The sequence below is a fragment of the Acinetobacter sp. YH01019 genome, assembly GCF_013420285.1.
Taxonomy (GTDB): domain Bacteria; phylum Pseudomonadota; class Gammaproteobacteria; order Pseudomonadales; family Moraxellaceae; genus Acinetobacter; species Acinetobacter gandensis.
Genome location: NZ_VOYM01000023.1, coordinates 1 through 43,614, shown reverse-complemented (window position 1 = coordinate 43,614; position 43,614 = coordinate 1). Strand labels below are relative to the sequence as shown.

The 43,614-nt window shown below is 40.1% G+C and carries 41 protein-coding genes and 2 pseudogenes; 18 read left to right on the top strand and 25 right to left on the bottom strand.

The annotated features are described in order from the left end of the window. The 6 genes and pseudogenes from FTT84_RS17925 to rplM form a co-directional block, all read right to left on the bottom strand. Window positions 1-90, bottom strand: a pseudogene (locus FTT84_RS17925) (transposase); the annotation flags it as partial. 211 nt (window positions 91-301) lie between these two features. After that, window positions 302-952 carry a hypothetical protein gene (locus FTT84_RS07790; RefSeq protein ID WP_180058905.1) on the bottom strand — a complete coding sequence of 217 codons (651 nt, stop codon included), beginning with the start codon at window positions 950-952 and terminating at the stop codon, window positions 302-304. Window positions 953-968: 16 nt separating this feature from the next. After that, the gene (locus FTT84_RS07785; protein WP_067763387.1) at window positions 969-1,397 is read right to left on the bottom strand and encodes a ClpXP protease specificity-enhancing factor; all 429 of its coding nucleotides are present in this window, start codon (window positions 1,395-1,397) and stop codon (window positions 969-971) included. 29 nt (window positions 1,398-1,426) lie between these two features. Further along, complete coding sequence (locus FTT84_RS07780; RefSeq protein ID WP_067763385.1) at window positions 1,427-2,080, bottom strand: glutathione S-transferase N-terminal domain-containing protein; 654 nt, start codon at window positions 2,078-2,080, stop codon at window positions 1,427-1,429. A gap of 468 nt (window positions 2,081-2,548) precedes the next feature. After that, the gene (gene rpsI, locus FTT84_RS07775) at window positions 2,549-2,935 is read right to left on the bottom strand and encodes a 30S ribosomal protein S9 (RefSeq protein ID WP_067763381.1); all 387 of its coding nucleotides are present in this window, start codon (window positions 2,933-2,935) and stop codon (window positions 2,549-2,551) included. A gap of 12 nt (window positions 2,936-2,947) precedes the next feature. Continuing rightward, window positions 2,948-3,376: a 50S ribosomal protein L13 gene (rplM, locus tag FTT84_RS07770; protein WP_067763379.1), complete on the bottom strand. Its 429-nt coding sequence runs from the start codon at window positions 3,374-3,376 to the stop codon at window positions 2,948-2,950. A 191-nt stretch (window positions 3,377-3,567) separates the two neighbouring features. On the opposite strand from rplM, the gene FTT84_RS07765 reads away from it, so the two are divergent. The 4 genes from FTT84_RS07765 to FTT84_RS07750 are packed head-to-tail and all read left to right on the top strand — an operon-like array spanning window position 3,568 to window position 6,702. After that, window positions 3,568-3,948, top strand: a complete 381-nt coding sequence (locus tag FTT84_RS07765; RefSeq protein ID WP_180058906.1) for a hypothetical protein — start codon at window positions 3,568-3,570, stop codon at window positions 3,946-3,948. 49 nt (window positions 3,949-3,997) lie between these two features. Beyond that, a complete protein-coding gene (pdxA, locus tag FTT84_RS07760) occupies window positions 3,998-5,011 on the top strand; it encodes a 4-hydroxythreonine-4-phosphate dehydrogenase PdxA (RefSeq protein WP_180058907.1) in 1,014 nt (337 codons plus the stop codon). A gap of 30 nt (window positions 5,012-5,041) precedes the next feature. Then, window positions 5,042-5,854, top strand: a complete 813-nt coding sequence (gene rsmA / locus FTT84_RS07755; protein WP_067763375.1) for a 16S rRNA (adenine(1518)-N(6)/adenine(1519)-N(6))-dimethyltransferase RsmA — start codon at window positions 5,042-5,044, stop codon at window positions 5,852-5,854. A gap of 2 nt (window positions 5,855-5,856) precedes the next feature. Next, window positions 5,857-6,702 (top strand): symmetrical bis(5'-nucleosyl)-tetraphosphatase, encoded by an 846-nt coding sequence (locus tag FTT84_RS07750; protein ID WP_180058908.1) that lies wholly within the window; start codon window positions 5,857-5,859, stop codon window positions 6,700-6,702. A 60-nt stretch (window positions 6,703-6,762) separates the two neighbouring features. On the opposite strand, the gene FTT84_RS07745 is transcribed toward FTT84_RS07750, so the two are convergent. From FTT84_RS07745 to hflX, 6 genes are all read right to left on the bottom strand, one after another. Continuing rightward, window positions 6,763-7,209, bottom strand: a complete 447-nt coding sequence (locus FTT84_RS07745; protein ID WP_180058799.1) for a DUF2147 domain-containing protein — start codon at window positions 7,207-7,209, stop codon at window positions 6,763-6,765. A 140-nt stretch (window positions 7,210-7,349) separates the two neighbouring features. Continuing rightward, window positions 7,350-7,799 carry a DUF2147 domain-containing protein gene (locus FTT84_RS07740; protein ID WP_180058798.1) on the bottom strand — a complete coding sequence of 150 codons (450 nt, stop codon included), beginning with the start codon at window positions 7,797-7,799 and terminating at the stop codon, window positions 7,350-7,352. Between the two features lie 58 nt (window positions 7,800-7,857). Beyond that, window positions 7,858-8,310 carry a DUF2147 domain-containing protein gene (locus FTT84_RS07735; RefSeq protein WP_373684997.1) on the bottom strand — a complete coding sequence of 151 codons (453 nt, stop codon included), beginning with the start codon at window positions 8,308-8,310 and terminating at the stop codon, window positions 7,858-7,860. A 324-nt stretch (window positions 8,311-8,634) separates the two neighbouring features. After that, complete coding sequence (locus FTT84_RS07730; protein ID WP_180058797.1) at window positions 8,635-9,309, bottom strand: LrgB family protein; 675 nt, start codon at window positions 9,307-9,309, stop codon at window positions 8,635-8,637. Window positions 9,310-9,323: 14 nt separating this feature from the next. After that, window positions 9,324-9,695, bottom strand: coding sequence for a hypothetical protein (locus FTT84_RS07725; RefSeq protein ID WP_180058796.1), 372 nt, complete (start codon window positions 9,693-9,695; stop codon window positions 9,324-9,326). 43 nt (window positions 9,696-9,738) lie between these two features. After that, window positions 9,739-11,070 carry a ribosome rescue GTPase HflX gene (gene hflX, locus FTT84_RS07720; protein WP_180058795.1) on the bottom strand — a complete coding sequence of 444 codons (1,332 nt, stop codon included), beginning with the start codon at window positions 11,068-11,070 and terminating at the stop codon, window positions 9,739-9,741. A 382-nt stretch (window positions 11,071-11,452) separates the two neighbouring features. Here hflX and FTT84_RS07715 point away from each other — a divergent pair, with 382 nt between their 5' ends. Further along, window positions 11,453-12,271, top strand: coding sequence for a 1-acyl-sn-glycerol-3-phosphate acyltransferase (locus tag FTT84_RS07715; protein ID WP_180080708.1), 819 nt, complete (start codon window positions 11,453-11,455; stop codon window positions 12,269-12,271). Window positions 12,272-12,320: 49 nt separating this feature from the next. Here the strand turns inward: FTT84_RS07715 and FTT84_RS07710 are convergent, their stop codons facing one another. Then, entirely contained in the window at window positions 12,321-13,940 is a 1,620-nt protein-coding gene (locus tag FTT84_RS07710; protein ID WP_180080710.1) for a phospholipase D family protein, read from the bottom strand. Window positions 13,941-14,042: 102 nt separating this feature from the next. On the opposite strand from FTT84_RS07710, the gene FTT84_RS07705 reads away from it, so the two are divergent. Both FTT84_RS07705 and FTT84_RS07700 read left to right on the top strand, forming a co-directional pair. Beyond that, the gene (locus FTT84_RS07705; RefSeq protein WP_180058792.1) at window positions 14,043-15,053 is read left to right on the top strand and encodes a metallophosphoesterase; all 1,011 of its coding nucleotides are present in this window, start codon (window positions 14,043-14,045) and stop codon (window positions 15,051-15,053) included. 164 nt (window positions 15,054-15,217) lie between these two features. Further along, entirely contained in the window at window positions 15,218-15,562 is a 345-nt protein-coding gene (locus FTT84_RS07700; RefSeq protein ID WP_180080712.1) for a hypothetical protein, read from the top strand. A gap of 67 nt (window positions 15,563-15,629) precedes the next feature. On the opposite strand, the gene FTT84_RS07695 is transcribed toward FTT84_RS07700, so the two are convergent. Together FTT84_RS07695 and FTT84_RS07690 are read right to left on the bottom strand one after the other, a co-directional pair. Continuing rightward, window positions 15,630-16,943, bottom strand: a complete 1,314-nt coding sequence (locus tag FTT84_RS07695; protein ID WP_180080715.1) for an MFS transporter — start codon at window positions 16,941-16,943, stop codon at window positions 15,630-15,632. A 145-nt stretch (window positions 16,944-17,088) separates the two neighbouring features. Next, a complete protein-coding gene (locus FTT84_RS07690) occupies window positions 17,089-17,730 on the bottom strand; it encodes a hemolysin III family protein (RefSeq protein WP_067764956.1) in 642 nt (213 codons plus the stop codon). Window positions 17,731-17,837: 107 nt separating this feature from the next. On the opposite strand from FTT84_RS07690, the pseudogene FTT84_RS07685 reads away from it, so the two are divergent. Together FTT84_RS07685 and FTT84_RS07680 are read left to right on the top strand one after the other, a co-directional pair. Continuing rightward, window positions 17,838-19,064 (top strand): annotated as a pseudogene (locus FTT84_RS07685) (SAM-dependent methyltransferase). A gap of 9 nt (window positions 19,065-19,073) precedes the next feature. Further along, a complete protein-coding gene (locus FTT84_RS07680; RefSeq protein WP_180080716.1) occupies window positions 19,074-19,499 on the top strand; it encodes a GNAT family N-acetyltransferase in 426 nt (141 codons plus the stop codon). A gap of 81 nt (window positions 19,500-19,580) precedes the next feature. On the opposite strand, the gene FTT84_RS07675 is transcribed toward FTT84_RS07680, so the two are convergent. From FTT84_RS07675 to FTT84_RS07665, 3 genes are all read right to left on the bottom strand, one after another. Continuing rightward, window positions 19,581-19,919: a hypothetical protein gene (locus tag FTT84_RS07675; RefSeq protein WP_180058046.1), complete on the bottom strand. Its 339-nt coding sequence runs from the start codon at window positions 19,917-19,919 to the stop codon at window positions 19,581-19,583. 163 nt (window positions 19,920-20,082) lie between these two features. Beyond that, window positions 20,083-22,215 (bottom strand): 3-hydroxyacyl-CoA dehydrogenase NAD-binding domain-containing protein, encoded by a 2,133-nt coding sequence (locus tag FTT84_RS07670; RefSeq protein ID WP_180080717.1) that lies wholly within the window; start codon window positions 22,213-22,215, stop codon window positions 20,083-20,085. A gap of 11 nt (window positions 22,216-22,226) precedes the next feature. Further along, on the bottom strand, window positions 22,227-23,432 hold the full coding sequence (locus tag FTT84_RS07665; RefSeq protein WP_180058042.1) for an acetyl-CoA C-acetyltransferase: 1,206 nt from the start codon (window positions 23,430-23,432) through the stop codon (window positions 22,227-22,229). A gap of 265 nt (window positions 23,433-23,697) precedes the next feature. Between FTT84_RS07665 and FTT84_RS07660 the strand changes: the two genes are divergently transcribed. Continuing rightward, entirely contained in the window at window positions 23,698-23,946 is a 249-nt protein-coding gene (locus FTT84_RS07660; protein WP_180058040.1) for a hypothetical protein, read from the top strand. A 53-nt stretch (window positions 23,947-23,999) separates the two neighbouring features. Here FTT84_RS07660 and FTT84_RS07655 read toward each other — a convergent pair whose 3' ends face one another. Then, window positions 24,000-25,010 carry an AraC family transcriptional regulator gene (locus FTT84_RS07655; protein WP_067765044.1) on the bottom strand — a complete coding sequence of 337 codons (1,011 nt, stop codon included), beginning with the start codon at window positions 25,008-25,010 and terminating at the stop codon, window positions 24,000-24,002. 211 nt (window positions 25,011-25,221) lie between these two features. Here FTT84_RS07655 and FTT84_RS07650 point away from each other — a divergent pair, with 211 nt between their 5' ends. From FTT84_RS07650 to FTT84_RS07630, 5 genes are all read left to right on the top strand, one after another. After that, entirely contained in the window at window positions 25,222-26,340 is a 1,119-nt protein-coding gene (locus tag FTT84_RS07650; protein ID WP_180058038.1) for a CaiB/BaiF CoA-transferase family protein, read from the top strand. Window positions 26,341-26,534: 194 nt separating this feature from the next. Continuing rightward, window positions 26,535-27,743, top strand: coding sequence for a carbohydrate porin (locus tag FTT84_RS07645; protein ID WP_257222869.1), 1,209 nt, complete (start codon window positions 26,535-26,537; stop codon window positions 27,741-27,743). Between the two features lie 171 nt (window positions 27,744-27,914). After that, window positions 27,915-30,320 (top strand): glucose/quinate/shikimate family membrane-bound PQQ-dependent dehydrogenase, encoded by a 2,406-nt coding sequence (locus FTT84_RS07640; protein WP_180058034.1) that lies wholly within the window; start codon window positions 27,915-27,917, stop codon window positions 30,318-30,320. Between the two features lie 266 nt (window positions 30,321-30,586). After that, window positions 30,587-32,230 (top strand): nitrite/sulfite reductase, encoded by a 1,644-nt coding sequence (locus tag FTT84_RS07635; RefSeq protein WP_180058032.1) that lies wholly within the window; start codon window positions 30,587-30,589, stop codon window positions 32,228-32,230. After that, window positions 32,223-32,708: a DUF934 domain-containing protein gene (locus FTT84_RS07630; RefSeq protein ID WP_067764923.1), complete on the top strand. Its 486-nt coding sequence runs from the start codon at window positions 32,223-32,225 to the stop codon at window positions 32,706-32,708. The genes FTT84_RS07635 and FTT84_RS07630 overlap by 8 nt, the downstream gene beginning before the upstream one ends. 70 nt (window positions 32,709-32,778) lie before the next feature. Here FTT84_RS07630 and FTT84_RS07625 read toward each other — a convergent pair whose 3' ends face one another. From FTT84_RS07625 to FTT84_RS07615, 3 genes are all read right to left on the bottom strand, one after another. Further along, window positions 32,779-33,228, bottom strand: a complete 450-nt coding sequence (locus FTT84_RS07625) for a VOC family protein (protein ID WP_180058030.1) — start codon at window positions 33,226-33,228, stop codon at window positions 32,779-32,781. A gap of 191 nt (window positions 33,229-33,419) precedes the next feature. Next, window positions 33,420-34,595, bottom strand: coding sequence for a thiolase family protein (locus FTT84_RS07620; protein WP_180058028.1), 1,176 nt, complete (start codon window positions 34,593-34,595; stop codon window positions 33,420-33,422). A gap of 108 nt (window positions 34,596-34,703) precedes the next feature. Beyond that, window positions 34,704-35,225, bottom strand: coding sequence for a GspH/FimT family protein (locus tag FTT84_RS07615; RefSeq protein ID WP_180058026.1), 522 nt, complete (start codon window positions 35,223-35,225; stop codon window positions 34,704-34,706). 379 nt (window positions 35,226-35,604) lie between these two features. On the opposite strand from FTT84_RS07615, the gene omp38 reads away from it, so the two are divergent. Beyond that, window positions 35,605-36,654 carry an outer membrane protein Omp38 gene (gene omp38 / locus FTT84_RS07610; protein WP_067764911.1) on the top strand — a complete coding sequence of 350 codons (1,050 nt, stop codon included), beginning with the start codon at window positions 35,605-35,607 and terminating at the stop codon, window positions 36,652-36,654. 100 nt (window positions 36,655-36,754) lie between these two features. Then, window positions 36,755-37,300: a peptidase C39 gene (locus FTT84_RS07605; protein WP_180058024.1), complete on the top strand. Its 546-nt coding sequence runs from the start codon at window positions 36,755-36,757 to the stop codon at window positions 37,298-37,300. 62 nt (window positions 37,301-37,362) lie between these two features. On the opposite strand, the gene FTT84_RS07600 is transcribed toward FTT84_RS07605, so the two are convergent. The 3 genes from FTT84_RS07600 to FTT84_RS07590 form a co-directional block, all read right to left on the bottom strand. After that, entirely contained in the window at window positions 37,363-38,826 is a 1,464-nt protein-coding gene (locus tag FTT84_RS07600; protein WP_067764905.1) for an amino acid permease, read from the bottom strand. A gap of 2 nt (window positions 38,827-38,828) precedes the next feature. Further along, window positions 38,829-39,860, bottom strand: coding sequence for a methyltransferase (locus FTT84_RS07595; RefSeq protein WP_067764902.1), 1,032 nt, complete (start codon window positions 39,858-39,860; stop codon window positions 38,829-38,831). Window positions 39,861-39,925: 65 nt separating this feature from the next. After that, the gene (locus FTT84_RS07590) at window positions 39,926-41,296 is read right to left on the bottom strand and encodes a uracil-xanthine permease family protein (protein WP_180058022.1); all 1,371 of its coding nucleotides are present in this window, start codon (window positions 41,294-41,296) and stop codon (window positions 39,926-39,928) included. Window positions 41,297-41,469: 173 nt separating this feature from the next. On the opposite strand from FTT84_RS07590, the gene typA reads away from it, so the two are divergent. Beyond that, window positions 41,470-43,305, top strand: coding sequence for a translational GTPase TypA (gene typA, locus FTT84_RS07585; protein ID WP_067764897.1), 1,836 nt, complete (start codon window positions 41,470-41,472; stop codon window positions 43,303-43,305). The last annotated feature ends 309 nt before the right edge of the window (window positions 43,306-43,614 follow it).

The window sequence follows — 43,614 nt, the reverse complement described above, 5'->3', positions numbered from 1 at the left end:
AATTTCAAATTGTGCAGCTACCGCTCGAATAGAATAACCTTCCTCAAGTTTAGCTAAAATTTTACGTCTAAAATGTTCTGAATAACTCATTGCACCATTGTATTGGTTTTATAATGATTTGACTATACAACTATACAGAAATTATTGAATGTAATTTTTGATAATTTGCTTTATAAATTTACATAGAGTCTCAGTTAATTACAAAATAAAACAAATAGCTTTTTAAATCAGGCTATTTTGGAAAAAGTTCATGTAAAAAAAACCTGCCCAATTGGCAGGTCTTTTTGTTTTGTCGATTTTCTTAAGCGAACATATTCGTTGCTGCTGAATATAAAATCCATAGAATTGCAATAGCAACGACTGGTTCAACAATTTTTGACCATGTTGGTACTGTTGCTTCTACAGCCACATTATTATCATCGTGCTGAGCGTTTTGTTGATGAACCATCTGATTAAACTCCTTCATAGATGCCTCTAATGATATATCTTCTTGCAGATTTGGTTTAGAGCCTAGAAGTTCTGTTAGGTTGTTTGTTGACCAAACCCAGTCATCTGCTTGACCAGAAAGATGTTCAATTTGTCCATTTAATAATTCGCGAATGCTCTGTAGCGAGTGAGAGCCTGTATCATGAAGTTGTTTCAGTTCAAGTAATTGCAAATGAAACACTTCAGTTGTTAGTTGCTCTAGTTCAGTTCGACTCAATGTTGATGCATTTGATGGATTTGTTGTTAAATGGCGAGAAACTTCCTGAATATACAATTCATCTGGATTTGAAATCTCTTGATAAACCTTTTCACCATTACTGCGTAATTGATTAATCAGTTCACCAAGTGTTAAGGCATTGATTTGACGGATATGTGAGCGTTTTTCTTCACGATCTAGATGACTTAAAAGCATAGGCTTTTGAGATTCAATTTGTTCTGCGAAATATTGTACTAAATCAAAAGCCATGATTTGCTCCGTTGTTTTAATCGAGCAACCTTAAACCCGGTTTTTTCTTTGGTTGCTCTTGTTGTTCTTGATCGTTTGATTTTAAAGCATTTTGCTCTTGATTGATATCTGCATATTCAGCTGGATCAAAGAACATGCCTTGCCCATTTTCACGAGCATAGATACCTAATAAGGCACTAAACGGAACATAGAGATTTTGTGAGACGCCACCGAAACGTGCCGAAAAGGTAATAGCATCATTGCTCATATGTAAAGCGTGCGTTGCATGGGGTGCAATATTTAAAACAATCTGACCATCTTGTACATATTGTACGGGTACCATCGTGTCTTTTTGCGTTGCATCGACCAATAAGTAAGGGGTTAACTGGTTATCACAAATCCATTCGAAAAGTGCACGGGTAAGATAAGGTCTGGTTGGGCTTAATGGAATATCTTGATCTGACATAATCGTTACTCTAAAAATTGGAAATAAAATTACTGTTTTGGCAAGAATTCGCTATAGCGATTTTTTTCTTGCAAGGTCAAAGATTTAATAAATGCAGGACGACTAAAAATGCGTTGGCAGTATAAGAAAATAGGTCTACATTGTTGTTTTGGTAGTTGAATACCCATAACTTTGAGTCGAAGGAAAATTGGTGCAAGCATACAGTCGAGCATGCTGAATTGTTCAGACATAAAATATGGATAATGCTGAAAAAGTGGTGTGAGTGATATTAATGTATCACGAAGTTGCTTTTGTGCTTTGTGTTTTGCTTGTTCATTAAGTGTATCAGGGTGGCGGAGCATGACGTCAGCAAGCTTCAACCAATCTTGTTCAAAACGCCATACATATTGACGCTGTTCTGCCCGTGGCATCGGGGCATCTGCATAGAGTTTATTTTGACGATAACGATCATCCAAATACTCTGCAATGATGCTGCTTTTATATAGTTTTAAACCATTTTCAATCATCATTGGAAGTTGATTATATGGATTCAAACTTGCTAAATCTTCGTCTTCATCATCTGCAATGATTAGGTTATGTTTAATTTGCTTCTCTGCAAGTACATAGCGTATCCAGTGTGAGCGAAAGTCATCCGCATGACTGTAAAGCGTAATCCCTTGGAGGGGTGCGTTTTCGACTGACATAATCCGAAGCAATGAGAAATGAATAAGATAGAATACTAAATATGGGCTATAAAATCACGGAGACTTTAGCAATATCAATTCAGTTGTACTTAAAATCACAATTTTATTTGATTTCATCTGATATATTTTCATGCTATCCCATGTAATTGATCCTCATTGCATTATGAGCATTGCACTTGTACAAAAATTACTATTTTTCTCTACCGTTATTTTTATGGGCATTGGTTTTTATACGGCGCTCGCCGGTAGTTATGCCTCTGATTATGGAGCAGAGGATGATAGCCCTGAACAAAAAAGCAAAATTACTATCTGTACAATTGCACTAACATTGTCGGTAATATGCTTTATTGCGAGTTTGAGTCTCTTTATTTATCGGGTCGTTATTCTATTTACATCATCTTCATAAAATGAAGACATAAAAAAACCTCGGCATAAGCCGAGGTTCTTTTGTCCGATTCGGTAAACGAATTAACGTTTAGAGAATTGAGGACGTTTACGAGCTTTACGTAAACCAAGTTTCTTACGTTCAACTTCACGAGCATCACGAGTAACGAAACCAGCTTGACGAAGAGCAGGTTTAAGTGTTTCGTCAGAAGCGATCAATGCACGAGTAATACCGTGACGGATTGCGCCTGCTTGACCACCGATACCACCACCTGAAACAGTGATGTAAAGGTCATATTTAGTAGTCGCTTCAAGAAGCTCAAGTGGTTGGTTAACAACCATACGAGCAGTCTCACGACCGAAATACTGTTCTAAAGAACGGTTGTTAATTACGAGTTTACCAGTACCAGCTGATAGGAAAACACGTGCAGTTGCGGTCTTACGGCGACCTGTACCATAGTTAGTAGCCATGTGCTGTATCCCTTAGATGTCCAAAACTTGTGGCTGTTGAGCAGTATGAGGATGCTCAGTACCAGCGTACACTTTCATTTTTTTGATCATTGCATAACCAAGAGGACCTTTTGGCAACATACCTTTAACAGCTTTTTCAAGAACTGCTTCAGGTTTGTGAGCAATTAACTTCTCAAAGTTAGTCTCACGGATACCACCAGGGAAACCAGTATGGCGATAGTATTTCTTATCAAGTGCTTTTTTACCAGTCACTTGAATTTCTTCAGCATTGATTACAACGATGTAGTCGCCAGTGTCAACGTGAGGAGTATAAGAAGTTTTGTGCTTACCGCGTAAACGACGAGCGATTTCAGTCGCAAGGCGACCTAAAGTTTTGCCAGAAGCATCAACAACATACCAGTCATGTTGAACTTCAGCTGGCTTAGCGCTGAGAGTTTTCATTAAACCACTACCTATTATAGTTGGTTTGGACTATGGAATCTGTCCAAACAAAAGGAGACGCGATTCTAAACGAATACGTGAAGAATCACAAATGAAAATATAAAATTTCAAGCGCTGTATTGTAGTGTATTTCTTCATCAATAAACAGCCTATAATTCAAAAAATATAAAAAACTAGATGAAAATAAAATTATGTCTGATCACACTCAGAGAGCAACATTAGAAATAGTCCCATTTTGGCAAACATGGTTTCGCATCATTTGGATTTTAAACCTTCTCATAGTTAGCCCATTTTATTTATATCTTGTGCATTTACATGGTGTAGGAGATGCGGTCATGGTCTTATTGATGGCATTGTTTTTATGTTTTGTCACTTACTACATTGTATATTTATTATTGGCTTCCTTGATAATTGGTGGAATCTCATTTTGGTTGCTGTCATGCTATCCTCAACGGTTGAAACGCATTGAAAAATGGGTTTTTATTGTAATTGCTATGGTTTGGGCGCTGGGTATCTTAGGCTTCGCTTTTGAAGTAATTCCATATCATGTTTTACAGCGAACATATTTCTGACAGGTATGTATTTCGCACATAAAAGATTTAGTTTCAGCAGTATTGAGTAATGAGCAGTATAATAAAGCTGTCTAGCTACCAAGGAAAAGGCGTCGTGCTCCCTTTATATATCACTAGCGGTGAACCTGCAGGAATTGGCCCAGATATTTGCCTAAGTTTGGCAGATCGTATTGATGAGCGTCCTATTGTCGTTTTGGCTGATAAGCAGATGTTGCAGCAACGAGCGGAACATTTAGATTTAAATGTAGAATTGGTTGATTATGTGGGGCAACAAGATTCTTGTGCGGTAGGACAGCTCTATGTGGAGCATGTTCCTTTAGCGGATACTGTAGTTTTAGGTCAGCTTGATGCCAATAATGCGGCTTATGTATTAGAACAATTGCGCCGATCTGCTGATTATGCCATGTCAGGAAAAAGTGTCGGTGTGGCGACAGCGCCAGTGCAAAAATCTATCATTAACGATGCCGGTATTCATTTCAGTGGTCATACCGAGTTTTATCAAGAGTTTGCTGGCGTTCCGCGTGTGGTGATGATGCTCGCAACTAAAAAATTACGAGTGGCACTGGCAACCACACATTTAGCGTTGCGAGATGTACCTGATGCTATTACCCCCGAGCGCTTACATCAAGTGATTGATATTTTAATTCATGATCTGAAAAGTAAATTTAAGATTGAGCAGCCTAATATTTTGGTGTGTGGCTTAAATCCGCACGCGGGTGAAGATGGATATTTAGGCATGGAAGAGATCGAAGTGATTAATCCTGTTCTGGAAAGCTACCGTGAGCAGGGCGTTCACATGAGCTTGAGCTTGCCTGCGGATACTTTATTTACCCCTGAAAATTTAAAAGATGCCGATGCGGTTTTGGCGATGTATCACGATCAAGGCTTACCTGTGTTAAAATCGCAGGGCTTTGGTGAAGCCATCAATATTACTTTGGGCTTACCGTTTATTCGTACCTCTGTCGATCATGGCACAGCACTCTCCCTTGCAGGTACTGGTCTTGCAAAAAGCTCTAGCTTACATGTGGCTGTGGACTTAGCGCTTGATTTAGCGCGTCAATGATCTTGTTTTATTTACACGTTGGAAATGTCTATGTATCAAATTAATGCCCTAAACCCCAAAGACGAAGGGCATCACACGCGTAAGCGTTTTGGGCAAAACTTCTTACATGACCAACGTGTCATTGCTAAAATAGTACGTTCGGTGAATCCACGCTCAGGGGATAATATCGTCGAAATTGGCCCTGGTCTTGCAGCGTTAACCTCACCGTTAATTGGTGAGTGTGATGCTTTAACAGTGGTTGAACTTGACCGTGATTTGGCTGCAGGTTTGCCGGGCCGTGTACCGCATCCTGAGCGTTTAACCATTGTAGAAACAGATGCTTTGAAATATGACTTTACTGAGCTATTTCAAGAAGGTCGTCCGCTACGCGTTGTTGGTAACTTGCCCTATAATATTTCAACGCCTTTGTTATTCCATCTCTTGGAGTTTGGTGACAAAGTGAAAGACATGCACTTCATGTTGCAAAAAGAAGTGGTTGATCGTATTACCGCCGAGCCAAACACTAAAGAATATGGCCGTTTGTCAGTGATGATTCAGTACTTCTGTAAGCCAACTTTCTTATTTGAAGTACCACCGGGATCATTTAATCCCCCGCCAAAAGTAACTTCTGCAGTATTCCGTTTAGAGCCATATGCAGCGAAACCAATTGTAGCGAAAAATGAAAAAGCTTTGGCGCGTTTGGTTTCACATGTATTTACTCAGCGCCGTAAAACCTTACGTAATAGCTTAAAAGGCATGTTGGTTGAAGACGGTTTTGAAAATGCTGGTGTTGATCCAATGGCACGTCCTGAGACCTTAACTTTAGCTCAGTTTGTTGCCTTGTCAGATCAAATGGTGGCTTAAATATGTCACGTGCAATTCGTTATAACTATGTGATCGGTGATGTACAAGGCTGTTTTGAAGCTTTAAAAGCATTATTAAAAGCCATTCAATTTGATGCAGAACAGGATTATATTTGGTTTGCAGGTGATTTAGTCGCACGTGGTGAAAACTCAGTCGGTGTGCTCAGATTTGTTAAAAAGTTGGTCGATAATGGTGTAGCTGCGACAGTTTTGGGTAATCATGATCTGACTTTATTGGCTGTTGCACGCGGTATTAAAGAGATTAATCCAAAAGATAATACGCTAGATGTCATTAATGCTTTAGAAAGTGATGATTTAATTGAATGGTTACGTCATCAGCCTTTGTGTTTATTTCCAAATGAACACACAGTTCTTACGCATGCCGGTATTCCACTGAATTGGACGACTGAACAGGCGGCTGCTTTAGCGAAAGAAGTAGAAGCTATAATTGGCCATGAGGACTTTGAAATCGTCGATGGCTTCTTGAAAGAGATGTATGGTAAAAAGCCAGATCTTTGGTCAGATGAGCTAGAGGGTAATGCACGTCTACGCTGTATTACCAACTATCTAACCCGCATGCGTTTGACTAACGCAGAAGGGTGTTTGGAATTCAGCTTTAAAGATAGTCTTGCAGATCCAATGCCGGAAGGCTTTAAACCATGGTTTGAGTTTGAATCACAGGCAGCACAGACTCACCAAGTTATTTTTGGTCATTGGGCAGCTTTACAAGGTAAAACAATTTCCGAGCAGATTCAAAACATCGATGGTGGATGTGTGTGGGGGCATCAACTTATGGCTTATCGCCTTGAAGATAAAAAAACTTTCGCAGTTGACAACCCGATGATGTAATAACTTGTTGATAAATAAAAAGCCACGTCAAAACGTGGCTTTTTTTATGATTCGTTAGGATTAATCAATACGAATCCAAGTTTGGTTGCGGCCTAATACAGATACACCGATACTAGCGCGAATGGTCAAGCGTTTACCTGTACCATTTAGACGAATTTTTGCGTCGTAAATTTTACCTGAAAGTGGGTCAATAATACGGCCTTTTGTATAATTTTTGCTGTTATCGACCTGCTTTAAACCGCGGATAATTTCCATACCTAAAATCGGTTGATTGGTATATGGTGCAGGACATTTATTACAGGTTCTTTGTGGTGTATAGCCTGGGCGAGGTGTAATTTTTATAATTTTGCCGGTAAAGGTGTTATTGGATTCTTTCTCAATGGTAATAATGGCTTTAGCAGCACCAGTTTTATCATCAATCTGTTGCCAAATTCCTGTGATATCGTTTGCAAATGCGGATACCGTAAAAAAGAAAGAACATAGTAAAAGTAATAATTTCTTAAACATCTTCGCTTATTCCCCTAAAAGCTTTTAAGAATGCGCTAGTATGTTAGAAACTTTAGTGGAATAGTCAACTTTATTTTTGTAATTTAATCATTCACTTATAAATAAGCCGCCTTACAGGCGGCTCTAAATTTCAACACTTTTTAGTCTTGGCGAATCCACGTTTGACTACGACCTAAGGCTGAAACGCCCATATAGCCACGCAGAGTTAATCGTTTACCATTGGCATTAATACGAACTTTTGCATCGTAAATTTTGCCTGCTAATGGATCAATCACACGACCTTTATCGTAATTATTGGTGCCTTGAACATGCTTCAGGCCAGTTAAAACATCCATACCTAAAATTGGTTTATTGGTATAAGGTGCTGGGCAGTTGTTACACGTGTCACGAGGCGTATAGCCAGGACGTGGTGTTACTTTGACAATTTTACCTGTAAATGTCCCATTACTATCTTTGCGGATTTCAATAATTGCTTTAGGTGAGCCTGTTTTATCGTCGATTTGTTGCCAAGTACCTGACAAATCTTGTGCGAAGGCAGAACTACCCATCATGGCAGCTAAGAATAAGAACCCCGCTTTAAATTTTTTCATCATTTTATCCCTGATAAGATTAGGTATTCACCTAAAAATGTAACGATTTATATTTGTATTAGTCCGCGCGAATCCACGTTTGGGTACGACCAATCGCAGAAATACCAAGGTAACCGCGCAAGTGAAGTCGTTTTCCATTAGCAGAAATTTTGCCTTTTAGACTATAAATTTTGCCTGTAAGTGGGTCTAAAATTTTGCCTTGCGAATATGAGTTTTCACCTTCAAGTTTCAAATTTTTAAAGACATCCATGCCTAAAATAGGTTGATTGGTATAAGGTGCTGGGCAATTTACACATTTCTCTTTAGGGGTATAACCCGGACGAGGTGTGATTTTGACAATCTTACCGGTATAGCTATCCTTGGCGTCTTTACGAACTTCAATTAACGCTTTTGGTGAGCCAGTTTTATCATCAATTTGTTGCCACGTGCCTGTAAGGTCTTGTGCATAAAGTGTAGAACAGCTAAAAAGTAAACCGAGTGCACCTGCCGAAATCAACTTTTTCACCATCATATTTCTAATCCTTTATCAATATAGTTTATGGTTGTTTATTGAACATCTTAGGTAAAAAAACAATCTAGAGCAACTCATCTAAGACGAATTATTCACTTTATTTATGTGAAATATGTCATTAGACACATTTTAAAATCAAAAGCTCAGACCCCAATGAATAAATTAATGGATTCGTAAAGAGTTAAGCTTTTGCTTTAATTGCAGCAGCGATCTTTTGTAATAGCTAAACGTTGCTGCAATATTCAATCTAGTCAATGGTAGATTGTTATTTTGATCATAAGTGTATTTTTTATACAAAACAATCATTTAAAATTGATTTATCAGTCACATTCTTTGTAAAAAGAGTATGAATGTTGGCAACCATATAGCCGTAAACACTGCATTGACTGCCATACCAAAAGCAGCATAACGTCCAGCAATACTGCCACGTTGCCATGCTTGAGCTGTACCTATGGCATGTGCCGCAAGGCCTAGGGCTAAACCTGATGCGCGTTCGTCATGAATATTTTTGAGCAGTAAGGGAGAAAAGGCAGCACCGATCACCCCAGATAAAATCACAATCAGAATGACTAAGGGGATAGGAGAGTGCAATAACGTTGCAATGTTAATCGCAATGGGGGTGGTGACTGCGCGCGTAGCAAAAGCCATGATTGTTGGATCAGAAAGATGGAGTAAATAAGCCAAGCCCATTGGGAGTGCAACGGCACTGATGCTGGCGAAGACTAAAATACTCACCACTGCTTTGAGTGGAAGATCGTCATAACGCATGGCTGCAAGTGGGATAGCTAAAGCGACGGTGACATATCCCAAGAGATGATTAAACAATGGATTGACTTGAGCCATATATTTTTCATAAGGAATGCCAAAGATAAACAGCAAAGCGATGACAAAAAACATTCCAATAACAATAACTGGAATTTGCGGAAATTTTTTATTGATGGGCTTTGCACAGATATATGCAATAAAAGTTAAAAAGAATCCATAAACGATTGCAAGCATGAATTAACGTCCTGTTATAACCATTTTTTTGCCATTTTTGCGTAAACCCAAAGCGGGATGAGTGTGCTGAGTACCATAACTACTAAAAAGAGGGGTATCTCTGTGCCCATGTGTACCAGCATTAATAATGATCCTGCACTAATTGGCAAAAAGGCGAAGGCACTTTCCTTCATGATTTTGTTATTGGTATCGACGATTCGTGCAGGAATTTTATGCACTTTTCTCCAAATAACGAGCACAATTAACAAGGCGATCAAGCCAACTAAATTCCCCAATTCTGGATGATCTAATTGGCTCATGAGCCAAACTGCACCTTCTCTAAAAAGAATAATCAGTGCAATCGTTGCCAACCAAGCTTTCCAATCTATTGTTTTGATCCAATCCATTTTGATCTATCGTTAAAATTATACTTATCAAGTTTTAACCGATTTAGTCTTTAATTTCAAATTCCTCAAGCGGTCTTTGGAATTGTTGTGCTCGGTTGCCAAGGATTTCTTCTAAAGGCAAATGGGCTTGTTTAATCAATTGTTCAAGCTTATGAGGCGCAATAATGACATGTAGAATTAAATTCCCATGCTCGTCATAATTTTCGGTTTGGATCACATTCAGTGCATATAATTGCGTACGTAATTTGCCATAAGCTGGTTTGAGAGTGAGCTCAAAACTTTGGATTTGTCCCATTAAACATTCTTGCACGGCCTGGCGTAAAAGTGGCAAACCTTGGGAACTATGTGCAGATACATAAACACGGTCGGGAAGATGTGGTTTTGCATAAATGATTTTTGCATCTTCGCCACTGACATCAATTTTATTATAGACACGTAAGATAGGCACATCAGCGCCAATTTCTTTCAGCACTTTTTCAACGGCTTCAATTTGTTCCAACATATCGGGGCTACTTGAATCAATGACATGAAGGAGCAATGACGCTTCAAGGGTTTCTTCTAATGTTGCTTTAAAAGACTCTACTAAAGAGTGGGACAGATTACGAACGAAACCTACAGTATCTGCTAATACAAGGTTACCTATGCCATCCCAATGTAAACGTCTTAATGTGGGGTCAAGGGTGGCAAACAACTGATCTGCGGCATACACATCACTTTTTGCCAAAATGTTGAATAGGGTTGATTTACCTGCATTGGTATAACCGACCAATGAAACAGTTGGAACAGCCGCTTTTTGCCGTGCGACACGTCCTTGAATACGTGTTTGGCGAACCTTTTCTAATTTGGCTTTTAATTGCCCCATACGTAATTTAAGTAAGCGTCTGTCAGTTTCAAGTAGGGTTTCACCTGGGCCGCGTAAACCAATACCGCCTTTTTGGCTATCAAGGTCACCACGACTACGAATGAGACGAGATGCCATATGTTGTAACTGTGCTAATTCGACTTGTAACTTACCTTCATAGGTACGTGCACGTTGGGCAAAAATGTCTAAAATTAGTTCGGTGCGATCAACCACACGGCATTTCATAATCCGTTCAAGATTACGTGCCTGAGCTGGCGTCAAGGAATGGTCGAAAATGACCAACTCGGCTTCCAATTGTTGCACAATTTCAGCAATTTCTTCAGCTTTACCTGAACCAATAAATAGTTTTGCGTCAGGCTTAATTCGTTGTGCATGAATATGTTCGAGTATTTCTGCGCCTGCAGATTGAGCTAGTAAGTGGAATTCTTCGGCATCAAGGTCATGAAGCATTTGCACAGCGACGCTGACCAAAATAATGCGTTCTTTACTTTGATGTTGATTAAAATTTTCCACTCAGGCATTACTCCTATCTAAAGGGGTATTTTAGGCGAAAAATGAGATCGAAAGTAAATTACTATATAGACTGCCGATTAAAAGTTTTGGAAACTCAAAGCAAGTAATAGCAGAGCTGAGCAGTACATTAGAACTAAACCACCAATGCTTTTGAGCGCATCCCAACTTGAAATTTCTGATGGGGTCTCTGAGGAATTGTTCATGAAATTTTTAATCCATAAAAGCGATTGGTTTATAGTAAGTAATTCTTTAAAACGATTAAAATGGGAAAATATTATCTTTAGCTTCGGTTTTTATGATCAATGCAAATTAAATCACTTCAGTATACTATGAGGAAAAATCAAGCCGATGATTGGCACAGCGTAATTTTAGTGATCCGTATATGAAGCAAGTTCAAAGCAAAAACACAACTCAGATCAATGCTTTTTCAAAAATTTATCTTTATTGTAAAAAAGTCTGTGCGGCTGTCGTAGCGGTGTCGCAGGGATTTTATTTGGTTTTCCGTCATCAGCTTTATAAAGATCCGAACAATCCTAAAAATACCCGTTATGTACAATACTTCTGCCGTAAGCTGTGCAAAGTGTTTAATATTGATGTCAAAGTTCATGGTGAAATCCCACGTCAGCCTGCACTTTGGGTGAGTAATCATATTTCGTGGTTGGACGTTGCTGTATTGGGTTCGGGAGCGCGTGTATTCTTTTTAGCCAAAGCAGAAATTGAGAAATGGCCAGTACTCGGTAAATTGGCAAAGGGTGGTGGGACACTGTTTATTAAGCGTGGTTCAGGTGACTCTATTAAAATTAAAGAACAGATCACTGAGTTTTTAAAGCAGGACAGTCCCGTTCTGTTTTTCCCTGAAGCCACCACTTCAGATGGCACAAAAATTAAAAAAGTGCATGGTCGTTTATTGGGTTCGGCCATAGATGCGGGGCGACCGGTACAGATTTGTTTGATTTGTTATGTCAATCAGCTGGGGGAGTTAGACAAAGTTGCGCCATATATTGATGATTTAAGTTTTGATCGGCATGTGCGAAATGTCTTAGAAATGCCGAATGTCACAGCACATTTATTAACTTTGCCTGCCATAGATTCTACAGGGCATACGGTAGAATCACTGACACGTGAAGTTCAAGAGAAAATGACCGAAGGCTTAAAGCAACTTCAAGCACAGGTATTAAAAACACCAATTCATCTTGAATGAGCTGCAGAAATTTAGCTTGAACGCATCATTTTGCAAGGCTAAGTGTTATTTACATGAAGCCTTCAACGGGTAGCCAAGAAATAAACTTCATTCCTGCTTTTTGCCACCATTTCATTTTAGGTTCGTGGGTATAAGTTCGAATATTTCCATTCGACAGTTTGATTTTCCAATTAATATTTTGGTCTGCATTGAGCACTAATTTATAGGCATACTTACTTAGATTTTCATCCATGGTGTAGTGGACGGCACGTGCGAGGCTTGGGCTGTTGAGGAGTACGCCAATTTCAGTATTTAAATAAGCAGAACGCGGATCAAAGTTAAATGAGCCGATAAAGACTTGTTTTTCATCTAAGGCCATCAGTTTTGCATGTAAACTTGAGCGACTTAATCCCTTCATACTTACTTTTGATTTTTCAGCAATTTCTTTGGTATTGGTATTGAGGTTTTCAGAATCTGGGGTTGATAAAAATTCATACAGCTGGACATCATGCTCGAGTAGATCTTGACGGTATTTACTATAAAAAGCATGTACAAGGGGAACGTCATTGGCTTGGAATGAATTGGTTAATACACGAACGTTAACACCATCTGCACTGAGTTTTTTTAGACGTTCTGCGCCTTCTTTTTCAGGGACAAAATAAGCAGACACAATATCAACACTTTGTGTAGGTTTATCCAAACGATTCAACAGCTGAAAGTTGAGATGTTCTTCTTTTTTGGCTTTGGCTTTAATTTTACTAGGTGAGTCTTTGACGACTTCTGCTTTGACCCAGTCAAATTGAATTTTATTATTTAACCACTCGTCAAATGAATGTGAACGGTTGGCTAAATCCAGATAATTCACCACAGTCGCTTCTTGGTTATAGTCAGCCAATTGCTGCTTAAGCCCTTCATAGCGCAAAGTATAGTGACGAGGGTTGACCAGTTGGCGTACAGGGAATGCATAATCATCATTCCAATATTCATCAAAGGAGTGAATGATTTCATCTGAAGCAGCACCAACTAACATGACATCCACATCTGAAAACTGGTAGTTATCACTGACGTTATAATATTGGTTGCTCATATTGCGCCCACCAATTAAGGCTATTTGGTTGTCTGCAATAAAGCTTTTATTGTGCATACGTCGATTAATACGTTTTAAATCTAGTACCATATCCATGGCACGGAAATGACGGAAGCGGTACGGGTTGTATAGGCGAACATCAATATTGGTGTGCTGATCGAGTGCCATATAAATGCCTTCCATTTTCTTGGCATTATTGTCATCGACCAATAAACGTACTTTTACACCGCGATCCGCAGCTTGAATCAGCGCATGTAAGGCCAATGAACCAATTTTATCGTTATCCCAGATGTAATATTGTAGATCTAAGCTTTTTTCAGCTTTGTTGATGAGCTCAATACGTGCCGCCAAAGCTTCAAGTGGATCATATAACACATGGTAACCCGTTAAATCGGGATTTTGAGAACGTAAAGGCAGTACAATTTTGGCTAAGGTTGTGTCATCAGTTGGAGTGTGGAAAGCATAGTCAACAGGTTGTGTTGGCTGCTTTGGCAGCGTGGTACAAGCTGGTAAGGTGAAAACCAAGCTACAACTAAGCAAAACAGCTTTATAGTGTGACTGTATAAATGGTGTTTTTTGCTGAATTTGTGCGGCTGGGTTCATGCTGACTGGATACTAAAAAATTTGATTTGAGTATAAGTGTCAGCTGTGAAAAGATAAATATATAGACAGATTTTCCGATCAGACAAATTGTAGAGCAAATGTATGTGGGAATTAAATTCCGTAGTGTTGTATTTTTATCTAGCTTTGGGTGTGCTCGCAATTTGGGCTATTTCACAAGCGTGGCTAAGTCAATCTCGCACGGAAACGATTCATCCTTTTAAAGCTTTTATCCATTTACTGGCCTTCTATCTTTCATATCTACTGATTCCTTTATTTTTCTTTAGCTTCTATGCGGGTTGGAGTGGTTACTATTCATTGCATGAAGCGATATTTGTCGGTCTGATTACGGGTGTACTGTGTTATGCGCGTTTTATTGAGCCGCATATGGTAAGGGTACAAAAGCGTCAATATAAGTTGCATGAAGATCGGAATTTACTCAAACCTGTTCGTATTGCTTTAATTGGTGATCTGCACATTGGTCTATTTTCAGGGCATGAACGCCAGCTCAAAATTATTGTTGATAAGATTAATGCACAAAACCCTGATTTGGTTGTAGTTGCAGGGGACTGGACTTATGAACCTGAAAATAAGTTAGTAGAAGAGCTTTCAGTACTCAAAAAAATTGTCGCGCCAATTTATTCGGTAAATGGTAATCATGATGAACAATACCCAGGGCCGCCCATTCAGGAATTATTGAAGCAAGCTTTGAGTACGAATAATGTGGTTGATATAGAAGGACAGGTCGTGGAGTTTAATGAATTCCGTCTGCTTGGTATTGGAGATTTATGGGCGGGTAAAGCCGATATGCGTTATTTACCTGAGCTGCCACAAGATAAACCTTGGCTAATTCTTTCGCATAATCCTGATACGGTTGATATGGTACCGAAACTTCCAGAACGCCCATTGATGCTTTCAGGACATACCCATGGTGGACAAGTTGAACTGCCATGGTTGACGGATTATGTTATGAAAAAAGTATCAATATTGGGGCATAAAAAAGGGCTGTATCAGCATGAAAATGCCGATGTATTTGTGACAGTTGGAACAGGTATGGTTGGTGTGCCATTTCGGTTTCGTGTACCGCCAACAATTGATATTATTGAATTAATTTAAAGATAAACGGTATTGGTGATCTGAACTTAGACTGATTATATTGATAGCGTTACATGCTCAATTTGATGAGATGGTGGCATCATATTGTATTCAATGTGATATGTAGTAGAAAACAAATATAAAGCTTTCAATAGCAACATCATACGAATTATGAGAAATGTACTATGTCAGAATTTCACAAAGAAATCGGGTCTTTATTTGGTATTGCAGAAAGCCAATCAGATCAAATTGAGCAGGGATTATTGAAGTTAAAACAGGAGTTTTTAACAGCAGAAGATGTAAGTAGTCATGCATTTTCAGAGCAGTTTTATGACAAATTTTATCAGTTAGTTACTGAACATAGCATTTTGGATGATGACATAGAACGACTTGTGAACGTACTTTATTTTAATGAAGATCATCAGCAAGTCGTCACCTATATTGTGCCAAGTTACTATAACTCAGGTGGCGATCGTGAACAGTTTGAAGATACTTATCAACTGATGATGGAAGATTTACAGCAAAGCTAAACTATTGTTGATTGTAATAGACATAAAAAGCCAGCTTTAAAGCTGGCTTTTTTATTGTGGAATCGGATTAAACCTGATTATTCACATCATCATTTTTCGTTTCACGAATCAGCAAGAATGCAACAAGTGAAAGAACTGAAGCTGCAGTTAGGTAATAACCCACTGCATATAAACCATAGCCAGTCGCAAGTTTAGTTGCGATGAGTGGCGCAAATGACGCACCAAAAATACCAGCCATGTTAAAGGTTAGCGCTGAACCTGTATAACGTACAGATGTTGGGAAAATTTCAGACAATACTGTACCAATTGGACCATAAGTTAAGCCCATGATCGCAAGACCAATACATAGGAATAAGAACACCATCGCGGTACTACCAGACTCAAGCATACTTGAGAAAACTAGACCAAATAATGCTGAAACTATACACACCGCAATAGACGTTGCTTTACGACCAAATTTCTCAGCAAATACAGCAGAAAGTGGAATGAATGCTGCGAAACAAAGTGTTGCCACAAGTTGAAGTTTTAAGAATTCTTCACGTGTATAACCAAGCTGTGTTGTGCCCCATTGTAAAGCAAACACAGTCGTTAAATAGAACACAACGAATGTACAGATGGCTGCAATCGTACCAAGAATTAACATACCCCAATGCTTAGTGATAACTTCTTTGAATGGAATGTTAACTTCTTTCTGCTTATCCAATACTTTTTGGAATGCAGGTGTTTCATGTAATTTTAGACGAATCCAAAGACCAACGATTACCAGTAATGCACTGGCAATAAATGGAATACGCCAGCCCCATTGCATAAACTCAGCTTCAGACATGAAGTGACCGAGGGTCAAGAATGAACCTGTTGCAAGAATAAAGCCGATGGGTGCGCCCAATTGAGGGAACATACCGTACCAAGCACGTTTACCTTCTGGTGCATTTTCGGTTGCAAGTAATACTGCACCTGACCATTCACCACCTAATCCTAAACCTTGACCTAAACGACATAGTGCAAGTAACAACGGTGCCACAATACCAATTTGAGCATAAGTTGGAAGTAAACCGATACATACGGTTGAGATACCCATGGTCAGCAATGCAGCGACTAAGGTTGCCTTACGGCCAATACGGTCACCTAAATGACCGAAGAATGCAGCACCAATTGGACGTGCAATGAACGCGATTGCAAAAGTTGCCAGCGATTGAATGGTTGCTGTGGTTGGATCTGTACTCGCAGGGAAGAACAGATGCGGGAAGATAATCACAGCTGCAGTAGCATAAATATAGAAATCGAAGAACTCGATTGTTGTACCTACAAGACTTGCTGTAAGTACGCGGAATTTTGAATTTGCGGGTTGCTGTTCCGATGCAGCAGCATTTGAAGACGCCATGGTAGACCTTACACTTACTAAAAATAATTGAACTTAGTTTTAAAAGCGTAATCTTTTTAAAAAAGGCGTAATTTCTTAAAAAAATACGAAATACCAGCTTTCAGGCTGCGGAATTAGGGTCACTAAAGAATGCAGTGTTAGCGGGTTATATCACGTAGAGATAAATCGACAGGAAATGTGATCCTGCACCTATCAATACAAAAATATGCCAGATAGCGTGCGTATATCTTACCTTTTTTAAAGCATAAAACAATGCACCAATGGTGTATGACAGCCCACCAATGATCAGGTAGGTTAAAGCTTGATCAGATAAAAAGCGTTGCATATCATCCATTACCAACAGTGCAAGCCAGCCCATGACCAAATATGCGATTAAGGATATTTTCTGAAAACGGTGAATGAAGATTAACTTGAATAGTGTTCCAATAGCGGCAATGACCCACAAAGCAATCAATAAATAATGTGCTTTGGCTGTTGGAATCGCGATGGCTAGAAATGGCGTATAGGTGCCAGCAATTAAATAGTAGATTGCCGTATGATCGAGTTTTTTGTACAAACCACGACGTTCAGGTGATTCAGCAAAGTGATATAAGCTAGATGCAGAGAACAATAAAATCATACTCAAAGCATACACCCAAAGGGCAAGCCATTGACCCATTGGTAAGTATGAACCTTTTATAATCAATAATATACCAGCGATAAGGGATAAGCCTGCACCGACTGCATGGGTATAGAAATTTAAACGTTCTTCAGCAGGATCATAAGCAGCAACAGTGGGAGTATTCATAGGCGTAATTTTATAATAATTTAAATATACATATGTATAGTAATTCAATTTTGCTTTTGGTGTAAGAAGATTTAAAATTGGGATGCAAATTTATTTAGGTTTTGATTATGTCATCTTTGGCTTCTCCTTCTACGCAAGAGCAGCAATTTCTAGCAGCCTTTCAGCAAGCCATTGAATCTCAGCGGTTTGATCGCATGATTCTCAGTCAGTATAAAGGTGAATTAGAACAATTGGAAAAAATGACCTTGCGAGTCATTTCGCTGCAAGGTGAGCCTGTTTTAAGTTGTTTATATCGTTATAAAACTCAAGATGTAACTAAAAACTATCCAATCGACCAAGCATTGTCACAGGTTGAATCGCTACTTGCATGTTGCAAACAAGCCAATTTGATGACTTTTGAAGAAGAGCTGCAACTGAAAAAGAATAAAAAGAAGGTCATGTTGACCGTCAGTAAAAGCAAGCCGAGTACAACCAATACGTAAAATGCAGATCAACAAGGGCATGATCGTGCTAAACATCGCTATGTTGATCAAGAAAGTTATTTCTTACAGCCACTTGGCATTACAGATGCAAAAGCACAGATTATTCCAAGCATGGCACGCAAGTGGAAACAGATTAATAAATTTGTGGAAATTTTTTCGGGTGCATTGAATCAAATTCAAACTCAAGACCAAGCATTGCGTGTGGTGGATTTTGGTTCAGGTAAAGGTTATCTAACTTTTGCATTGTATGACTATATGGCAAAGCATGGGCAAGTACCATTTGTTACGGGGGTGGAACTCAATCCGAAAATGGTCGAGTTTTGCCAATCGGTGGCAGCGCGTTCAGCATTTACACAGCTCGACTTTTTCCAAGGCGATGTGCGTACTTATGCACCAGAACGTCTAGATGTGATGATTGCCTTACATGCCTGCGATGTGGCAACAGATTTTGCGATTCATACAGGTATTCGTTTGAATGCTCAAATGATTATGTGCGCACCATGTTGTCATAAGGAGTTACGTCCACAACTGAAAGCTCCACAAGTACTGGCGCCGATGCTGCAATTTGGCATTCACGCAGGGCAGCAAGCAGAAATGCTTACAGATACCATTCGGGCGTTATTACTGAAAGCCTATGGTTATGAAACCAAAGTCTTTGAGTTTGTCGCATTAGAACATACCAGTAAAAATAAAATGATTTTGGCGACCAAACGCCAAGATTATCAACAGCCAGATGCAGCTGTATTAGTACAGATTCAAGCACTAAAAGAAATGTATGGCATTAAAAAGCATTCCTTGGAATTGCTATTGAATGATCAATGGGATCAACAAGATATTGGCTGTAAATGCTAAGGATATGAAATGAGCTCAATGCAAATTGAACATGGAACGTGGCAAATGTTAAAGCATGACGCTATGCCAGTTCGTGAACAGGTGTTTATTCAAGAGCAGCACATTGCAGCTAAAGATGAATGGGATGCTGAAGATGCTGTTTCAGTTCATTTTGTCGTGCGTGATGAAACCATTGTGATAGCGACAGCTCGCCTCCTAAGGAACAATAGTATTGGACGAGTTGCTGTATTAGCTACGCATCGTGGGCAAGGGGTTGGTCGTATTTTAATGCAGTACATCATTCAATATGCACAGCAAGAGCATCGCGAATTTTTAAAACTTTCTGCTCAAGTTCATGCCATCGATTTTTATGCCAATTTGGGTTTTGTGCTTGAAGGTGAAGAATATTTAGATTGTGGTATTCCACATATTGATATGCGGATGTCTCTAAACTAAGAAATCTACTTTATTTGATTAATAAAAAAAGCGCCTCTTAGTTGAAGCGCTTTTTTATATTGATCTATGAATGTTTAGATATTAGTGACCATGTGTATTGCCAGAAGTCGGCTCTGCACCCGTATCATCCATATGCGCATGTTGTTCTTCAGTCATGTGCATTTCGCTAGCAGTTGCTGTAGATGCTTCTCGTGTAACTTTATCGGCCTGTGCTTTTTGCATCGCTTCTTCAGACATAACAGGTGCATTTTTGAATGCATGCTGTTGGGTATTTTGTTTGTTTTGCTGACTTGGCATATAGTCTGGTTCATTTGAAATAGCGAGCCAGAAAATCAACATAAACAGACCACCTAAAATACAAAAGATAATCAGTGCTTTCCAGCCCCAAGGCGATTTTTCAGGAGATGAATGATCTGTCATAACAACGTACTCAATTGGATAAAGTGAATGCTTAATTGATGTTACTTTATAACATATATTTTGCGTTTCACTGAGTGAAATATATTCGAAATCGATATCAATGTGTGGTCAGGGCATTATGAACATAAAAAAGGAGCCGAAGCTCCTTTAATCGCTTAAAAAATCAAATTTTCTCGCCGCGGGCAATTTTATCTTTCAGCAGTTGTGGTGCCTTAAAGCGTTCACCATATTGTGTCTCGAGTTTTTGGGCACGCAGCAGCGCTTTTTCTAAACCGTACTGATTTAAAAATTGCAATGCGCCGCCAGTCCATGGGGCAAAGCCAATACCAAAAATTGAACCGACATTACCATCAATAGTGGATGCTAAAACGCCTTCTTCCAAGCAGCGTAAAGTATCAAGTGCTTGAACAAATAGGAAGCGATCAATCATTTCCTGTTCAGAAATATCCACCTGTTTCTGCCAGCGGTTTAAACCCTCCCATAGGTGTTTTTTGCCACCTTCAGGGTAGTCATAAAAACCAGCGCCTGCTGCTTTACCTTTGCGTCCCAATTCATGAATCATAGTTTGAATGACTTCATCTGCGCCAGAGCGTGGTAAATCTTTGCCTTCGGCTTGCAGTGCTTTACGAGTTTCAGCAGCAACATGCTCAGACAAGGTGAGAGAGACTTCATCTTGAATAGCCAAAGGACCCACCGGCATACCTGCTTTGAGGGCTGCCATTTCAATACGAGCAGGATGGACCCCTTCTGCCAACATGCGTAAGCCTTCTTGTACAAAGGTGCCGAATACACGACTGGTAAAGAAACCACGGCTGTCATTCACCACAATTGGCGTTTTGCCAATTTGCTGCACAAAGTCATAGGCTTTGGCCAAGGTTTCAGCGGACGTGTTTTTACCTTTTATGATTTCGACCAATTGCATTTTATCAACAGGACTGAAGAAATGCAGACCGATGAATTTCGTTTGATCGTGAGAGGCTTGCGCTAAACCTGAAATCGGTAGAGTTGAGGTATTCGATGCGAATATGCCGTTGTCGTTAAGATGAGTTTCAGCCTCTTGAGTGACTTTGGCTTTAAGCTCAGGGTTTTCAAAGACGGCTTCAATAATCAAGTCACAGCCTTGTAGATCTACGGCGTCGGCGGTTGAATGAATCAGCGCTAATATTTGATCGCGCTTATCTGTACTTAAACGGCCTTGCGAAACTTTTTTATCTAGCAATTTTTGGCTATAGGCTTTGCCTTTTTCAGCATTTTCAATGCTGACATCTTTGAGTACTACAGCAATCCCTTTAGATGCTGTCGCATAGGCGATACCAGCGCCCATCATACCTGCACCTAAAATCCCAACTTTGCTGGCTTGCCATTTTGCAATGTCTTTTGGTCGACTTGCACCTGATTTAATGGCGTTTAGTCCATGCCAAAAAGTACCGATCATGTTCTTAGAAATTTGACCTGTCGCCAAATAGGTGAAGTAACGGGACTCAATTGTTAATGCTGTATCGACATCGACCTGAGCACCTTCAACAGCGGCTGCCATAATTGCCTCAGGCGCAGGGTAGCAGCCTTTGGTTTTATCACGCAGCATGGCAGGAGCAATCGCTAACATTTGTGCTACAGCTGGCGTGGACGGTGTGCCACCTGGAATTTTAAAGCCTTTCACATCAAAAGGCTGCTGTGATTTTGGATTGGCCTTGACCCAAGCAGTGGCTTTGTCCAGCAGTTCTTGTTCAGACTCTGCTGTGTCATGAATCAGTCCAAGTGATTTGGCTTTTTCTACTCCAAATTGTTTGCCTTCCATCAGGAAAGGAAAGGCATTTTGCAGACCGAGTAAGCGAGTCATGCGTACCACGCCGCCGCCGCCCGGTAATAAGCCTAACGTCACTTCAGGTAAACCAAACTTACTTTTTTCATCGTTTAACGCAACACGATAATGACAGCCGAGTGCGAGTTCCCAACCACCCCCGAGTGCTGTGCCATTTAGTGCTGCTGCCACAGGAATGCCACGGGTTTCGATATAACGTAGTTTGGCTTTCATCTCTTCAATCATATTGAAGAATTCAGTCGCATGTTCAGGTGTAGCTTGAATTAGCTCGTCTAAATCACCGCCAGCAAAAAAGGTTTTTTTGGCAGAACGGAAAATAATGCCTGCAATCTCTGTATCTGCCTGAAGCTTTTCAACGGTATCGCTTAGGGCAGTACGGAAATCTGCGTTCATGGTATTGGCAGATTGATTGGGTGAGTCTAAGGTTAGAATGACGATGTTGTCGGCATTTTTTTCAAACTGAATTGCGCTCATTTTTATTCTCCTTATACCAACTCAATAATCGTTGCGATGCCCATACCACCGCCCACACAGAGTGTGGCTAAACCGCGTTTTTTACCTTGACGCTCCAATTCATCGAGCAAGGTGCCTAAAATCATCGCACCTGTTGCACCCAGCGGATGACCTAATGCAATAGCACCGCCATTCACATTGACTTTGGCAGGGTCAACTTTGAGTTCGGTAATAAAACGCATCACTACAGCTGCAAAGGCTTCATTCACTTCAAATAAATCAATATCATCAATTGTTAGGCCTGCTTTGGCTAAAGCTTTACGTGCGGCTGGTGCAGGCCCAGTCAGCATGATGGTTGGATCTGTACCTACCAGTGCTGTAGCTAAAACTTTGGCACGTGGTTTCAAACCTTGTTCTTTCACGGCTTTTTCAGACGCCAGTAGAACGACAGCAGCACCATCTACAATGCCTGATGAGTTTCCTGCATGATGTACATGATTGACTGCACCGACTTCTGGATATTTTTGCAAAGCAATCGCATCAAAGCCCATTTGCCCCATCATGGCGAAGCTAGGATTCAGCTTGCTTAAGCCTTCTGCTGTTGTGGTGGGTTTAATAAATTCATCTTTGGCTAAAATTGTGACGCCAGCTTTATCTGTGACTGGAACGACGGATTGATCAAAATAGCCATTGGCCTGTGCTGCTGCGGCTTTTTGTTGCGAATCTGCAGCAAAAGCATCGACATCCGCACGTGAATAACCGTCAATTGTTGCAATCAAATCTGCACCAATCCCTTGCGGAATAAAATCACAAGCCATGTTGGTCTCAGGATCAAGTGCCCACGGGCCGCCATCTGAACCCATCGGTACACGTGACATCGATTCAACACCACCAGCGACGATTAAATCTTCCCAGCCTGAACGGACTTTTTGTGCCGCTAAGTTGACTGCTTCTAAACCTGATGCACAAAAGCGGTTAATTTGAACGCCAGCCACATCATTGTCCCAACCTGCTGCAATCGCGGCAGTTTTAGCAATATCTGCACCTTGATCACCAATCGGGGTGACACAGCCCAAAACAATGTCATCCACTGCGGACGTGTCAAACTGGTGACGGCTTTGTAATTCGTTGAGTAACCCTGTCAATAAGCTGATCGGTTTCACTTGATGCAGTGAACCGTCTTTTTTCCCTTTGCCGCGCGGTGTGCGAATGGCGTCAATGATGTAAGCCTCGCTCATAATCCTGTCCCTATATGCATTTAAATTTTTATTGGTTTTTTGAGTGTACGGATTAATTACAAGAGTGCAATGACAAGAACGGATCAGATCATTTGAGCTTTTTGGTCAACTATTTTTAAGAGAATCAAGCAAAATGGAATCGATACAATGTGTTTTTTATTAGAATGATTTAGCTTCCAAATCGACCAATGCGCTTATAAACATGTTGTAATCATTTGGAACACATATCGCAAATAAAGAAATCATGCAAAATTGCGCGAAAAAAATGTTGAAAGTAGCAGCTTGGATTGTGCTGACCGTGTGTTTGGGTTTTGTCATCATGATCAGTTTTTATATCTATATGATTTACGGTATTCACCCATCAGATGAAGGAACGGGCGGGTTAGCTTGTGAATATGATCGAAACTTTCAAGTCACCAAAGCAGAGATGCATCGGATTCAGAATGGAAAACGAGTGATTACCTCAGTGGATCCAGTGCTTTGTCAAAGAGAACGCGCGGATTTTTCCCAATAAAAAAACCTGATCGAAATCAGGTTTTACATTTTATATTTTAAATTAACAGCAGCTTAGTGATAGCCGTGCAGTTGGCGGTATAGGCCTGGTGTCACACCTGTCCATTTTTTAAATGCACGGTGGAATGTACTGGTTTCACTAAAGCCAACTTGTTGCGCGACATCTTCAAGTGTTAAATCTGGATTTAACAACAAGTGAATTGCAGCATCACGACGTAGGGCATCTTTCACGCCTTGATAGCTCTTACCTTCGGCAGCCAAGCGGCGGCGTAAGGTTTGTGGAGATAAATACAGCATAGATGCCACATCGTTAAGCGTTGGCATTTCTTCACCAATTTGGCTCTTCAACACGTCACGGATACGTGAAGTTAAAGAATTGGTATTTTTAAACTTAACAAGTAACTGAGCTGGCGCTGCTTTTAAGAACTCTTCCAAAGTTTCTTCGTTTTGACGAATTGGCAGGTCGAGATAATCAGCAGCAAAGGTAATTTCGGTACGCGGTGCATCAAATTGCATTACGGGTGCAAAGAATAGCGCATCGTATTCATCTGCATGTTCAGGGCGAGCATAACCAAAATGAACACGTTCTAAAGGTAGACGACGTTCAATTAACCATGATGCTAAACCATGCCAAATCATGAGCATACTTTCAGTAATAAAATGATCTGGGTCCATGGTTTTTGGAATTTGTGGTACTAGACGTGCTTCATGCTTATCACGTTCTAAAGTTACAGACCATTCATCGCCAAACAATTTATAGAACTGTGATGAAAGTTCAAGCGCGTCACCAAGGGTCTTCGCATGAATGATCAATTGGCACATGATGGCAAAAGTGCCTAAACGACGTGGTTGAATATCAAAACCAACGTGTTCGTCCTGAGTCACCATCCACAACATTTTAATAAAACGTGTGTATTGTTCTGGAGAAATACGTGCTTTGGGTTGGCGTAGAAGTTCGGCTTCAATACCAACATGAGACAATAAAGTTTCGACATCCATGCCGAGACGTTTTACACCTGTTAAGGCTGCATTGACGAAATGGATACTGATCGTATCACGACTCATGTTTAATCCTTCAGTCTCTTTAATGTTCACTAATGCTTGACCTAAATGACGCTAAAAAATGAAATCATGGCAATTTACAACAGCGGTTTTGCCATTTTTACATGGTAAATTGCCGAAACTATCAAGGTAAATGGCTGAACATGACATTGTTTTAATCTTTTTATATTTCTAACATGAATGAAAAATCAACACAAATAGAGTAAAAACTCCAATGGAAGCAGCTTTAAAAGGATTGAAAGTTCTCGATTTTTCTACACTTTTGCCAGGGCCTTTTGCCACCATGTATCTGGCGGACATGGGCGCAGATGTTGTGCATATTGAATCACCGACGCGTCCAGACCTTATTCGAATGATGCCACCTTATGCCAATGGACAGGCGACTTCGCATAGTTATCTCAATCGCAACAAGCAATCCATCGCACTCGATTTAAAACTTTCTGAAAATGTAGAACTGATTAAATCAAAAATTTCTGATTACGACATTGTCTTAGAACAATTCCGTCCCGGTGTGATGCAGCGTTTAGGACTGGGTTATGACACTTTAAGTGAGATCAATCCGCGACTGATTTATTGTTCCATTACAGGTTATGGTCAAAGTGGCCCATATAAAGATAAGGCCGGACACGATATAAATTATCTCGCATTATCTGGTATATCAGGACACAGTGGGCGTATTGACGGTGGACCGCCAGCTTTAGGCGTGCAAATTGCGGATGTGGCGGGTGGTTCATTACATGCTGTCATTGCTATTCTTGCGGCAGTTTATGAACGTGCACGCAGCGGGCAGGGGCAATTTATCGATATTTCCATGACTGATTGTGTAGTCAGTCTCAATAATATGGCAGCTTCAGGTGTTTTGGCCGCAAGTGTTGCCGCTGCGCCAGAGCAATCTTATTTAAATGGTGGCAGTTTTTATGATTATTACCAAACAAAAGATGCACGTTATCTATCCATTGGTAGTTTAGAGCCACAATTTACTTCGGGTTTGGCACAGCTTTTAGAACTTCCAATATTGCTTGAAAAAGGCGCTTCATTTGATGCAGATGATCGTAAACAAGTCAAAATGGCAATTCAGGAAAAAATCATCCAACAGGATTTACATCATTGGCTAAGCTTATTTGAAAATACAGATGTCTGTGTTGAACCGGTACTTCATTTAGATGAAGCATTAGATTCAGCGTTGGCATTGCAACGGGATTGGACGGTCGATGTTCCTTTGGATACAAATTCGGCACAGACAGAACGTCAATTAGCTTGTCCAATAAAGTTTTCTCGCTCACAAAATCGTTATTTGCATGTGGGGCAAAAAATAGGCGAAGGAAAATGGTAAAAAATACAGAATGTTTTTAATAACTTGGCTATTTTTACCAAGAGGTAAATTAAATCAAAATAAAAAAGTTAAACAAAGCTACAAAAAATAGGTGTAATATATACAAAATATCTATAAATAAGTAGGTCTGCTATATGTGCTTCTCTCCCAAATTTACCGTAGTTGCAGCCGCCCTAACTTCAATCGTATCAAGTATGACTTTTGCTGCTGGAAACTCAGCCTTTAGTGCTGAAAGCCAATGGATGCTTGGTGATTGGAATGGAAAAAGAACTGAATTGCAAAATAAAGGTTATGATTTTAATTTTGGCTACGGTGGTGAATTAGCCACTTTGCTCGATTCAAAATATGCCTCAAGTCATGGCACTGAATATGCAGATCAATTTGTTATAGGTGCTCACTTAGACTTAGAAGAGATAGCAGGCTGGAAGGATACCGAAGCGCAAATTAACATTACAGAGCGTAATGGTCGATCTCTCTCTCAAACCTCTGGTGCTTTAAATGGCCAATCTACAGGTGTTGAAAATGGACATTTAAGCTCAGCACAAGAGGTATGGGGTCGCGGTCAAACTTGGCGTTTAACAGACTTTTGGATCAAGAAAAAATTCTTAGACCAAAAATTAGATATTAAAGTCGGTCGTTTTGGTGAAGGTGAGGATTTCAACAGTTTCGATTGTGATTTTCAGAACTTAGCTCTATGTGGCTCACAAGTAGGTAACTGGGTGGGCGACCAATGGTACAACTGGCCAGTTTCACAATGGGCGGCTCGTGTTAAATACAACCTAAACCCAGAAGTTTATGTACAAACAGGTGTGTATGAATACAACCCTGAAAACTTAAAACGCAGTAAAGGTTTTAATCTGAGTACTGATGGTTCTAAAGGTGCGATTATACCTGCTGAAGTGGTATGGACACCCAAAGTAGGCGAACAAAAATTACCAGGTGAATACCGTGCTGGTTATTACTACATCACTGCTGACGCAGATGTAGTTGCTAACACAAACAAAGAAAAAGATCATCATCAAGGTGGCTGGGTCGTTGCGAAACAACAATTAACTGCACATCAAGAAGACACATCACGTGGCTTAACTGGGTTTATCAATGCCACCGTGCACGATACTAAAACCAATAATGTAAGCGATATGCAAAATATTGGCTTGGTCTACAAAGGCGCATTCGATGCGCGTCCCAAAGATGAAATCGCAGTAGGTCTTGCCCGTATTAGCATCAATGATGACCTCAATGATGGTCGTAGTGAAGAATACGATGCCGAAATTTATTACGGCATCCATGCAACAAACTGGTTAACCATTCGTCCAAATGTGCAATATGTTCGTCATGTTGGTGCATATAAAAATGGTGAAAATGCTTGGGTGGGCGGTCTGAAGTTCCAAACAGCATTTTAATTTTTGCGTAAAAAAAGTTTTTATAAAAGCAATTCAATCTAGTGCATTAGGATAAAAAAATACTCTATATCGAATTGTTTTTTTAACAGCTTCTTTTTGCGACAGATCAAGGTGATGCGTATGAGCTTATTTATACGCATTGTAAAACATTCGATAATAGAGGTGGTCAACATGAGTAATCCATCTACTGGAACAGGAATGCGAACATTTACCGTCGTTGTGATGGCAATATTCGGTCTTGTTCTTCTTTTTGGTGGTATCTGGCTGGCAGTCCTTGGTGGGTCTTGGTACTACATCATTGCTGGTCTGTTGATGTTTGCATCAGCTGTATTCTTAAGAAAAAATCAAAGCTCTTCCCTATATATTTATGCCATATTGATGATTGGTACGATCATTTGGGGACTTTGGGAAGTCGGTTCAGACTTCTGGGCACTTGCACCACGTTTTGATATTTTAGGTTTACTGGGCCTTTGGTTGTTAATTCCAGCAGTCACTCGTGGCATGTTGGACAGTAAAACCAGCAAAATTGCTTTATCAAGTACTTTAGCTATTGCCATTGTGGTGATGATTTATTCTATTTTTAATGATCCACAAGAAATACATGGTGAAATTAAAAATACTCAGCCTCAAGCTGCTGCGGCAATTGAGGGGGTTGCTCCTGAAGATTGGCCTGCCTATGGTCGTACTCAGGGTGGGGTACGTTATTCACCATTGACTCAAATCAATAGCGACAACGTGAAAGATTTGGAAGTTGCCTGGACTTTCCGTACTGGTGAAATGCCAACAGAAAATGACTCAGGTGAAACTACCAATCAGGTGACGCCAATTAAAGTTGGCAACAACATGTTTATGTGTACAACACATCAACGTTTAATTGCGCTTGATCCTGCGACAGGCAAAGAAAAATGGGTATTTGATCCTAAGCTTAAAGCGGATAATACCTATCAACATTTAACTTGTCGTGGCGTATCTTATTTTGATGCAGCGAACACGACTCAATTTGCAAAAAGTTTAGTCAACAAACGTTCAAGCTCAACAGAATGTCCACGTAAAGTGATCTTACCAGTGAACGATGGTCGTTTGGTTGCGGTGAATGCAGATACAGGTAAAGCATGTACTGACTTTGGTCATAATGGTCAGGTCGATCTACAAAAAGATATGCCTTATCCGTATCCAGGTGGTTATATTCCAACTTCACCTCCAGTTGTAACTGGCACAACCATTGTGATTGGCGGTTCAACTACAGATAACTTCTCGACTAAAGAACCATCAGGTGTTATTCGTGGTTACGATGTCAACACAGGTGAATTGTTGTGGATTTTTGATACTGGTGCGCAAGATCCAAATGCCATGCCGGGCGAAGGTCAAAAATTCTCTGTAGCCTCTCCGAATGCATGGGCACCTTTGGCTTATGACGAAAAACTCGATATTGTTTATGTACCAACAGGGGTAGGCACACCAGATATTTATGGTGGTCATCGGACTGAACTTGATGAGCGTTATGCGAACTCAATGTTGGCATTAAATGCATCGACAGGTAAATTGATTTGGAACTTCCAAACAACCCATCATGATTTGTGGGATATGGACGTACCATCGCAACCTTCATTGGCGGATATCAAAGATAAATCAGGAAATACAGTACCTGCGATTTATGTCTTGACTAAAACTGGTAACGCGTTCGTACTCGACCGTCGTACAGGTAAAGCAATTGTTCCAATCACTGAGAAACCTGTGCCACAAACTGTGAAACGTGGTCCACAAACCAAAGGTGAGCGCTACTCAGCAACTCAACCCTTCTCAGATTTTGATTTAGCACCAAAAGATAAGTTGACGGATAAACAAATGTGGGGCGCAACCATGTTTGACCAGTTGATGTGTCGTGTTTACTTCAAATCATTGAACTATGATGGCATTTACACTCCACCTTCAGAAAACGGTACTTTAGTATTCCCAGGTAACTTGGGTGTATTTGAATGGGGGGGGATGTCGGTCAACCAAGACCGTCAAGTGGCTGTGATGAACCCAATTGGCTTGCCATTTGTGACTAAGTTGATTCCTACAGATCCGAACCGCGCGCAAACAGCGAAAGGTGCAGGTACTGAACAAGGCGTTCAACCGATGTATGGTGTACCTTATGGTGTAGAAATTAAAGCCTTCTTGTCACCACTTGGTCTACCTTGTAAACAACCATCTTGGGGCTTTACTGCAGGTGTTGATTTAAATACCCATGAAGTTGTTTGGAAAAAACGTATCGGGACGATTCGCGACAGTCTTCCAAATTTATTCCAACTTCCAGCAGTAAAAATTGGTGTTCCTGGTCTTGGTGGTTCAATTTCGACTGCGGGTAATGTGATGTTTGTTGGTGGTACGCAAGATAACTATATGCGCGCAATCAATGTAACCAATGGCGATACTTTGTGGGAAGGGCGTTTACCTGCAGGTGGTCAAGCGACACCTATGACTTATGAAGTGAATGGTAAGCAATATGTTGTGATTATGGCCGGTGGACATGGTTCATTTGGTACTAAAATGGGTGACTATTTAGTGGCCTATGCTTTACCAGATAAAAAATAATTGGCTTTAAAAAACCAAGAAAAAGAAAGTCCGATTCGTCGGGCTTTTTTTTATGTAACTGTATATGAGTAAATGTGCTAAGCAATGATAAAAATAATCAATATAGAGCAATAGATGAAATGAGTGTCTGCAATCCGCTATATCAGTGAAATTACGATTGTCTTATCAATAAAATCGCTATTAAATATGTAAAAAACGCATTTTCTTGATAGATCAAATCTCGTTATGCTGTGCACCGTTATAATAGAAATTACTAGCTGTACGCCATGTATTTATATACTGATTTTGACCAGCAACTGGTTAATGAACGTGTTGCACAGTTCCGTGATCAAACGGAACGTTATTTAGCAGGCAAATTGACGGAAGATGAGTACCGTCCACTGCGTCTTCAAAATGGCCTTTATGTACAACGTTATGCGCCAATGCTGCGTGTTGCTGTGCCTTATGGTCTAATGAACTCAAAACAATTACGTAAAATTGCACAACTTGCTCAAGACTACGACCGTGGTTATGCGCACGTTTCAACACGTCAAAACATTCAGTTCAACTGGCCTGCACTAGAAAACGTACCTGACATGTTGCAAGAGCTTGCATCTGTTCAAATGCATGCGATTCAAACCTCAGGGAACTGTATTCGAAATACCACGACTGACCAATATGCAGGTGTGGTTGCAGGTGAAATTGCTGACCCACGCCCAACGTGTGAATTGATTCGTCAATGGTCAACATTCCATCCTGAATTTGCATTCTTGCCTCGTAAGTTCAAAATTGCAGTGTCTGCACTTGAAGAAACTGACCGTGCTGCAACATCTTTCCATGATATCGGTGTGTATATCGTGAAAAATGAAGCAGGTGAGATCGGCTACAAAATTAAAGTCGGTGGTGGTTTAGGCCGCACACCTGTCATTGGTAGCTTTATTCGTGATTTCTTGCCACGTGAAGACCTTATTGCATACCTAGAAGCCGTTCTTCGTGTCTATAACTTGCATGGTCGTCGTGACAATAAATATAAAGCGCGTATCAAAATTTTAGTGAAAGCACTGACACCAGCTGTATTTGCTGAAAAAGTTGAAGCTGAATTTGCACACACCATCAAGACTTTAAAAGTTGATGCAGACACCTTGAAAAAAATGGATGAGAACTTCACACCATTTGATTATCAAGACTATGCAGATGAAGACTTTGGTGAACAATTTGCAGCTGAGCCAAAATTCAAACAATGGTTCAATATCAACACCAATGCGCATAAAGTTAAAGGCTATCGTATTGTGACCATTTCACTGAAACGTGCGGGTATTGCACCGGGTGATATGACTGTTGAAGAAATGAATTTGATTGCAGATCTTGCTGATAAATATACTTTTGGTGAGTTCCGTACGACGCATGAACAAAATATTGCACTTGTTGATGTACCGCAAAAAGATTTATTCGAATTGTGGAAAATCCTTGATCAACACAATTTGGCACGTGCACACATTGGCTTCTTAACAGACATTATTTGCTGCCCAGGTGGTGATTTCTGTTCATTGGCAAATGCGAAATCAATTCCAATTTCTGAAGCGATTTCACGTCGTTTTGACGATCTCGATACCATTTATAACCTTGGCAAAATCGACTTGAATATTTCAGGTTGTATGAATGCTTGTGGTCACCACCATGTAGGTAACATTGGTATTTTAGGTGTAGATAAAAAAGGCGCTGAATTCTACCAAATTACCTTAGGTGGTAATGCGGATCATGATGCTTCAATTGGCGATATTCTTGGCCCATCATTTGCGGCTGACGTTGTACCAGATATTATTGATGAAATTTTAAATACTTATCTTGATCTTCGTACTGAAGGTGAAGAGTTTATTGATACTTACCGCCGTGTTGGTATTCAACCATTTAAGGAGCGTGCATATGCTTAATACCGCACTTCAAGTCCTCACTAAAGATGGCTCTGTTACTAATAATACCTATCAAGTGATTGGTGAAGATGGTGTGTTGCCACAAGGTGATGTAGTCTTAACCGTTGAGCAATTAGATCAATTGGCGAATATTAGCGGTAAAAAAGGTTTATTCGTTACAGTTGATGCATCTCCTGAAGATCATCAATTTCCATTAGATCAGCTAGATACAATTTTCATCGATTTTGCAGGCTTTAATGATGGTCGTGGCTATTCATTTGCTGCATTGTTACGTCGCCAAGGTTTCCAAGGTGAACTTCGTGCAACAGGTGATGTCTTTAAAGATGTGTTGAATTACATGAAACGTTCAGGTTTTGATAGTTTTGTGGTTAAAGAAGGCAAGGATATTACTGAAGCTGCTGCAGGTTTAGGTGATTTTACGAATCCTTACCAAGCTTCAACTGCGGTGCCGCAAGCGCATTATCAAACAGGTGCTTAAGTGCCGTGATTGATTGAAAAAGCCTCCGTTCGGAGGCTTTTTTATTGATCGAAATACTTTTAATGAGTGATTATTCGTTTTCAAGCTGGCAATTGACCATCCATTTAATACCGAACTGATCGGTAAATGCGCCATAGAGTGCACCCCAAAAGGTCTTTTCGAGAGGCATTTCTATAGAGCCACCTTTGGACAATGCATCAAACAATCGTTTGGCTTCAGCTTGTTCACTGCTTTCTAAATTAATCGAAATATAATGATTGCTACCTACTGTAAAGGGTTGGTTGGTTTGTGCACAAAATTGTTCGTTGACATCTGAGGCCATCAGCACGGTAAATTCATTGATTGGCAGGGAAATATGCATAATCTTTTGCTGATCTGCATCGGATAGTGAAATGCCTTCCTCGGCAGGCATATCACCATAACGCATCATATTGAGGAATTCTCCACAAAATACAGAACGATAAAAATTAAAGGCTGCCTCGGTATTGCCTTGAAAATTCAAGTAGTGATTTAGCTGCATAGTAAATATCCATTTTTTGTTATGTATAACTTTAAATATTAGGATGCTTTGCTTAACTTTAAATGATGCAACAATTAAAAAATGTAAGTAAAAAAATCCCTCAAAAGAGGGATTTAAAATTCTATAGGAAGGGGAGTAAAAGCCCCTCTCTCTAGCTCTCTCCCCGAGGGAGGGAGAATTAAAACAGTAAATTAAAGCAGTTCAATCGCCACAGCAGTTGCTTCGCCACCACCAATGCATAGGGCTGCAATACCACGTTTGCCACCTGTGCGTTTCAGTGCATGAATCAAAGTCAAAATGATACGTGAACCGGTAGAGCCGACAGGATGGCCTAGTGCACAAGCACCGCCATGAATATTGACTTTTTCTGGGTCTAATTTGAATTCATCTATCGGACACATGGTTACCATGGCAAAAGCTTCATTGATTTCCCACAGGTCAACATCCGCAACAGACCAACCAGTTTGATTTAAAACTTTTTGAATGGCACCAACAGGCGCAATGGTAAATTCTGATGGATGCTGTGAGTTTGAGGCATAAGCCACGATTTTAGCTAAAGGACTTAAACCTTTGCTTGCTGCTTGTTCTGCCGAAGTAAGCACCAACGCAGAAGCCCCATCAGAAATTGAACTGGCATTAGCCGCGGTAATGGTGCCATCTTTGGCAAACGCGGGACGTAATGTTGGGATTTTTTCTAAATTAGCGTTAAAAGGTTGTTCATCTTTATCAATGACCACATCGCCTTTACGAGTTGAAACTGTAACAGGTACGATTTCATCGGCAAAGTAACCTTCATTGATTGCAGTTTGCGCACGTTTCAGTGAACGGATCGCAAAGTCATCCATTTGTTCACGGGTATAACCTTTTGTATTTGCCATGTCTTGAGCAAATGAACCCATTAGGCGGCCTGTTTCAGCATCTTCTAATCCATCAAGGAACATGTGATCTTTAACGTCACCATGGCCCATGCGATAACCTGAACGTGCTTTAGTGAGGACATAAGGTGCATTACTCATAGATTCCATACCACCAGCAACTACGAAATTTGCAGAACCGGCTTTAATCATATCTGCTGCTTGCATTACGGCCTTCATACCTGAACCGCATAGCTTATTAATCGTAACTGCGCCTGTACTATCCGGTAGTCCAGCTTGTCGCATAGCTTGGCGTGCAGGACCTTGCTTCAATCCAGCAGGTAGAACACAGCCCATAATCACTTCTTCAATATCATTTGCTTGTAAACCAGAGCGAGCTACAGCTTCTTTGATTGTTACAGCACCAAGTTCAGGTGCGGTTACAGATGCTAGGCTGCCTTGGAAACCACCCATTGCAGTACGTGCACCATTTACAATTACGATTTCTGTCATTTTTATGCTTCCATTGTTCTGTTTAAAATTTCAAAATCCAAAGCAGTATAGGCAAAATTAGCTTTGAATAAAGTGAAATTCAAAGATGTTCGTAGACGCATCGGTTCTCTAGCATGTCGATGGATTTTCGATTCGTATGTGTGCCATCTTGCTCATAATGATTCTTTGATGTGGAAGATCAGATTTAGAACAATAATAAAAGCTCCCATTAGAACCAATGGGTAAACCGGATAAAGCTTGAAAGGTTAAACTTGGAGTGCTGAGCGTTCCGCGCCAATTTAAATCACCATATTTTAGGTTGAGTGCTTCTTGGTATAAAATTTTTTCATTCGAATCAACTTGTCGATTCTTATTTTGATCGATAAAAATTAAAAAGCCTGTATTCCAATGACTGGATTGACATTGTTTTAGATCAGGCGTTGGGCATATCACAATGTTTGCATGGTATAGAGATGCATGGTTACGTGCATAATGGCTTGAGCTGATAATTGTTGCTTTAACTTTCTTGATTTCTCGTTCTGCCATCATTTTATGGAAGTGAGGCAATGCAATTGTTGTAATGATGGCGATAATGAGAATGGTAATAATGATCTCAAATAGTGTAAAACCATTTTTTATTATATAAAACATTTATTTAATCCTAATTTTAATATTATTTTTCTTTGTCTAGTGTTATAAATATGCTTTGATCGTTTTATGAATTTTGAGTATAGAATTTTATTACTCAATTTTTGATAAAGCTGTTAAAATAAAAATAGCAAGTGACAATAGGCGATTCGCTGCTCAGAATTGAGTGAAAATTTACCGAATTACAACGGAAATTGTAAGTAATTTTGTCAATAATTTACTTGATTAGATTAATCAAGCACTTGGAAAAAGAATAAAGTGTTTGTATGATTCAGCGTGAATAGCTTAAAAAAAAAACTGGGGTATAAGAAAGCCTATCTCAGGATAGCCAATTTTTCGGCTTGAGCTTGAACAACAATTGTTATCTCTGGAGGATAAATCCATGAAAATGAGTCGTATTGCATTAGCAATGCTCGTAGCTGCTCCTTTAGCAGCTGCAAACGCAGGCGTAACTGTTACTCCATTAATGCTTGGTTACACTTTCCAAGATTCTCAACACAACAACAGCCGCGGTAACTTAACTGAAAGTCCTGAGCTACAAGACGACTTGTTTGTTGGTGCAGCACTTGGTGTTGAATTAACTCCATGGTTAGGTTTCGAAGCTGAATACAACCAAGTTAAAGGCGATGTGGATACTGATTGGGGTGAGTACAAACAAACTCAAATCAATGGTAACTTCTATGCTACTTCTGATTTGATCACTAAAAACTACGACAGCAAAGTTAAGCCATATGTATTGTTAGGTGCTGGTCACTACAAATACAAATTTGACGACGTAAATGCTCGTGGTGCTGGTACTGACCGTGGTACTACTGAAGAAGGTACTTTGGGTAATGCTGGTCTAGGTGCTTTCTGGCGCTTAAACGATGCTTTATCTCTACGTACTGAAGCTCGTGCTACTTACAACATTGACGAAGATTTCTGGAACTATACAGCTTTAGCTGGTCTTAACGTAGTTCTTGGTGGTCACCTTAAACCAGCTGCTCCTGTAGTTGAAGTTGCTCCTGTAGCTCCTGTAGCTCCTGTAGCTCCAGCTCCACAAGAGTTGACTGAAGACCTTAACATGGAACTTCGTGTGTTCTTTGATACAAACAAATCAAACATCAAAGATCAATACAAACCTGAAATCGCTAAAGTTGCTGAAAAGTTAGTTGAATACCCTAACGCTACAGCAAACATCGAAGGTCACACAGATAACACTGGTCCACGTGCTCTAAACGAACGTTTATCACTTGCTCGTGCTAACTCTGTTAAATCTTCACTTGTTAACGAATACAACGTAGATCCAGCTCGTCTTTCTACTCAAGGCTTTGCATGGGATCAACCAATCGCTGACAACAACACTAAAGAAGGCCGTGCTATGAACCGTCGTGTATTCGCGACTATTTCTGGTAGCCGTACTGTAGTGGCTCAACCTGGTCAAGCTCAATAATTTGAGTTTTACTTAGGTAAAGAAAAGCGGCTCTGATGAGCCGCTTTTTTTATGCTTAAATATAAGTAAAATGTAATATTCAGTAAAATTGAGTGTATTCATGAGCATTGATATCCCAGAAGATTTACAAAATTTAGAAGCCAATGGTGGTATTTATGCAATTTGGATGATCTTTCATCACTATGGTGTTGATCTTGATATTACGGATTTAGTCCAATTGTGTAGATATAATAATCAAGATGGTACCTTTGGAATTGCACTTGCTGTTGGCCTTAAAAAACTTGGACTTGATGTGGATTTTTTTACAGAACATGATCCTGAACAGCATCAAACTGAAATTGAATGTTATCTTGAAGCAAATGAATTAAATATTCCTGTAAATGGTGTCTTGGGCTATCAAGAAATCCAGCAGCATGTTGAAGCTGGACGCTTTGTTATTGTGTATTACGATACTTTAGAGGGGGTGGGGAATCATTCGCTCATTTATTCTATGGATGAGCATGAGATTTGTTTTTTTGATAGTTTTGATGCAATGTCTGCAGGTCTGTTTCAGCAGCAACGCGAACAGCCTGGTATATGTCAGCAAGTAATCGTCATTGATGATCGAAATTTTGTAATGAGAGCTGAAGAATTTACAGACGTGTAAATTTATAAAAATATTAAATTTCTAGGATAAAAAAAGCAGCTCGAAAGCTGCTTTTTAAATATTTAGTCTTGATCAACATTCATGGGTTTAACATCCATTTCTTGATACGCAACTAATTTGGTTTTATTTTTCCATTTATATCCAAGCCAGATCGCAAGGAACAATGGAAGGCTGATATAGGTAGATAAAACTCCCATCCAGTCACCAGATTGAACCGCTTGATAGTTTTGACCTAGGACAACAATGGCACATAAAATGAATGCAAACCAAGGTGCGAAAGGGAAGAACTTGGCTTTGTATGCGAGGTCTTCAAGTTTATAACCTTGTGCTAAATAGCCTTTACGGAAGCGGTAATGTGAAATTGCAATACCTAACCAAACGATAAAGCCACACATACCAGACATGTTGAGCAACCAGTTAAATACTTCTTGCTCACCTAAGAATGTGGTTAAGAAGCATAGCGCTGCAATAGCAGTTGTCGCATACAGTGCATTCATTGGTACGCCACGGGGGTCAAGGCGTGCAAACCATTTTGGTGCGCTACCTTTACGTGCCATATCAAACAGCATACGTGTAGAAGAATACATGCCAGAGTTACCAGCTGATAGAATTGCAGTGAGAATCACGGCATTCATTAAGCTGGCAGCAAATGCAAAACCTGCTTTTTCATAAAGGAGCGTAAAAGGTGAAAGGGTAATGTTGTCTGTCGCTGCAGCTTGTAATAGACGTGGATCATCGTAGGCAATGAGCGTACCAATGATGAAAATACACACTACATAGAACAATAAAATACGCCAGAAGATTTGTTTAATCGCAACAGGAATCGTTTTCTTAGGATCTTTAGATTCACCAGCAGCAACACCAACCATCTCTGTCCCTTGGAAAGAGAATCCTGCAATCATCGCCACACCAATCAATGCTTGGAGACCACCTACAAATGGTGCTTCACCTTTGGTCCAGTTTGCAAATGCAGGGACATCAGAAGTAAGCATGATCTTACCAATCATGAATAAACCAATGATGATGAATGCAATAATCGCAACGACTTTAACCAATGAGAATAAAAACTCACTTTCACCAAAGCCTTTTACGGTTAAAGCGTTAATGGCAAAAATAATTGCTAAGAATATCGCACTCCAGTAGAAACCTGGAATGTCTGGAAACCAAAATTTCATAATGAATTGGACTGCAACCAATTCAAATGCAACGGTAATGGCCCAGTTATACCAATAGTTCCAACCCAATGCGAAGCCAAAGCCACCTTCGACATACTTTGTACCATAGGTAAAAAATGCACCAGAAGTAGGGTTATGTGTCGCCAACTCACCTAAACTGGTCATCAAGAAGTAAATCATGATACCAATTAAGCAATATGCGAGTAGGGCGCCGCCTGGGCCAGCGTTGGCAATGGTCGCACCCGATGCAAGGAATAAACCTGTACCGATTGAGCCACCAATTGCAATCATATTGAGATGGCGAGCGCCCAGCTTACGTTTAAGCTGGGTCGGTTGTTGTGTTTCGCTCATCATTATTCCTTAATATTTTTTTGCGTGCTCGCAAACAAAACTTTAAAACCTTGTTGGTCTGCTTTAATTGTGCATTGACCGAAATTTTGCTCAATTAATGTTGGGTAATTGAGGAATCGGTTAGCAACGATCCACAGTTCACCCCCAGACTTTAAGTGTCTGCGCGAGGTCTTGCAGAGATTTTCGCTGGCATTGTAGTCTGTTTGAATCCCTTGATGAAAGGGGGGATTGCTGACAATGGCATGTAAAAATAGTGGAGCATCCTGAATGCCTGTGACTGCTTTAATCTCAAGTTGTTCAGGTTCAAGCTGATTTTGCTCAAACGTCATTTGTGTAGAGGTTAATGCAAAAGCATCGACATCCATCGCAAAAATACGATTTTTAGGATTGAGTTTGGCTAAATACGCACTAATCACCCCAGCGCCACAGCCAAAGTCGGCAATTTTACCTGATGTCACTTTAGACAAATAAGGTAATAAAGTTGCTGTACCGACATCAAGTCGATTCTGACTAAAGACACCTGGCAATGCGCAAATGGTTAATTCGCCATTTGGCGTATCAACGGTATATTGTTGTACCCATTCGCTTAATGGTTTAGGAGTAATGGTCTTTTCTAAATGGGTTTGCCACATTTGACAGTGACGTGCACTGTCAATTTTTAAAGTTTTGCCATAAGGTTGCATTTGCTTAGCGGCACGTTCTACGCCACCTTTTTTCTCCCCGACTAGAAAAATAGATGAGCCAGCACTCAAATGACTTGCAACATTGTGTAAAAGGTAATTGAGTAATTCTTTTGATTTCGGTACAAAAATAACAGCTTGATCAAATTCACCCTCGGGAAATTCGACACCAAAATGTACTTTTGATTGTTGTGATTGAAAATATTGGTAGTCATTAAAATTCCAACACCAGATTGAAGCGGTGATGTCATCAGTGAATTGACTCAATAAGTCATCTGTCGGTGCATTAATAAAGAGCACCCGACCTTTCAATAAATCGATTTGTCGCATGACGACTTCGCTTGTTAGATCCATTGATCTCTCCATCACAAAAAACACTGCCCAGGCAAATGCCTAGGCAGTGTTAAAGACAAATGAACTTATTTCTTCACTTCTGGAAGAACAATATTCAAAATAAGGGCAGCAATACCACCAGTTGCAACGCCTGAACTGAAGATATTACGGAACAATTCAGGAAGGTGTTCAAGAATTTGTGGTACTTGTGCAACACCTAGACCTAGTGCCAATGAAATAGCGATGATCAGTAGGGCACGACGATCTAGATGAACACCTGACAAAATATTGATGCCAGATGCTGCTACAGCACCAAACATCACCATAACTGCGCCACCTAAAACGGCTTGCGGAACAGCTTGAATAACCCCAGCAACAGCGGGTAATAAACCTAAGATGATCAGTAAGGCTGCAATCCAAATACCCACATAACGGCTAGCTACACCTGTTAACTGAATTACCCCATTATTTTGTGCAAATACAGAGCTTGGGAACGTGTTAAAGATACCAGCAAGGAATGAATTTGCACCATTGACCAATACACCACCTTTAATACGCTTCATCCATTCAGGGCCATCTACTGCTTGGTTTGAAAGCTTAGAAGTGGCAGTAATATCACCAATTGCCTCTAAAGAGGTTACTAGGTAGATAAATGCCATTGGAATGAAAAGGCTCCAAGAAAAGCTTAAGCCAAAGTGCATAGGTGTTGGGACTTGAATAAGCGGCGCATCTTTTAAACCATCGAAGTTCAAATGACCCATAAAGCCTGCAAGGATATAACCCACGACTAAGGCAATTAAGATGGCAGAACTTTTCACCCATGTAATACGTACACGATTCAGTAAGATAATAAGTGCCAAAACTGTACATGACATGATGAGATTGTCTGCATTGGCAAAGGTTTTATCCCCCATGGCTTGATAACCACCACCCATGCTGATCAGGCCTTCTTTAATTAAGGTAAGACCAATCAATAACACGACAATACCGGTGACTAAAGGTGTGATGAGTTTTTTTACCCAAGGTAAAATACGTGAAACACCCATTTCAATGAACGAACCAGCAATCACTACACCAAAAATTGATGCCATCACGGCTTCAACAGGTGTCCCTGCTGCAACCATTGCCGAGCCAATACCAATAATAGGTCCAATAAAGTTGAAACTTGTGCCCTGTACAATGAGAAGACCTGCACCAAAAGGGCCCACTTTTTTACATTGCAAGAACGTTGCAATCCCTGAGATCACCAATGACATCGAAAGAATCATATTGGTGTCTTCTTTGGACACGCCAAGTGCTAAACAGATCAGCAAACCAGGTGTCACAATTGGGACAATAATGGCCAATAGATGTTGGAATGCTGCTAAAAACGCGATAAGTGGTTTAGGTCGATCATTAAGTCCATAGACTAAATCAAGTTGATCTTTGGGGTTGGGAGATTGATTGATATCAGACATGCGGCACTGAAAATTAAGGCTAGGTGGCGCCATTCTAATCTGTTTACACAGCTTTACAAAACCTAAAGCGTGTCAGTCGTCAAAAAAATTGTCATTGTCAATAAACTGTCACTACTAAAATCTATATTTTTTCTGTATAATTTGCCCTCAAACTTTAGGCGTATCGAATTAACATGTCAGATATTAAAACTCTCCGTAACATTGCCATCATCGCGCACGTCGACCATGGTAAAACAACTCTAGTTGACAAACTTTTACAACAATCAGGTGCTCTTGGCGATCGCGCAGGCGAGATCGAACGTGTAATGGATTCGGGCGCTATTGAAAGCGAACGTGGTATTACCATTCTTGCAAAAAACACTGCAATTAAATGGACTGATGCTCGTACAAATACTGAATACCGTATCAACATCGTGGACACCCCGGGACACGCCGACTTCGGTGGTGAAGTTGAACGTGTAATGTCGATGGTTGACTGTGTACTACTTCTTGTTGACTCTCAAGAAGGTCCAATGCCACAAACTCGTTTCGTAACGCAAAAAGCGTTCGCACGTGGTTTGAAACCAATCGTAATTATCAACAAAGTGGATAAGCCAAGTGCACGTCCAGACTGGGTAATTGACCAAGTATTCGATTTATTCGACAACCTTGGTGGTACTGACGAACAGTTAGACTTCCCAGTTGTATATGCTTCAGGTCTTCGTGGTGTGGCTGGTCCATCTCCAGAAGAACTAGCTGAAGACATGACGCCATTGTTCCAAACAATCGTAGACATTGTTGAACCACCAGCGGTAGACGTTGATGGTCCATTCCAAATGCAAGTGTCTTCACTTGACTATAACAGTTTCGTTGGTGTTATCGGTGTTGGTCGTATTCAACGTGGTTCAGTGAAATTAAACACGCCTGTAACTGTAATCGACAAAGACGGTAAAACACGTAACGGCCGTATCTTAAAAATCATGGGTTACCATGGTTTAGAACGTATCGACGTAGAATCAGCTTCTGCTGGTGATATCGTTTGTGTAACAGGTATTGATGAACTTCATATCTCTGACACAATCTGTGATCCAAAAGCAGTTGAAGCTCTTCCAGCGCTTTCTGTAGACGAACCTACAGTGTCTATGACTTTCCAAGTAAATAACTCACCGTTTGCTGGTAAAGAAGGTAAATTCGTAACTTCACGTAATATTCGTGAACGTCTTGACCGCGAATTGATTCACAACGTAGCACTACGTGTTGAAGATACTGACAGTCCAGATCGTTTCAAAGTATCTGGTCGTGGTGAACTTCACCTTTCAGTACTTATTGAAAACATGCGTCGTGAAGGTTTCGAAATGGGCGTATCTCGTCCACAAGTAATCTTGAAAGAAGTTGATGGTGAAAAACAAGAACCTTACGAAAACGTAACGTTTGACGTTGAAGAACAGCACCAAGGTTCTGTAATGGAACAAATGGGTCACCGTAAAGGTGAAATGACAAATATGGAAGTTGACGGTAAAGGCCGTATCCGTATTGAAGCGACTGTTCCTTCACGTGGCTTGATTGGTTTCCGTTCTGAATTCTTAACAATGACTTCAGGTACAGGCATCATGACATCAAGCTTCTCGCACTACGGTCCTATGAAACAAGGTACTGTTGCGAAACGTCAAAACGGTGTATTGATTTCTATGGTTCAAGGTACTTGCTTGGGCTATGCATTGTTTACACTTCAAGACCGTGGTCGTCTATTTGCTAAACCACAGTTAGAAGTTTATGAAGGTATGATCGTAGGTATTAACTCACGTTCAGACGACATGACTGTAAACCCAACTAAAGCGAAACAGTTAACAAACGTACGTGCTTCTGGTACTGATGATGCATTAACACTTGTTCCTAACATTGAGTTCACGCTTGAACAAGCACTTGAATTCATTGAAGATGACGAGTTAGTTGAAGTAACACCTAAGTCAATCCGTATTCGTAAACGTTGGTTGACTGAAAACGAACGTAAACGTAACCGTAACGGTTAATTTTATCGTTCTGAAAAAAACCGCTGACTTAGGTTAGCGGTTTTTTTATGCATGGATGTTTTGAATAAAAAAGAAAAACTTGAATGAGTTTATTCATTTAATCTGACATGCATAATATTGATAAATCCTTTTGGTGGTGTTTCAAAAAGTATGCTGATTATATTTTAACCACAATTGATATCTGGTGGTGTTTCAAAAAGTATGCTGAAAAAAAGCAGGTTGAATTTTGATAAAATAGAGAAATGCAAATAACTCTAGAAATCAAATGTCCAACCTGCCTCAGTGACAGTATAAAGAAAAATGGCATCA

Coding starts and splice junctions, on each gene's coding strand:
- FTT84_RS07765 (WP_180058906.1), top strand. CDS start 3,568: ATGTCTGATCACACTCAGAGAGCAACATTAGAAATAGTCCCATTTTGG.
- FTT84_RS07655 (WP_067765044.1), bottom strand. CDS start 25,010: ATGAGTCGTGATACGATCAGTATCCATTTCGTCAATGCAGCCTTAACA.
- FTT84_RS07615 (WP_180058026.1), bottom strand. CDS start 35,225: ATGTTTTATATAATAAAAAATGGTTTTACACTATTTGAGATCATTATT.
- FTT84_RS07785 (WP_067763387.1), bottom strand. CDS start 1,397: ATGTCAGATCAAGATATTCCATTAAGCCCAACCAGACCTTATCTTACC.
- FTT84_RS07670 (WP_180080717.1), bottom strand. CDS start 22,215: ATGAGCGCAATTCAGTTTGAAAAAAATGCCGACAACATCGTCATTCTA.
- FTT84_RS07700 (WP_180080712.1), top strand. CDS start 15,218: ATGTCAGAATTTCACAAAGAAATCGGGTCTTTATTTGGTATTGCAGAA.
- FTT84_RS07625 (WP_180058030.1), bottom strand. CDS start 33,228: ATGCAGCTAAATCACTACTTGAATTTTCAAGGCAATACCGAGGCAGCC.
- FTT84_RS07710 (WP_180080710.1), bottom strand. CDS start 13,940: ATGAACCCAGCCGCACAAATTCAGCAAAAAACACCATTTATACAGTCA.
- FTT84_RS07605 (WP_180058024.1), top strand. CDS start 36,755: ATGAGCATTGATATCCCAGAAGATTTACAAAATTTAGAAGCCAATGGT.
- rsmA (WP_067763375.1), top strand. CDS start 5,042: ATGTATCAAATTAATGCCCTAAACCCCAAAGACGAAGGGCATCACACG.
- FTT84_RS07635 (WP_180058032.1), top strand. CDS start 30,587: ATGTATTTATATACTGATTTTGACCAGCAACTGGTTAATGAACGTGTT.
- FTT84_RS07715 (WP_180080708.1), top strand. CDS start 11,453: ATGAAGCAAGTTCAAAGCAAAAACACAACTCAGATCAATGCTTTTTCA.
- FTT84_RS07665 (WP_180058042.1), bottom strand. CDS start 23,432: ATGAGCGAGGCTTACATCATTGACGCCATTCGCACACCGCGCGGCAAA.
- FTT84_RS07705 (WP_180058792.1), top strand. CDS start 14,043: ATGTGGGAATTAAATTCCGTAGTGTTGTATTTTTATCTAGCTTTGGGT.
- FTT84_RS07730 (WP_180058797.1), bottom strand. CDS start 9,309: ATGCTTGCAATCGTTTATGGATTCTTTTTAACTTTTATTGCATATATC.
- omp38 (WP_067764911.1), top strand. CDS start 35,605: ATGAAAATGAGTCGTATTGCATTAGCAATGCTCGTAGCTGCTCCTTTA.
- FTT84_RS07620 (WP_180058028.1), bottom strand. CDS start 34,595: ATGACAGAAATCGTAATTGTAAATGGTGCACGTACTGCAATGGGTGGT.
- FTT84_RS07675 (WP_180058046.1), bottom strand. CDS start 19,919: ATGACAGATCATTCATCTCCTGAAAAATCGCCTTGGGGCTGGAAAGCA.
- FTT84_RS07740 (WP_180058798.1), bottom strand. CDS start 7,799: ATGAAAAAATTTAAAGCGGGGTTCTTATTCTTAGCTGCCATGATGGGT.
- rpsI (WP_067763381.1), bottom strand. CDS start 2,935: ATGGCTACTAACTATGGTACAGGTCGCCGTAAGACCGCAACTGCACGT.
- FTT84_RS07790 (WP_180058905.1), bottom strand. CDS start 952: ATGGCTTTTGATTTAGTACAATATTTCGCAGAACAAATTGAATCTCAA.
- pdxA (WP_180058907.1), top strand. CDS start 3,998: ATGAGCAGTATAATAAAGCTGTCTAGCTACCAAGGAAAAGGCGTCGTG.
- FTT84_RS07735 (WP_373684997.1), bottom strand. CDS start 8,310: ATGATGGTGAAAAAGTTGATTTCGGCAGGTGCACTCGGTTTACTTTTT.
- FTT84_RS07590 (WP_180058022.1), bottom strand. CDS start 41,296: ATGTCTGATATCAATCAATCTCCCAACCCCAAAGATCAACTTGATTTA.
- FTT84_RS07650 (WP_180058038.1), top strand. CDS start 25,222: ATGGAAGCAGCTTTAAAAGGATTGAAAGTTCTCGATTTTTCTACACTT.
- FTT84_RS07595 (WP_067764902.1), bottom strand. CDS start 39,860: ATGGATCTAACAAGCGAAGTCGTCATGCGACAAATCGATTTATTGAAA.
- FTT84_RS07640 (WP_180058034.1), top strand. CDS start 27,915: ATGAGTAATCCATCTACTGGAACAGGAATGCGAACATTTACCGTCGTT.
- FTT84_RS07745 (WP_180058799.1), bottom strand. CDS start 7,209: ATGTTTAAGAAATTATTACTTTTACTATGTTCTTTCTTTTTTACGGTA.
- FTT84_RS07695 (WP_180080715.1), bottom strand. CDS start 16,943: ATGGCGTCTTCAAATGCTGCTGCATCGGAACAGCAACCCGCAAATTCA.
- FTT84_RS07750 (WP_180058908.1), top strand. CDS start 5,857: ATGTCACGTGCAATTCGTTATAACTATGTGATCGGTGATGTACAAGGC.
- FTT84_RS07680 (WP_180080716.1), top strand. CDS start 19,074: ATGAGCTCAATGCAAATTGAACATGGAACGTGGCAAATGTTAAAGCAT.
- FTT84_RS07645 (WP_257222869.1), top strand. CDS start 26,535: ATGACTTTTGCTGCTGGAAACTCAGCCTTTAGTGCTGAAAGCCAATGG.
- FTT84_RS07725 (WP_180058796.1), bottom strand. CDS start 9,695: ATGGATTGGATCAAAACAATAGATTGGAAAGCTTGGTTGGCAACGATT.
- FTT84_RS07660 (WP_180058040.1), top strand. CDS start 23,698: ATGTTGAAAGTAGCAGCTTGGATTGTGCTGACCGTGTGTTTGGGTTTT.
- FTT84_RS07780 (WP_067763385.1), bottom strand. CDS start 2,080: ATGTCAGTCGAAAACGCACCCCTCCAAGGGATTACGCTTTACAGTCAT.
- typA (WP_067764897.1), top strand. CDS start 41,470: ATGTCAGATATTAAAACTCTCCGTAACATTGCCATCATCGCGCACGTC.
- FTT84_RS07600 (WP_067764905.1), bottom strand. CDS start 38,826: ATGAGCGAAACACAACAACCGACCCAGCTTAAACGTAAGCTGGGCGCT.
- FTT84_RS07630 (WP_067764923.1), top strand. CDS start 32,223: ATGCTTAATACCGCACTTCAAGTCCTCACTAAAGATGGCTCTGTTACT.
- rplM (WP_067763379.1), bottom strand. CDS start 3,376: ATGAAAACTCTCAGCGCTAAGCCAGCTGAAGTTCAACATGACTGGTAT.
- FTT84_RS07690 (WP_067764956.1), bottom strand. CDS start 17,730: ATGAATACTCCCACTGTTGCTGCTTATGATCCTGCTGAAGAACGTTTA.